This window comes from Nocardia beijingensis NBRC 16342, assembly GCF_001612785.1.
GTDB classification, from domain to species: domain Bacteria; phylum Actinomycetota; class Actinomycetes; order Mycobacteriales; family Mycobacteriaceae; genus Nocardia; species Nocardia beijingensis.
The window spans coordinates 1-57,671 of record NZ_BDBC01000029.1; the positions used below are offsets into that span (position 1 = coordinate 1).

Sequence of the window (57,671 nt, forward strand, 5' to 3'; positions counted from 1 at the left end):
AACGCCGCATCGAACACATTATGCGGATCGGCCACCCCGTCCCCATTACCATCCGCCCCATACACCCCCCACGTCCCCGGCAAGAACTGCATCGGACCCACCGCCCGGACAAACCCCCCATCCGCCGCCTTGATCACCTCGTTGCCCGGCAAACTCCCATCCAACGCCGGACCGAAAATCGGCGTCACCGTCGTCCCCGCCGCATCCGTCCGCCCACCCCCCGCATGCCCCGACTCGATCCGACCGATCCCCGCCAGCAAACTCCACGACAACCCACACCCCGGCACCGAAGACCCCAACGCCAACTCCGCATTCCGATACGCCGCCAACACCACCTCCGGAATCCCCAACGCACCCCCCACCGCAGGCAACGAAAACTCCTGCACCGGCACCACACCCCCGAACGGCGCCACCCCCGGCGTCACCGCCCGCAACCGCCGCGGCCCCTCCGCCGCCACCGGCAACAACCCCACCACCCGCGACTGCGCACTCTCCGCCGCCGCCAACACCTCCGGCGCCCGCGGCGCCGACACCCCCACCGGCGACTGCACCCCCGAACCACTCACCACCACACCAGCAACAACCAAAGCCGAGACCGTTATCGGAGCAGATACACGCATTCGGCCACACCCAATCCTCGACGTCGTGGGAGCGGCCGTCCGGGACATCCCCTGCCCAGGCCGCTCTGGACAACGTTGTCCAGGTTACCCACCGGTCAGGTCCTTATTCGGTATTTCCGGTTGATCAGGGCTTATCGACGGTGAAACCCCTGCTGGAGCGGGCTTTCTGCCGGAGCTTTTCTTGCGGGCGACCTTTCCGCCGCTTTCCGCCCTGCCCTCCTGATCCGGGGATTCCGCCGACTCGATTCGGTCCAGAATGCCTTTCAGCTCTTCCAATTCCCGGCGCAGGTAATCGCGGGTGGCCACTTCGCCGACCGCGATGCGCAGCGAGGCGAGTTCACGGGCCAGAAACTCGGTGTCCGCCTTGGTCTGAGCGGCCCGCACCCGGTCCTCCTCCAAGGCGACCCGGTCCCGGTTGTCCTGCCGGTTCTGCGCCAGCAGGATCAGCGGCGCCGCGTAGGCGGCCTGGGTGGAGAACGCCAGGTTGAGCAGGATGAACGGGTACGGGTCCCAGCGCAGCGCGACCACGAAGACGTTCACCGCGATCCAGACCAGTACCACGATCGTCTGCACTGCCAAATACCGACCGGTCCCTAAGAATCGGGCCACCCGTTCGCTGCTGCGGGCCAAAGCCTCGGCGTCCCACTCGAATCGGAACCGGCTTTCCACCGGCGTCTCCAGCCGTTGGCGGGCCCTGCTGTGACCGAGCCGCGCGCCCGGGTCGTTCTCGCTCACGGTGTGTCCTTTCGGGCGTGCGCGGGGCGGTGCGGGCTCACGCTCCGCCCCGCTCGTCGGTCTCTTCCTGGTCGCGCCAGTCCTCGGGCAGCAGGTGGTCGAGGACGTCGTCGACGCTGACCGCGCCGAGCAGGTGGTTCTCCGCGTCCACCACCGGTCCGCAGACCAGGTTGTAGGTCGCGAAGTACCGGGTCACCGCGGCCAAGGGCAGTTCGGGGCGCAGCGGCGACAGATCGGTGTCGATAATGCCGCCGACCAGGTGGGCGGGTGGCTCGCGCAGCAATTGCTGGATGTGCACCGAACCGAGGTAGCGGCCGGTCGGCGTGGCGGTGGGCGGACGGACCACGAACACCATGGAGGCCAGCGCGGGGGTGAGGTCGGGGTTGCGCACCCGCGCCAGCGCTTCGGCCACCGTCGTCGACGGCGTCAGGATGACCGGCTTCGGCGTCATCAGGCCGCCCGCGCTGTACGGCGAGTGCTCGAGCAGCCTGCGCACCGGCTCGGACTCCTGCGGGTCCATCAGCGCCAGCAGCGATTCGGCCTCGCCCTCGGGCAGTTCGCCGAGCAGGTCGGCGGCGTCGTCGGGGTCCATCGCCTCCAGCACGTCGGCGGCCCTGCGCACCTCGAGGTGACCGAGCAGGTCGACCTGTTCGTCGTCGGGCAGTTCCTGCACCACGTCGGCCAGGCGTTCGTCGTCCAGCGCGACGGCCACCTCGATGCGCCGCTTCTCCGGCAGCTCGCGCAGCTGCTGCGCCACATCGGCCGCGCGCATGCCCTCGAACCCTTCGAGCAGCTGGGTGACGTCCTGTCCCGGCCTGCCGATCTCGTACGGCGTCAGACCGGACACCCTGCTCCAGTCCACCACGTGCACCGCGCGCCTGCGGCCGAGCCTGCGGTGCCCGCGCACGGCGACCCTGCTGACCAGCCAGTCCCTGGAACGGGTCTGTTCGATGCCGAGATCGGCCACGTGGACGTCCACGCCGGCGAGGTCGGGCAGGTCCGGGTCGTCGACCCGCACCACCGAGTCGACGATCTGCGCCAGAGCGAGCATCTCGCCCGGTCGCTGGGTGAAACGTCGCAGGCTGACCGTTCCCGTGTTCAGGGTGACCACGCCGGGCTCGATCGCGGTGATCCGCAGGATCGGCACGAAAATTCGCCGCCGGGTGGGCAATTCGACGACCAAGCCGTGTACCCGTGGCTGCTGACGGTCGGATCGGACGGCCACGACGACGTCCCGAATCCGGCCGATAGACTCCCCGTCCGGTCCCAGTACCGCCAAACCGGCCAGCCTGGCGACGTACACCCTGGTAGCTGCCATGCTGCCAAGGCTAGATGTTCGCGGGCGGGTGTTCGCATCCCGCCACGATCGACGGGAGTGATCATGAAGCCGCGCCGCTCGGTGCTCGCCTGCCCCGGCAGCAACCCGAAGATGATCGAGAAGGCCAAGACGCTGCCCGTCGACGAGGTGTTCCTCGATCTGGAGGACGCGGTCGCCCCGGTCGCGAAGGCCGAGGCGCGGGCGAACATCGTCGCGGCGCTGAACGACTCCGGATGGGGAACGCAGCTGCGCGTGGTCAGGGTCAACGACTGGACCACCGAATGGACCTACGCCGACGTCATTTCCGTGGTCGAGGGCGCGGGCGCGCGGCTGGACGCGATCCTGCTGCCCAAGGTGACCGACGCGGGCCAGGTGCGCGCGCTGGATCTGCTGCTGACCCAGCTGGAGAAGTCCTGCGGCTTGGAGGTGGGCCGGATCGGCATCGAGCCGCAGATCGAGAACGCGCTCGGGTTGCGCAACATCGACGCGATCGCCACCGCGAGCCCCAGGGTGCAGACCCTGGTCTTCGGCCCGGCGGACTTCATGGCCAGCATCAACATGCGCACCCTGGTGGTCGGCGAGCAGCCGGAGGGCTACGACACCGGCGACGCCTACCACCACATCCTGATGACCATCCTGCTCGCCGCCCGTGCTCACGGCCTCCAGGCGATCGACGGCCCGTACCTGCAGATCCGGGACGTGGAGGGCTTCCGGAGGGCCGCCGCGCGCACGGCCGCGCTCGGCTTCGACGGCAAATGGGTGCTGCACCCCGGCCAGATCGAGGCGGCGAACGAGATCTTCAGCCCGCGGCAATCAGACTACGACCGGGCCGAGGAGATCCTCGACGCCTACGCCTTCCACACCTCGGCGGCGGGCGGCGCGCGCGGCGCGGTGATGCTCGGCGACGAGATGATCGACGAGGCCAGCGCCAAGATGGCCCAGGTGATCGCGGAAAAGGGCCGCGCCGCCGGCATGACGCGCACCACGCGTTTCACACCACCGCGGGATGCGTCGGAATAGCAGAATGGAACCATGACGAATCCCTTGGGGAACTCGAGCCGTGCGCGACAGGCTCTCCCGACGCCTCCCTCGGGCTGGCCGGTCGGCTCCTACCCGACCTACGCCGAGGCGCAGAAGGCGGTCGACTATCTGGCCGACAACCAGTTCCCGGTGCAGGACGTGACCATCGTCGGCGTCGACCTGATGCAGGTCGAGCGGGTTCTCTATCGGCTGACCTGGGGCAAGGTGATCGGCGGCGGCGTGGTGTCCGGCGCTTGGCTCGGCCTGTTCCTCGGTCTGCTGCTGAGCCTGTTCACCACCAGCGGCGCCCTCGGTCCGCTGCTCGTCGGCTTGGTCGGCGGCATCATCTTCGGCCTGATCTCGACCTCGATCCCGTACGCGGCGACCAGGGGCCAGCGCGATTTCGCGTCCACCATGCAATTGGTGGCGGGCCGTTACGACGTGCTGTGCGATCCGAAGTCGGCCGAACAGGCACGGGACATGCTCGCACGGTTGGCGATCTGACGCATGGAGGTGCTGGAGACGGTCCGCACCGAGGTGCTGGGCCATTTCGGCGTGGACGCGGCGAGCGTCGACGCCGCGTCGGTGACTTTTCTCGGCTTGGAGCCGATCGAGATCCTGCGCATCGTCGCGGGCGACCTGGTGCACTACGCGACGCTGGGCGGCAGCAGGCACCCCATGGGCGATCCCACCGCGGTGCACGCCGATCCGCTGCGTGGGCCGCGCGCGGAACTCGTGCTGACGTTGCGTGCTGGTGTCGGCGCCAGTTCCGGCCTGGCCAAGTCGCTCGGCGTGCTGGCCGCGGCGCCGGTGGTGGAAGGCGTTGTGCTGCAAGCCGACGCGCTGCTCGACCTGGGCGAGCCGATGTGGCGCGACGCGCCGTTCACCGCGGTTCTGCTCGGCGACAGCGACATTCCCGAGGTGCCGCTGCCCGACCCGGCCGAGCCGGTGCGCTACTTCGCGGTGACGCCGGTGACCGCGACCGAGGCGGCGTGGGTGCGGGTGCGTGGCGCGCAGGCGTTGCGGGACGCGTGGCAGGAGGCGGGCATCGACGTGCGCGACCCGAGGCGCGGCGCCGCCAGCTTGTGATGCCGGGCGGCTACAGCCACTTGTTGCGGCGGAAGGTGAAGAACAGGCCGGTGCAGATGGCGAGGATGAGCACCCACACCATGGGATAGCCCCACACCTGGTGCAGTTCGGGCATGTGGTCGAAGTTCATCCCGTAGATGCCCGCGATCATCGTCGGCACGGCCGCGATCGCCACCCAGGCGGAGATCTTGCGCATGTCGGTGTTCTGCTGCACGCCGATGCGGGCCAGCGCGGCGCTGATCAGCGCGCTGAGCGCCTCGTCGAAATCGTTGATGCGCTCGGCCACGGCGGCGTGATGCTCGGCGACGTCGCGCAGATAGCGCCTGACCTCCTTGGGCACCGGCAGATCCGGTTTGTGACTGAGCAGCTCCAGCGGCGCGGCCAGCGGGTTCACCGCGCGCCGCAGCTCGACCACCTCCCGTTTGAGCTGGTAGATGGATTCCACCGTGACTTTGCTGCGCGGGGTGAAGATCTCCTCTTCCATCTCATCGATGTCGTTCTCGACCGACTGGGCCACATCGATGTAGGAGTCCACGATCCGGTCGGCGATCGCGTGCAGCACCGCGCCCGGTCCGAGCGCCAGCTGCGCCGGATCCTCCTCGAGGGCCTTGCGTACCTCGGCCAGCCCCGAGTGCTCACCGTGCCGGACGGCGACGACGAAATCGGGGCCGGTGAACACGATGATCTCGCCGGTCTCCACGATCTCGCTGATGCTGTTCATCTCGTGCGGGACATAGCTGACCGTGCGCAGCACCAGCAGCAGCGAATCGTCGTAACGCTCCAGCTTCGGCCGCTGGTGCCGTTGCAGGGCGTGCTCGGTGGCCAGCTGGTGCAGGCCGAACGTCTCGGCGATGTCGTTCATCTGGGTGTCGTCGGGATCGTGCAGGCCAACCCAGACGAATCCGTTCGGCTCCTCACGGGCGCGCGCGAGCGCCGCCTTGTGGGTGAACCGGCCTGGCAGGCGTTTGCCGTCCACGTACACCGCGCAGTCGACGATCGCTTGCGCCGTCGGAACCGGGAGGAACCGCTGCTGTGGCTGCGACGGCGTCCGGCCGGATCCACGAAAGGACGAGAGCGGGGAAAAGGACGGCACGCTGACGATGCTACGTCGCGGCGGCCTGCGGGAACTTCGCCTGCGCGTGCGGGACGACGTCGCCGCACTGTAAGACTTGAAGGCGTGCGCATCGACCTGCATACCCATTCGACCGCGTCCGACGGCACCGACACGCCGGCGGAACTCGTGCGGAACGCGGCCGCCGCGGGCCTGGACGTGGTCGCGATCACCGATCACGACACCACCGCCGGCTGGGCGGAAGCGGTCGACGCGCTGCCGAAGGGCATGACGCTGGTCCGCGGCATGGAGATGTCCTGCGTCGGCCTCGGGGAGGACGGCTGGCCGGTGCCCGTACATTTGCTGGCCTACCTGTTCGATCCGACCCATCGCGGCTTCGCCGAGGAACGCGAGCGGCTGCGCGCCGAACGGGTGGAACGGCTGCGCGCCATGGCCGAGCGGATGGCGGCCGATGGACTGCCGATCGATCCCGACGCGGTGCTGGCCTCGGCAGGGCCGTCGGCCGGGCGCCCGCATCTGGCCCGCGCGCTGGTCGCCGCGGGCGTGGTTCCCAGCGTGGACGCCGCGTTCGACGAATTGCTCGCCCCGCACGGCCCCTACTACGCCGAGAAGGCCGACACCCCGCTGCGTCGCGCGGTGCAGATGATCGCCACGGCGGGCGGTGTCAGCGTGCTCGCGCACACCAGGGCGCGTAAGCGCGGCAGGCTGCTCGCCCTCGACGACATCAGGGAGCTGGCCGCCCTCGGCCTCGGCGGTCTCGAGATCGCGCACCCGGACCACTCGGCGGCCGACCGCGCGCTGCTCACCGATCTCGCCGCGGAATTGGGCCTGCTCACCACCGGTTCGTCCGACTACCACGGCGCCAACAAGACCATCAGGCTCGGCGAGTTCACCACCGATCCGGCGCAATTCGAGAAGCTGGCCGGCAAGGCCTCCGGCGTTCCGGTGATCGCCTCGTGAGACTCGTGCGCGGCCTCAGCGGCCTCGTCGCCGGTGGCACCGTGGTGGGCATGCTGATCGTGGTCGGCGCCGAGGTCGTCGCGCAGCGGCGCGGCTTTCCCGGCCCCGGCGGCGAATCGGTCGCCTGGCATGTGGCGGCAGCGGTGGTCGCCCTCGTAGCGCAGATCTATTCGGACCGGCATCGTGGTTCGGCCGCGTTTGCCGGATCGATGATCGTTTTTCTGGCTGCTGGACTATTGCTGTGGACGCAATGGTGGAGCTGATCCCCGAGTATTGGTTGCGGGGCGATGAATTGTGCCCGAACATTTTTCTTTATGACCGAACTCGAGACGGACGTACTGGTAATCGGCGGTGGTCCCGCCGGTGCCTGGGCGGCCGTCTCCGCCGCCGCGGCCGGCGCCGCCGTCGTGCTCGTCGACAAGGCGCGCTGTGGGTCGAGCGGGCCGACGGCGTACGGCGCGATCCCCCTGTCGCACCTCCCGCCCGGCCCGGCGCGCGACGAAGCGGTGCGGCGCGCGCACGCGCACGGCGGCGCACTGGGTGATCCGGACTGGATGCACCGCGTGCTCGAGGAGACCCATCAGCGGATCGAGCAATTGGCCAGATGGGGTTATCGCATCACCGGTGACCCGGCGCGTCCGGCCCGGCACAGCTATCTGGACGGCGGCCGTTACCTGCGGCGACTGCGCCGCGCGGCCCGGGAAGCCGGGGTGCGCGTATTCGATCATCACCCGGCGCTGCGACTGCTGGCCGACCGCGACGGTGTGGTGCGCGGCGCCACCGGACTTCGCTCCCAGGACGGGTTCCGGCGCTGGACCGTGCGTGCGGGCGCGGTCGTGGTCGCCACCGGGGGCTGCGCGTTCCTGTCCGGCGCCGCGGGCACCGACGTGGACACCGGCGACGGCTTGTTGTTCGCCGTGGAAGCGGGCGCCGAGCTGTCCGGCATGGAGTTCTCTTGCGCCTACAGCCTGATTCCGCCGGGGAAAGCCGACCCGGCCGCGCTGCGTAGCCTCGCTTTGCGATTCGCGCCGCTCTACGACGAATCCGGCGCGGAGTTGTCCGGGCATCGCTCGGCGGCGCTCGCGGCCATCGCCGACGGTCAGCGGGTGTTTGCCGCCCTGGACGACGTACCGCTCGCCCTGCGCTCCCGGCTGGCCCGCCACGGCTTCGTCGACCGCGCCGAACGGGTGCCGCTGCGCGCCGTGCTGGAGGGCACCGTGCGCGGCACCGGCGGGCTGCGCGTCACCGGACCGGAGTGCGCGACCACCGTCGCGGGCCTGTTCGCCGCTGGCGACGTGGTCAGTCGCGAGCCGATCACCGGCGCGGTGAGCGGGTTCGGCGGACTGAGCGCGGCGTGGGCGATCGCCTCCGGCGTCTGGGCGGGCGCGGGCGCGGCGAAGTTCGCCAGGACCGCGGACCGGCGCGCTCCCGCCCGCGAGGTGCCGGGGGCGGGACTCGACGCCGTGGCGCGGATCGACCCGAGGGCGGTGATCGGCCTCGTGCAGGAGCACACCTTGCCGCTGCGGCGCAGCTACTGGCGCAGCGCGGGCAGCCTGCGCGACAGCATCGCCGAACTCGACGGCATGTGGCCGGGAGCGGAATTCGACCTCGGCGGCAGCGGCGCCGACCTGCTGCTGGCCCGGCAGGCCGCCGCGCTGCTCGCGGTGGCGCGCTGGACGAAATACAGCGCGTTGTCGCGCGCCGAGAGCCGCGGCATGCACCGCAGAACCGATCATCCCGGCGCGTCCGACACCTGGCGGGTGCGGCTGACCTCCGGCGGCGTGCGTGAGGTGTGGGTGCGCCAGGACACGCCGCGGACCATGCCGGAGCAAGCTCGCGATATCGTCGCCTGAGGGTGCGTCGCCGCGCTCTCGCGCTCACACCCTCGCCGCCCCGCGCGGTGCGATCGCTCACCGCACGCGGCTGCTGAACGGGGAGTTTCCGCTTACCTGGAGGTAATTCCCGCCCCCTAACGTTGGGTGATGGAGCGCGACACGGCCCAGGGGGAAACCGGTTTGGCAACTTGCCCACCGGACTGGCAGAATGTGTCGGATTCCTTGCCTCCGCCACCGCCGGGTGAGGGAATCACGGAGATCTCCGCCTCGCCGACGTACCGTCGCGACCCGCGAGATCACACCGCATGTTCTGTCCGGGCCCACCCGCCCGGTTCTGCTTCGCGGATCAGTGCCGCGCCCGTCATCGAGATATCGGCAAGTCGCGTCGCTTACTCGCAGCCGCTCGAAACACGCCGGTCAGCGCACCCGATGAGCGTAGTGAAAACACTTATACCCATTACCCGGTGGTAACCGTCCCCCGGTTTAGCCCGACCCGAGCAGGAGTGAAATCGTGTCACCTGTGACTGACGCACCGAATGCCACCGCAAGCCTTTCCGAAATCACCAACGACGAAATTTTCGCGGGACATCTCGGCGGCAAGCTCTCGGTCGAACTCAGTGCTCCCCTGGAGACCCAGCGCGATCTGTCGATCGCCTACACCCCTGGCGTCGCCCAGGTCAGCCGCGCGATCGCGGAGGACGAGGCGCTGGCCAAGCGCTACACCTGGACCGATCGGCTCGTGGTCGTGGTCAGCGACGGCACCGCCGTGCTGGGCCTCGGCGACATCGGCCCGCGCGCCTCACTGCCGGTGATGGAGGGCAAGGCGGCCCTGTTCAAGAAGTTCGCCGGGCTGGATTCGATCCCGATCGTGTTGGACACCAAGGATGTCGACGAGATCGTCGAGACGCTGATCCGCCTGCGGCCGAGCTTCGGCGCGGTGAACCTGGAGGACATCTCCGCGCCGCGCTGCTTCGAGATCGAGAGGCGTGTCATCGAGGCGCTCGACTGCCCGGTGATGCACGACGACCAGCACGGCACCGCCATCGTGGTGCTCGCGGCGCTCAACGGCGCGGCCAAGGTGCAGGGCCGTGGCATCGAGGGCCTCAAGGTCGTGGTGTCCGGCGCGGGCGCCGCCGGTGTCGCCTGCACGAACATCCTGCTGGCCGCCGGTGTCCGCGACGTGACCGTGCTCGACTCGAAGGGCATCGTCGGCGCCGAGCGCGGCGATCTCAACGAGGTGAAGGCCGAGTTGGCCACCCGCACCAACCCGCGCGGCCTCACCGGCGGCGCGGCGGAGGCGCTGGCGGGTGCCGACGTGTTCCTCGGCTTGTCCGCCGGTCTGATCGCCGAGGAGCTCATCGCATCGATGGCGCCGGAGGCGATCGTGTTCGCCATGTCCAACCCGGACCCGGAGATCCACCCCGAGGTGGCGCGCAGGTACGCCGCGATCGTGGCCACCGGCCGCAGCGATTTCCCGAACCAGATCAACAACGTGCTCGCGTTCCCCGGTGTCTTCAAGGGCGCGCTGGACGCGGGCGCCCGCCGGATCACCGAGGGCATGAAGATCGCCGCCGCCGACGCCATCCTCAGCGTCGTCGCCGACGAACTCGGCCCGGACAAGATCGTGCCGAGCCCGCTGGACCCGCGCGTCGCTCCGGCCGTCGCCGAAGCGGTCGCCGCCGCCGCCCGCGCCGAGGGCGTCGCGTAACGCGAGCGCACGACAAGCCGAAGGGCGCCCATTCGACCACGAACGGGCGCCCTTTGCCGTGCCGCGCCTGACTGGATCCGGGGCAGACATCGGCGCTCCTCCCCACCGATGGCCGAACGTTGCGCCGGCTAGTCGGGTGCGGTTGCTTCGTCCGCGTCCGGCAGTGGAGCCGCTGGTGGATGCGCGACTCGGTTCGCCCGGCGGAAGCGGTCCACGCCCGGCGCGCTGGCCCACACCGCGACGGCCAGCAGGCCGTCCAGCAGCATCGCCAGCACCGCCACCAGCAGCGCGCCCACGAGTACCCGGTCGTAGCGGTAGAGGCTGATGCCGTCGAAGATGTAGCGGCCCAAGCCGCCGAGGTTGACGTAGGCGGCGATCGTCGCGGTGGCCACCACTTGCAGCGTCGCGCCGCGCAGCCCGGTGAGCAGGATGGGCAGCGCGTTGGGCACCTCCACGCGGAACAGGATCTGCCGTTCGGTCATGCCCATGGCGCGCGAGGCGTCGACGACGTCGGCGGGGACGTTGGCGATTCCGGCGTAGGCGCCCGCGAGCAGCGGGGGGATGCCGACGGTGATCAGCGCCAGCAGCGGCGGTATCAGGCCGAGGCCGAGCAGCAGCACCAGGAAGGTCAGCAGGCCGAGGGTCGGCAGCGCGCGCATGGCGTTGGCGAAGCCGACCAGCACCGCCGCTCCGCGCCGGGTGTGGCCGATGACCAGGCCGAGCGGCACCGCGATCACCGCGGAGACGGCGACGGTCAGAAAGCTGTACCAGAGGTGCTGGACGATTCGGGTCCCGATGCCCGATGGGCCGCTCCAGTTGGCGCCGTCGGTGAAATAGTGCCAGGCGTCAAGGAAGAGGTTCACGAACCGCCTTTCGTCCTGGCGTCCGCGCGCACCCAAGGCGTCGACCAGCGGCCGAGCATGTACATCACTCGGTCGGCGACCAGCGCGAGCACGAGCGTCACGACGATGCCCGCCACAATCTCGTCCGGGTAATCGCGCTGATAGCCCTGGGTGAACAGTTTGCCGAGCCCGCCGACGCCGATCAGCGCGCCGACCGACACCATCGCGATATTGGTCACCACAACCACCCGCAGACTGGACACGAAGACCGGCACGGCCAGCGGCATGTCCACGGTGAGCGTGCGGCGCAGCGGGCCGTAGCCCACCGCGTCGGCCGCGTCGAGCACCGTGGCGGGCACCGAATCCAGCGCCGCGGGGACCGCGATCACCAGCAGCGCCGTGGAGTAGACGGTGAGCGCGATGATCACGTTCAGCGGGTCGATGGCCGAGGTGCCGACCAGCGGAGGAATGATCACGAACAGCGCCAGCGACGGGACGGTGTAGGCCAGGCTCGCGCCGGTCACCGTGACCCGGCGCAGCCACGCCGCCCGCCGCACCAGCGCGCCGACCGGGATCGCGATCACCAGGGCCAGCAGCAGTGGCGCCAGGGCGAGATAGAGGTGGGTAGCGGTGATCCCCATGATCTCCGAGAAGTTCGCGACCAGGTACCTCATGCCGCTCCCCGTGTTCCGTCGCGCACGACCGCGTGCGGTTCGCGGCCGTTCACCGCACTCGTTCCTCGAAGAAATGCCGGTTGCGTTCGGCGTCTTCCTGGGCGCGCTGTCCGGCCAGCTGCTCGAGCACCTCGGTGGCCAGCACTCCGCCGCGCACCGCGCCGCCGCTGTCGACGGCGACGCCGATTCCCGACGGCGAGGAGATCGCGGCGTCCAGCGCCTGCCGCAGATCACTGGACGGGGTGAACAGCGAACCGCCCGCCGACATGCTGTCGGCCAGTGCGCGGCCCGCGCGGAACCCTTCGACGCCGGTGACGTCCATCCAGCCGATCGGCTTACCGTGGGCGTCCACCACCAGCACCCACTCGCCCGCGTCCAGCCGCAGCTCGCGCACCTGGTCCGCCACAGCCGTCCGGATCTCGTGCAGCGGAACGTCCTTCGCGGACCGGAACGACAACCCGCGGTAACCGCGGTCCCGGCCGACGAAGTCGGCGACGAAATCGGTTGCGGGCTGAGCGAGCACGCGCTGCGGCGCGTCGTACTGCTGGAGCACCCCGCCGCGCCCGAACACCGCCACCCGATCGCCGAGCGTGATCGCCTCATCGATGTCGTGGGTGACGAACACGATGGTCTTGTGCAGTTCCGCTTGCAGCCTTTGCATCTCGACCTGCAATTCGGCGCGCACCACGGGGTCGACGGCGCTGAACGGCTCGTCCATCAGCAGGACCGGTGGGTCCGCGGCGAGTGCGCGCGCCACGCCGACGCGCTGCTGCTGACCACCCGACAGCTGCGCCGGGTACCGCCGGGCCAGCGAACGGTCCAAGCCGACCCGGTCGAGCACCTCGAGCGCCGCGGCTCGTGCGGCCCGGCGGGAGTCACCGCGCAGCACCGGCACGGTGGCGACATTGTCGACGACCGTCCGGTGCGGCAGCAGGCCGCCGCTCTGGATGACGTACCCGATCCCGAGGCGAAGCCGCACCGGATCGACCGTCGAGATGTCCTGTCCGGCAATGGTGATCGTCCCCGAGCTGGGCGTGATCATGCGGTTGATCATCCGCATCGAGGTCGTCTTACCGCAGCCGGAGGGCCCGACGAAGACGGTGAACGATCCGGACTCGATGCGCAGATCCAAGTCGGTGACGGCGTGCGTGCCGTCCGGATAGGTCTTGCTGATACCGGAGAATTCGATATCCGACACCGAATCTCCCTTTCTAGCCCACCGGCTTGTTCAGCCCCTTGGCGGTCACCCATGCCGCGGCGGCGGCCTTGGGCTCGGTCTTTCCCGCGCCGGAGACCGCCTCGTTGAGCTTGATCAATTCGGCGGTGGTCAGTTGCGCCGACACCGCGTTCAGCGCCGCGAGCGCCTTGTCGGACTTCTTGCTCGCGTTCAGCAGCGGCACCACGTTCTGCGCGGGGAAGTTGTGCTTCGGGTCGCCGAGCACCACGAGATCGTTCTGCGGGATGGCGGGTGAGGTGGTGAAGATATCGGCCGCGGTCACCTGGCCCTCGACCAGCGCGCGCACCGTGGCGGGACCGCCGCCGTCGGCGATCGGCACGAAATTGTTCCCCGCGATATCGAGGTCGTAGTTCTTCTTCAGGCCGGGCAGGCCGCCCGGTCGCTCCTGGAATTCGGCGGGCGCGCCGAATTTCACCTCGGCCGAGTGCGCGGCCAGGTCCGCGATGGTGCTCAGGTTCCAGCGCTGGGCGGTGGCCCGGGTGACGACGACGGCGTCCGAGTCCTCCCCGGGTGCGGGGGTGCCGATCGCGAGATCGGAACCGAGCGCTGTGCCCAGCGCGCTCTGCACGTCGGCCGCGCTGCTGGCGGTGGCGTTCTTGTCCAGGTATTGCAGCAAATTGCCGGTGTACTCGGGGATCACCGAGATGGCGCACTTCCGCAACGCGGGGATATAGGCTTCCCGGCTGCCGATGCCCATTTTGGTGTCGACACTGAAACCATTCGCGCGCAACACTTCCGCGTAGATCTCGGCGATGGTCTCGGACTCGGGGAAATTCGCCGAACCGACGGTCAATCCGTCTCCCGAACAGCTGCCGCCGGCGGCGAGTGGATCGGAATCGCCACAAGCGGACATGGCCATGGCGACGGCGAGGGCCGTCGCGGCCGCGAGGACGCGGGCCGCGCGCAATGCGACGCGCGCGGCGGGGGTGCGGGTGGATTTCACGAGAGTCCTTCCGACATGACGGCGGGCGCGGTCTCGGCACCGAGCGGCCGCCGGTACATTCTGGGTGTCCATACTGCCCGCTTCCGGGTTTTCCTGTTGGCCGTGTCGAGACGTCGGAGAGTTGGTGTCGCCGGATGGTGTTGGCCGCGTCACAGCGGGTGCTGGCTCGGTTGCTGGTCGTCGCGTCCGTCGCGCTGGTCGTGTCCTGCGGGAACGACGAGCCGCAGCGCTCGATCACGGTCGGCGCGGGCGACTCGATCGAATCCTCGGTCCTCGCCGAGATCTACGCGGGGGCGCTGGCGCGCACCGGTGCGCGCACCACGGTGGACGCGGGACTGGGCAGCCGCGCGGAGTACCTCGCCGCGCTCGACGCGGACCGGGTCCAGGTGGTCGGCGAGCACACCGGCGCGCTGCTGGCCCATCTCGACGAACACGCCACGGTGCGACTGCCGGGGGAGGTGGCGAAGGCGGTGAGCGCCGCGTTGCCCGAGGGCCTTGTCGTCTCCGATCTCGCCGACGGCACCGATCTGCGACCGCGGGTATTGGTCACCGCCCAGGCGGCGGCGCAGGACGGTCTGCGTTCGGTCGGCGACCTCAGGCCCCGCTGTGGCGGGTCGACCGTCGGCGTGGCGTCCATCTCAGGCCTGTTGCCGTCGGCTGGGAGCGATCGCGTCGCCGGGTGTGATTTCGCGGCCACCGTCGCCTTCCCGGATCCGGCAGCGCTGCGGAAAGCACTGCTGGACGGCAAGGTTCAGGCCGGTCTGCTCGTCGGTCCTCCCGCGCTCGCGCCCGGCGCGACCGACGGGTTGGCCGTGCTGTCCGATGACGAGTACGCCGTGCGCGCCGAGAACGTGCTGCCGCTGTTCCGCAAAGGACTGCTCGACCAGCGGGAGATCAAGAAGCTCAACTACGTCGCAGGCGAGCTGACCACGGACGAGCTGGCGGCCATGATCCGCGATATCCGCGACGGCGCCGAGCCGAGTGAGGTCGCGCGCGCCTGGCTGGACAAACACGCGTTGTAGCGCGCTGTAGAGGCCATCGAGAACTCACATCTCGATGGCCTCTCGTCGTGTACAGGCCCGGACATCGGGAACGCGATACGCGAGGCCGGGAACTGTGGGACCCATCACGGGGGGTGACGTCTTGTCCACCGACTGTTCCACGCCGTATATTCCACGTGGAATATTTAGAGTGGAGCATGTCGGGGCCGGAAGGCCGAGACGAACGAATGACGGAGGTGATCAGGCATGGGGCAAGGGCAGGCGTATCCATCGGTGACGCCGTTGGCCATCGCCGTGCTCGCGCTGTTGGAGGAGCGGCCCATGCATCCGTACGAGATGTTCCAGACGCTGATCGCCCGGCGGGAGGACAAGCTGGTCAAGGTACGGCCCGGCTCGCTGTACCACACCGTGTCCCGCCTGGCCGACCAGGAATTGGTCCGCGCCGAGGGCGTCGACCGGGCGGGCAACCGGCCCGAGCGCACCACCTACCGGATCACCGGGCGCGGCAGGGAAGCGCTGCGCAACCGGATCGCCGACATCGTGCGGCGGCCCGTTCCGGAGTACCCGATCTTCCCGTTGGCGCTGGGTGAGTTGCACAATCTGCCCAAGGCGGAGGCGCTCACGCTGCTGCGCGAACGCATCGCCGTACTGGAAAACGAACTGGCCGACGCCGACATGTTGAGCGCGTGGGCCGAAGAGCACGTCGTCCCCCGCCGCTACTGGATCTCCCTGCCGTATCTGCGGGCGATGCTCACCGCCGAACTCACCTGGGTCAAGGGATTCACCGACGAATTGGCCAGCGGCGCACTCGAGTGGCAGGACTTCGACCCCGTGACCGGCGCGCGCTCCGGCGCCGAGCCTGCCGCCGACTCCGCGGTGACGCCGCAGGCGCCGACCGGCGCCGTGGCGGAATCCGCACGCAGATTTTCGGACAATCCGAGTTAGGAACGATTTGATGTCCACCCAACGCAATCCGTGGCTGGCGCTGGTCGCGCTGGTCGTCGGCTTCTTCATGATCCTGCTGGACATGACGATCGTCGCGGTCGCCAATCCGGCCATCATGACCAACTTGCACGCCGACATCTCCCAGGTGATCTGGGTGACCAGCGCCTACCTGCTCACCTACGCGGTGCCGCTGCTGGTCACCGGACGGCTGGGAGATCGATTCGGCCCCAAGAACATCTATCTGATCGGCCTGGCGGTGTTCACCGCGGCGTCGCTGTGGTGCGGGCTGTCCGGCAGCATCGGCATGCTGATCGCCGCGCGCGCCGCCCAGGGCGTCGGCGCCGCGCTGATGACGCCGCAGACCATGGCCGTGATCACCAGGACCTTCCCGCCGGACCGGCGCGGCGCGGCCATGGGTCTGTGGGGCGGCGTCGCGGGACTGGCGACGCTGGTCGGCCCCATCCTCGGCGGTGTGCTGGTGGACGGTCTCGGCTGGGAGTGGATCTTCATCGTGAACGTCCCGGTCGGCGTCGTCGCCTTCGCGCTGGCGGTCTGGCTGGTGCCCGCCCTGCCGACGCACGAGCACAAGTTCGACATCCCCGGCGTGCTGCTCAGCGGCGTGGGCATGTTCCTGCTGGTGTTCGGCATCCAGGAGGGCAACACCTACGACTGGTCGCTGCGGATCTGGTTGCTGATCGGCGCCGGCCTGGTGGTGCTCGCGGTCTTCCTGGTCAATCAGGCCAGGAACACGGGCGAGCCGTTGCTGCCGCTGAGCCTGTTCCGTGATCGCAATTTCGCGCTGTCCAACGCCGCGATCGCCGCGATGGGCGCGGCGGTGACCTCCCTGATGGTGCCGACGTACTTCTACCTGCAGGCCGTGCGGGAGATGTCGCCGACGAAGTCCGCGCTGGTCTTCGCGCCGATGGCGATCGTCACCGGTTTCTCGGCCCCGCTGGTCGGCAAGTTCGCCGACAGGCTGCACCCGCGGATCGTGCCCACCATCGGCTTCGGGCTGTTCGCGCTGTCGGTGTTCTGCTTCTCGATGCTGATGAAGCCGGATTCGTCGCTGGCCTGGTTCCTGGTGGCCGCGGCGCTGGCCGGTTTCGCCAACGCCTGCATCTGGGCTCCGCTGGCGTCCACCGCCACACACAACCTGCCCGTCCAGCAGGCCGGCGCCGGCGCCGGTGTCTACAACACCACCCGCCAGGTGGGCTCGGTGCTCGGCAGCGCGGCGATCAGCGCCCTGGTGGCGGCGCGGCTGACGGCGAACGGCCTCGGCGGCGGTCCGGTCGCCGAAGGCGGCGCGGGCCAGGGCCCGCTCCCGGAGTTCGTCAAGGATTCCTTCAGCACCGCGCTGAGCCAATCCACGCTGCTCCCCGCGGCCGTCCTGCTCATCGGCGTCGCCGCCTCGCTCCTGTTCATCCGCCACGGCGAGTCCGCGCCCGCGCAACCCGAGCAGAAATTGGTCAAGGCCGACCTCGGCAGCTGAACTCCCGCTGATGCCCGTCCGGGAAGCGCTTCCGGGCGGGCATCAGCGTGCCAGCACTCCCAGCCTCGTCCAGTCGATTTTGATTTCGATCGGCACATCGATCACCGTCTGCGAATCGCTCGGCTCCAGCTTCATATGCAGTCGGTACTGGCCGAGCACATGGTCGAGTACATAGATCTCGATCGAATCAACGCAATTGTCCGACAGCCAGACGATCCAGTACCACGGGATCCCGGCCAGCGCGTACTCAGCGAGTTTGTCGGCCGTGTCCACACGCTCGGTCCCCGGTGAGACGACTTCGATTACCAGTTTGACCATGGAGGCGGGCAGTGGGCGAAGCTTCGGCGGGGCGCATTCGAACAGCGCAACGTCCGGCCGCCGAATCGTCACCCTCGGTAACTCCCAGAGCAGCACGTCGAAATCCATATCGACGGCCAAGCAGCCGCCGCTGTATCGGCCGACGTAAGCTTCGGCAGCGGTTTCGATGAAGTCGGCGATCCGGCGTGCCGACTTCTGATGCGGCCTCGTGGGCGCCTCCGCCCGAACGGCTTCCCCGTTCACCACCTCCACCAAGCGGCAGAAATTCTCGGGAAGTTTTTTCCAGATCTCCAACGTGATCGGCGCCGGCTGCAGGTTCTCTTCTCGCGCCCAATCCAAGATCTCGGACATGGCCCCCTCCTCGAACGGCCGACGACTACCGGGCCGGCCCGATCCTATCCGGTTGACGAGCGTTTATTGCCTGTCACGACCATCCGACGGGTCAACCGACGCTGACCGTGACCGAGGGGTAGCCGGTCGCGCCGTCGGGGATGACGTCGCGGCGTTCGGCGGTTTGGGTTTCGCCGGTGCCGTCGGTGGCGCGGGCGCGGAGGGTGTGCGGGCCGGGGGTGGCGTCCCAGTCGAAGACCCATTGGCGCCAGGTGTCGATGGATTGCTCGTCGGCGAGGCGGGCCTGTTGCCAGGGACCGTTGTCGATCTGGACCTCCACGGCGCTGATACCGCGATGCTGTGCCCACGCGACTCCGGCGATGGGGAGGCGGCCCGCTTGGAGCCGGCCGCGGGCGCGGGGCGTGTCGATGCGGGTGCCGGTCTTGATCGGGCCTTGTGCCGACCAGCCGCGGCGGGTCCAGTACGCGGTGGCGCGGTCGAAGCGGGTGACTTCCAGTTCGGTCACCCATTTGGTGGCCGAGACGTAGCCGTAGAGACCGGGCACGACCAGCCGGGCCGGGTAACCGTGCTGCACGGGGAGCGGTTCGCCGTTCATGCCGATCGCCAGCAGCGCGTCGCGTCCGTCGGTGAGCACCGCCAGCGGCGTGCCCGCGGTCCAGCCGTCGGCGCTGTGCGAGAGGACCATGTCGGCGTCGGGGTGCGGTCCCGCCTCGGCCAGCAGTTGATCCACGCGGTAACCGAGCCAGCGCGCGTTGCCGATCAGGTCGCCGCCCACCGGATTCGACACGCAGGCCAGCGTGACCAGGTGTTCCTCCACCGGACGAAGCGCCAGATCCGCCCAGCTGAGCCGGATCTCGCGGTCGACCATGCCGTAGATGCGCAGCGACCAGCCGTCCTTGGACACTTGCGGCACGATCAGGGCGGTGTCGATCCGGTAGAAGTCGTCGTTCGCGGTCAGATACGGCGTCAGTCCGGGTACGCGGAGGTCGACGCCGGGCGGGATCGGTTCGGTGGGCGCCGACGGTTCCGGCAACCGCACCGCGGCTCGTTCGCCGGAAACGTCGCCGCGGCGCGCGCCGATCACCCGGCCGCCGATTCCCGTGACCGCCGCCAGCCCACCGGCCACCAGCAGCCCCCGCAAGACTTGCCTGCGCTCCGGAGCCGCCGATGTGCCTGTGGCCGACGCGGGCGAGGTCGCACTCGCTGATCCGGCCCCGGCCTTTCGGAGTTCGTCTGCACCGGCGGGGCTTTCGCCCTCGGCAGGGTGGTCGGCGCTTGCCCGGTGCGCCGGTGGACCCGGTAGCGAGGTCGAATCTGCGTTGGTGGTCGCCTGGCCCTGCCCGGCGTCGGTGTGCTCGGGGTGATCTCCGCCGGCGGAAGCCGGACCTGCGGACACGTTCCGAGCGGCGGCCGCCGACGAGGCCGCCCCGGCCTGCCTCTCCCCGGACGACTTGTCGACCGCCGCGTCGATGCGACGGGTCAGCGCGCGCAGCGAGTAGATGCCGACAGCGACGCCGACGACGGTCGGCAACGCGGCCGACAGTCCGGTACGCGCCACTGCGGCCCATGCCGTGACCACCCCGAACACCACGAACAACCACGACCCGGCGGCGCGGGTGGTCCGCTCGATCGCTCCGGCCACTGCGGCGACCAAGACGGCGATCACGCCCATGATCACGTACAGCGCGGCTTTGTCGCCGGTGCCGAAGGTGGTGATGGCCCATTCCCGCACCCCATCAGGGGTGTGGTCGACCACCGCCGAACCGAGGACGTGCAGCGGCGCGCTGTCCGGGCCGAGAAAGGCCGCGAGCAGTTCGGCGACGCCCAGCGTGAGACCCGCCGAGACGATCCCGGCCACCACACGCGCTCGCAGATCGGCCATGGCATCGAGACTACTGCCGCCCGGCCGCCTCGGCCGCCGACCGAATCGGCTGGCGATGTCTCCCTGGTGGCGGCCCCTGACATGCGAAAGGCGCTGCCCGCGAACGGACAGCGCCTTCCCGCGATCGGTTCAGTTGTAGATGCCCGCCACGTCGTCGGCGTGCTGCTTCATCACGACCGCGCGCTTGAGCGACATCTTCGGGGTGAGCTCGCCGGTCTCCTGGGTCCAGTCGATCGTCAGCAGGCGGATCTTCTTGATCTGCTCGGCCTTCGACACCTTCTTGTTCGTCTCGGCCACCGCCGCGTTCACCTCGGCGAGCAGATCGGGGTTCTCGATCAGCTTCTCGATCGGGGTGTCGGCGGGCAGGCTGTTGCGCTCCTTCCAGCCGGGCAGCGACTCCGGGTCCAGCGTGATCAGCGCGCCGATGAACGGCTGACCGTCGCCGACCACCATCACCTGGCTGATCAGCGGGTGCGCCCGCAGCGAGTCCTCCAGCAGCGCGGGGGAGACGTTCTTGCCACCGGCGGTGACGATGATCTCCTTCTTGCGGCCGGTGATGGTGATGAAGCCGTCGGCGTCGATGGCGCCGAGGTCACCGGTCTTGAACCAGCCGTCGTCGAAGGCGTCCTCGGTGGCCTCCGCGTTGCCCCAGTAGCCGCTGAACACGACCGAGCCGCGCAGCAGCAGCTCGCCGTCCTCGGCGATCTTGGCGGCGTGGCCCTCGATCGGCCGCCCGACCGAGCCGACCCGGATGTGCTCCGGAGTGTTGACCGAGATGGCCGCGGTGGTCTCGGTGAGGCCGTAGCCCTCGTAGATGGTCACGCCGACGCCGCGGAAGAAGTGGCCGAGCCGCGCGCCGAGCGGGCCACCGCCGGAGACGGCCGCCTCGCACTGGCCGCCGAGCGCCGCCCGCAGTTTGCTGTAGACCAGCTTGTCGAACAGCGCGTGCTTCAGCTTCAGCCCAACGCCGGGTCCGCCGTTGTCGAGCGACTCGCTCCACGCGATCGCGGTGTCGGCGGCGGCGTCGAAGATCTTGCCCTTGCCGCCGTCGTGCGCCTTCTGCTTGGCGCTGTTGAACACCTTCTCGAACACCCGGGGCACCGAGAGGATGAAGTGCGGCTGGTAGCTGCCGAACTGCTCGACCAGGGTGGACCAGTCGGCGGTGTGCGCGACGACCACCTTCGCGTCGAACGCGGCGAGCGCGACGGCGCGGGCGAAGACATGCGCGAGCGGCAGGAACATGAGGGTCTTCTTGCCCTCGGAGACGTACTTGCCCAGCGCGATCCGATCGGACTTCGACTCCGCGTACAGGTTCGCGTGGGTCAGCATGACGCCCTTCGGGCGGCCCGTGGTGCCCGAGGTGTAGATCAGGGTGGCGGGCGACTTCGCGCCGACCTGCGCGCGGCGGTCGTGCACGGCCTGGTCGTCGAGGTCGGCGCCGCGGCCGAGCAGTTCCTCCACCGCGCCCTTGTCGATCTGCAGGGTTTCCCGCAGCTCCGGCAGCGACCCGGCTTCGATCTCGTCGATCACCTTGCGGTGCTTGTCGCTGTCCACGACCAGCAGCTTGGTGGCCGAGTCCTGCAGGATCCACTTGGCCTGCTCGGCGGCGGAGCTGTCGTAGATGGCGACCGTGCAGCCGCCCGCGGCCCAGATGGCGAAATCGAGGACGGCCCACTCGTAGCGGGTGGGGGCCATGATGGCGACGCGATCGCCGAGTTCGAGACCCGAGGCGATCAGGCCTTTCGCCACTCCGGTAACCGTTTTCGCGAACTCCGCGGCGGTGATGTCCCGCCAGCCGCCGCCGTTCGGCACGTTGAACAGCACCGCGTTCGGCGACTGCTCGGCGTGGCGGAAGACGTTGTCGGAATTGTTCGCGTCATCCGGAATGGTGTAAGAAGCCGGGACTTCGAACTCTCGCATCAGTGCCCTTCCACGTGGGTTTACTCGCCAGTAATCTACGACACCTGCGCCAGGGCCGTGAGGTCGACCACCGCCAGTCGCCTCCGTACATCACCGCAGGCTGGTGACCCGCTCGAATTTCATCCTAGTTCGCGCAGGTCCGCCGGTTGAACGGCTTCGCGCAGGAACTCGGCGAGTTCGCGCAGCACGGCCGCGGCGGGCGCCGCCAGCGCGGCCTGCAGTTGAGCGACGTGCCACAAGCCCTTGCTCTCGGTGAAGCGCACCTGTACCCCCGCCGCGCACAGGGCGGCGACCAGCGCGACGCACTGCCGGTGCAGCAGTTCGCTGACGTCCACCTGCACGTAGGTCGGCGGCAGGCCGCGCAGCTCGCCGGTCAGCGGGGCGTAGACCGGGTCGGCGGCATCGCCGTCGCCGAGGTAGGCGGCGGCGCAGGAGCGCGACCAGGGCTTGCTGATCACCAGATCGCGTTCGCGATCCGGGATCTCGTTCGGGTCCGCCCAAGGCGCGATCAAACCGAGCGCCGCCGGAGTCTGCCCGTGCCGGGCGATCAGTCGCTGTGCCAGCGCGAGCGACAGCCCGCCGCCCGCGGAATCACCGGAGACGGCGATCCGGTCCGGCCGCAGGCCCGTCGCCACCAGCTCCAGGAACGCCGCCTCGGCGTCGTCCAGTGCGGCGGGCATGGGGTGCTCCGGCGCGAGCCGGTAGTCCAGCACGTAGACCGGGCAGCCGACGTCCCGCGCCAGCCGCGCCGCCAGCGAGCGATGCGTCGCGAGCGAGCCGACCGCGTAGCCGCCGCCGTGCAGATAGAGAACCGCGCCGTGCTCGGAGGTGTCGGCGAAGTCGATCCGCTCGGCCGGCCTGCCGCCGAGGCGCGTGGGCCGCACGACGGCGCCCGCGGGCAGCAACTGCGCCCGCGAACTCACGTCGAGCAGCCTGCGCTGCACCGTGAACGGCAACCGCTTGTTCAGCGTGGCCCGGAAGATCGGATTCAGTACCGCCCGCGCCAGCGGCAGGGGCAGGTCGATGTCCCGCATTCGTCGTTCCTCGAATCCGGGCTCAGGGCAGGAAGCCGCGTTCGACGTTGGCCGCGATCCGCTGGTAGCCCGACGCGGTGACCCGCACGAACAGATCCAGCAGCTTGGCCTCCCAGCCGATCAGCACACGGCCCTGCCCCTTGCGCACGCCCTCGACGATGGTCTGCGCTGCCATCTCCGGGGTGTGGATGGCCAGCTTCCGGTCGAACATCGACGCGGCCGACTTCGCGTCGATGCCATCGGCGTAGGTGGCGTTGCGCGCGACCGCGGTCTTGATGCCGCCGGGATGCACGCAGGTGACCTTTACCGGGTGCCGCGCGACCAGCATCTCCTGGCGCAGCGACTCGGTGAAGCCGCGCACCGCGAACTTCGCCGCGTTGTAGGCGCTCTGCCCGGGGATCGCGATCAGGCCGAACAGACTCGACACGTTGACGATGTGGCCGTCGCCGGACTCGATGACCATCGGCAGGAACGCCTTGGTGCCGTTGACGACGCCCCAGAAATCGACGTCCATCACGCGCTCGAAGTCCTTGTACTCCGAGCGGAGGACCTCGCCGTGGTGCGCGATGCCCGCATTGTTGTAGACCTGGTGCACCGTGCCGAAGTGCGCTTTCACCGCGTCGGCGTAAAGGATCACCGCTTCGCGCTCGACCACGTTCAGCCGGTCGGACTTGACCTCGGCGCCGAGCTGCTCGCAGCGGCGAACGGTCTCGGCGAGACCGTCGACATCGATGTCCGACAGGGCCAGTTTGGCGCCGCGCCGGGCCAGATTCACCGCCAGCGCGCGACCGATCCCGGAACCCGCTCCGGTGATCACACATACCTTGTTCTTGAAGTAAGCGTCACTGCTCACGATGCCACTGCTTTCAGGTCTGCCGAGGAAATGGATATGTCGTACGCCGCCACGTCGAATGTCTTGGTCAGCCGACGGAATTCGAAGGTGAAGTCCGGCCACAGCGTGGTGTTGTTGCCGTGCTTGTCCAGGTACCAGCTCGAGCACCCGCCGGTCAGCCAGACGCTGTTCGCCAGCTTTCTCTGCAGGTCGGCGTTGTAGGCATCCTGCACGTCGCGGCGCACTTCCACGGTACGCAGGTCGAGGCGGTCGAAGGTAGCCAGCGCGTCGGCGATGTAATTGATCTGCGATTCGATCATGTACACCATCGAGGTGTGCCCGAGGCCGACGTTCGGGCCGAGCAGGAAGAACATATTGGGGAAATTGGCGATCGCGGAGCCCTTGTAGCCCTGCTGGCCGATCTCGTCGAACACCTCCGACAGGGTCCGGCCGTCGCGGCCGGTGATCGTGTTGTAGGTGGGGGAGTCGGTGACGTGGAAGCCGGTCGCCACGATCAGCGCGTCGATCTCGCGCTCGGTGCCGTCCTTCGTGACGATCGAGTTCGCGCGCACCTCGGCGATGCCGTCGGTGACCACGTCGACGTTGGGCCGCGTGAGCGCGGGGTAGTAGTCGTTGGAGATCAGCATGCGCTTGCAGCCGATCCGGAAATTCGGCGTCACCTTCGCGCGCAGTTCGGGATCGCGGATCTCGTGGCGCAGTTTGGCCTTCGCGATCGCCTCGAACAGCTGCATCAGGGCTGGAACCTTGGCCAGACCGACCACCTGGGTCTCGCGCGCGGCGTAGATGGCCGCGCGGGACAGCCGCTGTAGACCGGGGACGTGCTTGAAGGCCAGTCGCTCGGCCGTCGTGTACGGGCGGTCCAGGCGCGGAAGCAACCACGGCGCGGTGCGCTGGTAGACGTCCAGGTGGCCGACCTTCGCGGCGATGGCGGGCACGATCTGGATCGCCGAAGCGCCGGTGCCGATGATGGCGACCCGCTTGCCGGTGAGGTCGGCGTCGTGGTTCCAGCGGGCGGAGTGGAAGATCTCGCCTTCGAACTCGCCGATGCCTTTGATGTCCGGCAGCGCGGGCTCGCACAGCGCGCCGACCGCGGAGATCACCGTATCGGCGGTGAAGCTGCCCTTCGTGGACTCGATCTCCCACCGCGCGGTCTCGTTGTTCCAGCGGGCGCTGGTCACGTCGCAGTCGAAGATGTGCTTGTCGCGCACGTCGTAGCGCTTCGACACGTCCTGGATGTACTGCTGGATCTCGCCCTGGCGGGAGAACGAGCGCGACCAGTTCGGGTTCAGCGCGAACGAGTACGAGTACAGGTGCGAGGGGACGTCGCAGGCCGCGCCGGGGTAGGTGTTGTCGCGCCAGGTGCCGCCGACGTCGCTGCCGCGCTCCAGCACGAGGAAGTCGTCGCGACCCTGCTGGGTCAGCCGGATGGCCAGACCCAGACCCGCGAACCCGCTGCCGATGATGATCGTCCTCGCGTGGCGCGTGGGTCGGCCGGCGACAGCTTTGTCTGTAACCTTGCGACTCATGTAATCCAGCCTACGGTCCTATTGAGCGCGAGTCAACAGTGTATTGACTGGCGTTCAGTAGGATTGGGCGGGTGACGAGAACCCAGGGAGACGCCCCCAAGCGGACGCGGCTGAGTCCCGACGAGCGCCGCGAGCAGCTGATCACTCTGGGCGCGAAGATGCTCGGCGAGCGTTCCATCGAGGACATCTCGGTCAGCGAGATCGCCGCGGCGGCGGGCATCTCGCGCGGCCTGCTGTTCCACTATTTCCCGACCAAGCAGGATTTCCAGCTGGCGATCGTGCACCACGCCAACGCCGAACTGCTCGAGCGCGTCGCCCCGGACCGCTCGCTGGGCCTGTTCGAGATGCTGCGCGACTCGATCGAGCGCTACATCGAGTACGTCACGGAGAATCGGACCTCCTACCTCGCGCTGCTGCGCGGCCCCACCAGCGTCAGCCCCGAGCTGGCCCCGCTGGTGGACCAGACTCGCGACGCCATCATCGGGATCATCCTGGCCGAGACCCCCGTGCCGGTCGCCGAAGCCGACCATCCCCGCCTCATGCTCGCCATGCGCGGCTGGATCGCGTTCGTTGAGGAATCCACGCTCACCTGGCTGCGCTCGGAGCCCATCTCGCGTACGGAGCTGATCGACCTGCTGGTCGAATCGTTGATCGCCATCGCGTTCGCCGTTGACCCGGATCTGGCCGCGGCGCTGCGAGGTTGAGCGGGGCCCGCTCGCGTCAGCCGTGTGCCGATCAGCCGTCCGCCGCGTTGTAGCGGACCAGGTACCCGGCGAGTTTCGCGAGGTCATCGTCGTCCCAGTCGCGGAACCGTTCGGCGAACGCCTCCCGGCGGCGCTGCTCGGCCTCCCGTGCGATCCGCCGCCCGGCGGGGGTGGCGCGCAGGATGTGGTTGCGGCGATTGGCCGGATCGACCTCCCTGGTGAGATACCCGAGCCGTTCCAGCGCCGCCACCTGCCTGCTCACCGTGGATTTGTCCAGCAGGAAGTGTTCGGCCAGTTCGGTGGCAAGGCAGCCGTCGCGTTCGATGACCAGGTCCAGGATGCTCGACGCGACCAGCGGCAGTTCCGGATGCAGTTCGGCGGCTCGGCCACGGGCTCGGCGGGCGAATGCGGTGAGCTCGCGCTGAATGATGTGGATCGCGGTCGAGCGAGTGGGGAATGCCGGAGATTGCCGCATGGTTGTATAGTACAACGAATATAGTTGTATTTACCAACCGTTTGGGGAGTCGTCTCATGCACCAACTACGGCATGTCGCCGCGCATCTGCTCACCCCACTGCTGATGTGCCTCGGCATGGCACTGGCGTATCTGGGCGCGTTCCACCAACCCGAGCCGAACCACATGAAGGTGGCGATCGTGGGTGACGCACCGCAGGTCAAGGTGCTGGCGCAGACGCTGAAGGACCGGGCCGGAGACGCACTGGAGGTGGTCACCCTGCCCGGCCGGGAGGAGGCGGTGCGGCAGTTGCGCGAGCGGACGCTGGCCGGCGCCTATGTGCCGGAATCGCACGAAGCGCTGGTCGCCAAGGCTGGTTCCGACACCACGGCGATGGCTGCCGAGGCCGTCTTCGACCGGATCGCCGCCCAGCAGGGCGCACCGGTCGAGGTCACCGATATCGCTCCGCCGAGCACCGGTGATCCGACCGCGCAGGGCCTGTTCTTCCTGCTGGTGGCATTGAGCATCGGCTCCTACGGCAGCGTCGCGGCGATCGGCGCGGCCGGGGCGGGACTGAGCATGGGCGTTCGCGCATTGCTCGGCCTGGTCACGTCGCTGGCGGTGAGCGTCATCGGACTCGGCGTCGCGGGGCCGGTATTCCATGTGGTCGACCACGACTACGCCGCCGTCTGGGCGATGTCGTGGCTGTATTCGGCCGGGATTCTCGCGGTGGGCATCGGGCTGCACACCTTCTTACGGCGCTGGACCACGCTGACGATGATGGTGCTGTTCGTGATGCTCAACTTCACGACATCGGGCGGCGTGTACGGGCCGTGGCTGCAGAACGATTTCTTCGGCGCGCTGCATTCGTTCTGGAACGGAGCGGGTTTCGTCGAGGGCGCGCGCACCCTGTTGTACTTCGACGGCGGTGCGGGATTCGGCAACCGGGTGTTGAGCTTGGTGCTGTGGCTGGCGGCCGGTGCGGGACTGGTCCTGGTGGCGGGGGGCTACGAACGCAGGCTGCGCGTGGCCGCGCGCACCGAGACGGTCCGCGTCACGGAACACGCGGCCGAGGAAGAGATCGAAGAAGCGGTCGGAGTCTGACGCACCCGAGTGTGGCGCTGCCCACACGCCGTCCTTCGCACGCCCTTGTGCTGCCAATACCCGCCTGCTCCAGTGCCTTTCGATTTTGTGGCGGAAATCCCGGCGCATACCGTTGGGTGGTCGATGGTGTGGGACGGCGATGGAGGCCGCCGATGTTGGTCATCAATGAACGAACGACGGCGCCGCGATCCGAACAGCGCGTGCTCGACTGGATGCGGACCTGGACCGGCCAGTACGTCATTGTGGGACTCGCGATCTCGGGGTGTTACCTACCCGACCGCGAGCGCAAGGACGAAACGCAGGAAGCCGATCTGGTGGTGATCACCCCCAGGGCGGCGGTCGTCGTCGAGGTCAAGGGCACCGTCCCCGAGGCGACGAGCGGCGTCCTGTCGGTGCAGGCCAACGGCCGCTGGCGGCTGTCCGGCTACGCGGGCGACCCGATCCACGTGCGCGACCACGACAGCAGCCCGTTCGATCAGGTGACGAACAACGTCTTCAATCTGAAGGCGCTGGTGCGCAAGCACAATGCCGAAGCCTTCGTCGACGGCCTGATCGTGGTGGTGCCGCCGAGGGATTCGAACCTCACGCTGAACATCGAGTCACGCAGGCGCGGGTGCGCGGTGGTGCTCGGAGCCGGGCAGGCCGATTTGCGAGCGTGGTTCCACCGCACCGCGAGCCGCAAGCTCATCTGGACCGCCGAGCGCACCCATGCCCTGCTGACCGAGTTGAACCTGGGCGATCAGGTCACCGTCGACGACTTGGTGGCGGACGGTTTTCCGCCGGAGCGGAAGTTGCGGGCCGGAACGCTGGCGGCGTTGGACAGCGTCACGCGAAAGGCTCCCGAGCTCGAGGGCCGGGCGTCCGACGAGGGTTCCGACGCGGATGACGTGGCGGCTGGTTCGACGCCTGGAGATGCCGTGCCGGAGCAGCCGGATGCCGGGCCGGAGACAGCGGATGCCGTACCGGAGGCACCGGATGCTGTGCCGGAGGTGCCGGATGCCGTGCCGGAGGTGCCGGATGCCGTCCGGGATCGGGATGTGCCGGAGGTGGTGCCGGATGCCGTTGCGGAGTCGCAGGCTGCCGTTCTGCGGTCGCCGGCTGCCGTTGCGGAGGCCGCGAGCGCTGCCGTATCCGGTTCGACGGAAGCGTCCGGGAACGGGGACGAGCGAGAAGTAGATCGGCAGGTCCCAGAGCCGGATGAGTCACCTGCGTCGCCTGCGCCGAAGGAGACCGACGCCACGGAAACGGGCGAGCGGCACGAGGACTCGGAGCCTGCGCCGTCGACGCGGTCCGGTTCCTCGAGCGCATCGCAAGCCGACCGGTCATCTCGGCCGGACACCGCCCTTCCGGACGGCAGCCACGACCCAGCGTCCGAGCCGCAGCCCGCGCACGCTACGCCTGCGCGAGCATGGGCCGCTGAAGTAGATCCGTTCGCACCGGAATTCCTCGCGCCGGAGCCCGTACCGGCACCTGCCTCGTTGGACACGGCAGCCCATTCCGATCGGTACGCCCGGGAAGAACACCGGTCGGCCTCGTATCGCCCAGAGGCGTTGCCCGATGCCGATGTGTCGGAGCATGACCGGCATGAGTCGCCTCGCTTCGAAGGCAGGCTCGCGGCGAGACCCGCAAGGGAAGGTGACGCCGAGCCGTATGCAGACGAAGCGCAACCATTCGCGACCGGAGCCGCGGCGTCGATACGGCGTGTCCCGGCCGAGCCCACCCCGGCTGAGCCGACCGACGACGAACTCGGTCCTGCCGATGAGCATTTCGACCCGGCTGCGCGCTCGGGTACCGCGCCGTCGTCGTTCACCGACAGTTGGTCGTCGTGGATCGATACCGCCCCCGACCGTCCGCTGCGCCCACGTCCGGTGCAAGCCGCCGTGCCGAGCCGACCCACGTCGTGGTCCACACCCACCCGTGAACCCGAGCCACTGCGCCGTCCCACGCCGACCGCTGTGCTCGAGCGTCGCCCCCGGGTCGCGGTTCGCGAGCAGCTGAGCGCACTGTCCGCGCGCATCCCTGGTCGCGGTTCCGAGAAATCGAAGCCACGCGGCCACCGCTCGCAGCAGATCGCCGCGGTGGCGCTGATCGTGCTCGTCATCGGCACGCTGTGGATACTGGCCGCCTCCTGCTCGACACCCACGGGCGGCGCCGTGCAACCCACCCCGGCACCCGTGCTGACCACCGAGGCAGTCCCGCCACCGCCGACCGTCACGGAAACTCCGGGCCGCATGAACCTGCTGCCGTTGTGCACTCCACGCACCCCCGAATGCTGACGCCGCCGGGCATCGCTCAGGAGTCTCGCGCACTGCGGCTTTGCCACCATCGGGGTCTCACCCTCCGTGCCGGAGGGGGCGGGAAGCGCGTCGCGAGCGCGCCGCTGACGTGTGAGTATCCCGCGAGATAAAGCGCCGAGGTGAAATGGGCAGCTTCATCGAGGAGCCTGCCGTTGGCGGTGACGCGGGTCGACAAGTAGGCCAGCCGTCGACCGCAAAGCCCCCCACCCCCCACCTCTGGCAGTTCACGGCAAGACCCTGAAAGGACGCGCGGGCGTAGAGTGCTCCCAGCGCTCCTCCATATGACTCCCCGCCTGACTTGTGTTCTGGCTGAACCCATTTGACGGAGGAGTGATGTTGACAGCACTGATCTCTGGAAGGACGCGTGTTCACCACCACCGAATCCGAGCTGGACGATCTCTACGCGGCCATTGAGAAATCCGCGCGGCTATGGGACGTGCCGTGCACCCGAGAAGCCGTCTGGCCCACTCTGTCCGCATACGGCGCGATGCTCACGCGCTCCGTGATCTCTCTCCGCGTTGTCACCGACGCCCGCCGCGCGGGAGACCTCGACTACCGCTTCTTGACGCTGCCCAGCGACGTCGACCCTTACGGCATCGCCCTCGCGAACAAACTCCTTCCCGAGACGGATCATTCGATCGGCACCCTGCTCGATCAGGTCCGCGAGCGGTGCCCCATCCACAGTTACGGGATAGACATCGGTGTAGTCGGCGGCTTCAAGAAAATCTGGCCGTTCTTTCCCGCCGATGGCATGCAGAAGGTATCGGAACTCGCCGAACTACCGTCCATGCCGCCCAGTCTCGCCGACCACGCCCGCATGTTCGCGCGTCACGGCTTGGAGGACAAAGTCGGCTTGCTCGGCATCGACTACCACGACAAGACGATGAACGTGTACTTCCCCGGACTGCCCGCCGACTGCTTCGAGCCCCGCGCCATCATGGCGCTGCACCGGGACGCGGGACTCCCGGACCCGAGCGATCAATTCCTCTCGCTCACCGAGAAAGCATTCGATATATACGCCACTATCAGCTGGGAATCGCCCCGCATCGAGCGCCTCTGCTTCCCCGTGATAACACCGGACCCGAGAACGCTTCCGGTTCCGATCGAGCCACGCTTCGAGCACCTCGTCGACGAGGTGCCGATCAACACACCCGACCGCCGCTTCACCTATGCCGCCACCTCGTCACCCGACGGCGAGTCGTACAAATTCAGTTGGTTCTACCAGTGGCAACCCAGAATTCTGGACAGGATGAAGACTTCCGATTCATAGAGCTGTGGGCTGGGCGTGTCAGCTGAAGAGTCCCACTCTGCTGACACAGCCCTTCGATAGCAGTGCCGACCGGAGGAGTTGGACGGCGGCCTCGAACGGGGCGCCCTGCTGATGAAGATGTCGGCGCTGGTTTGCTGGTCCGGGAATCGGTAGACCGGCGTTCGCCTGGGGGCCGGTGACAGGGCTGCCGTGCGGTGGTCTATCCGTCGTGCTCGGACGACTTGTCCGCCGAGCGCCACCATGCTCGTTTCGCAAGCGATTCGGCTTCGTTTGCTGAGTCCCGGCATTGGTTTTCGCCGATGAGGTGCCTGACGCGCAGACCGTGACAGCGACGCGACAGCACAAGAGGCGGTGACGACGAGTTCGTGCATGGATCACCTTCGAATGAGTCGTGCGGTGGGATGACGAATCGAATCAGCAGTCGATCGGCGACGTATCAGGTCAGCCTGTGACCGGTTCCGGGGCGGCGGCTGAGAATTCGCGTCGGCGAGAAAGTTCGGGGAAATCAGGCGCCGCGCCGCACTCCGACGCTGGGCGCGTGGCCGTCGCCGATGCCCTACTGCTGGCCGACGGGTACATGAATCGGCCAGTCCCACCAGCCGCGTGCCAGACGGTGAGTGAGCGAAGGGTTTCGGTGAACAGGCGCGGATCGCGCTGACGGCCGGTGCTTCCACGGCCGTCCGCGGTGAGAGTTCTACCGGGCCGCCCGGTGACATGCGCGCTAGAGCCGTTCGAGGGGACTGCCGGGAGCCGCCGTCGGGTCCGCTCGCGCCGGCGAGCGCAATGCCGATATGGGCGGTGTCCGCCGCGTCAGCACCTGCGTGGTGACACCGGAGGGTCACGTCAAGGCCGTCTGCGACGTGGGAGAGCGCGACTCATCCCACAACAATCATCACTTGTGCGGCGAGGATTCGCGGAGCGGCGCCGTGGGCCTACACGAGGCGACGATCTACCAGGTGCCCCTCGCCCGTTCGCGCGTGAAGCCGGTGGGCTGAACCGTTCTACCTGGAAGCGGCCCGGTGTCGGTTCGTGATCTATCCCTTCGTCTCATCGGTGGCGGGCGAGTTCGCGCGCTGGTAGCCGGGGTGCACGCCCACGTCCAAACCTTGCTGCTCGGCAATACGCCCCAGCAGGGACGCCAACTGATCGCGTTCGGCGGGTGAGAGCGCGGCGGTGAGATCGGCTTCGTGGGTTTGCAGCAACGGCCAGAGTTCCCCCATCAGCTGGTAGGCCGCTGGGGTCGGATGCAGTTCGTGGTTGCGGCGGTCCGTGGTGCTGCGGCGGCGTTCGACGAGGCCTTTGCGGTCGAGGTTGTCGAGGAGGGCGACGACACGGCTGGGCACAACGCCGAGTTCTTCGGCCAAGGCGCGCTGGCTGCGGCCGGGTGACATGGCGATCATGCGCAGCACCCCGATATCGGGGGGAGTCAGACCCAGCGGGGCGATGCGGTCGGTGAATCGCTGGGTGGCGTGCGCGCCGAGCTGGGCGAGCAGGAACGAGACCTGCCGGGTGAGGGCCTGTCGCGGAATCGGGTTGTCACCCGCTTGCTCTCCTGCTGTCACGGAGTTATCGTACACATGCTCAATCGTTCACTATGGTGAATGATTCACTAGTAAGAACGGAATTCTAGGATGGCCACTCCCGTAATCACTTCCACCCCACAGCGGCCGGACGTACCAAAGCTGGGCCCGCCGCCGGGAGTCTTCGCCGCAGCCTCGGCGGCGCTGTTCGTAGCCGGATTGGCCGCGAGCACCGTCGCGGCCGGTGGCGACGTATTTCCCTCCCCGTTCGCCGCGCCGGAAGACGCACTGTTCTACTTCACCGACCACCGCGACGCGGTCCGGCTGGGGGCGACGTTGCAGTTCGCGGCCGCGATTCCCGGTGCCCTGTTCGTCGCCGCTATCACCGCGCGGCTGCGGACGCGGGGCGCGCTCGCCCTCACCGGAGGCGCGCTCGCCACCGGATTCCTGATGCTGTCGGCGGTGGTGACCTGGGTGCTGACCGTGCCGGAGGTCATCGACGCGCCGCACCTGGTGCGCGCTCTGCACACGCTGGCATTCCTCGCGGGCGGCCCGGCGAACGTCGTGTCGACCGGTTTGCTCATCGCGGGAATCGGGTTGCCCGCTCTGAATCTCCGGCCTTGGCTGGCCAGGGTCGGGCTCGTCATCGCCGTCGCCGGACTGGCTACCACCGCGACGCTGATGCGTACCCAGGCCGCCGTTCTGCTGCCGCTGGCCCGCTTCACCGGCATGGCGTGGTTGATCGCCGCCGGCTTTCTCGTCTCGAAATCCGCTGCCGCAGAACGGAATGACCGATGAATTCGCACACCGAGAAGCTCGTCCGATTCCAGCGTCCCGAACGTTCGCTGCCCTACCTCCCCGGTCTCGGCCCCGACCGCGTCGCACCGCTGTTCGGCCTGACTGTCGACGAATACGAGAAGCTGTGCGCCGATCTCGATGAACAGGCGCGCTGGGCGGCGGCAGCCCTGCTCGACGACGCCGCGGTGGCCGCCGCGGTGGACCGGTTGCCGTTTCGAGCCGACCAGCACGTGGTCGCCCTGGGCGAAAGCTCGACCGCCGACCGGCTGTCGTGGTTCGAGATCCTGCGCCACCTGCTCGACCTGCGCCGACCCCACGACGCCATCCGGCTCACCAATCTCGCCGTCTCGGGCGCGACCACGACTCAGACGCTGACACTCGCTGCCGCTCTCGGTTTCCACAACCCCGACTGGGTGGTCTGCCAGCTCGGCGCAAACGACGCCCAGCGCATCGGCGGCGCCGGCGGTCCCCGCCTGGTCGGCCTATCCGAAACCGAGCGCAACCTGCGTATCCTCCGATCCCGCGCACCCCGAGCGGCGCAGTGGCTCTGGCTCACGCCGACCACCGTCGACGAAGCCCGCATCGCCACGTTCGAACCGTTCCGACGAATCGGCATCGCCTGGACCCGAGCCGACATCGCCGACACCGCGACCGTGCTGCACGACCTGGCCGACCTGACCATCGACGTGGAGAACGACACGCTCCCTGACGGCGAGGACCCGTTGCTGCTCGACGACGGTGTCCACGCCACGCTGGCCGGTCAGCAGGCGGTGGCCGCGTCGTTCGTCGCCGCGTTGGCGGAATCGTGAAGGGGTTAGCGGCGTTGTGGGGCCGCGGCGGTGGTCGGGTTGTGAGGGCCGAGCTGGGGCTGGTCGCGGATCGCCGTGATGGTGGAGTCGCGGGGCCGCTGGCTAGCAGGGGTGCCGAGGTTCTGAGGGTCGAGCTGGAGGCGGTCGCGGGTGACCGTGATGGCGGAGTCGCGGGCACGCAGGCAGGTCGCGGCCGTGCTGGTCTTGTGAAGGCGGACGTGGGGGCGTTCGTGGGTCGCCGTGACGGCGGCGTCGTGGGGACGCCGGCCAGTGGCGACTGTGTTGCGGCCGCGAAGGCCGTTGTCTCCGCTGTCGGACGCCGCCGTGCCGGAATGTTGGTCGGCACGGTGTCGGCGCTCGCGTCGGCCGCCGTCCTCGCTGCGGGTCCCTCCGGCGCAGAGGCAGATTCGCGCCCGATAGGCTTCAACGCCCACGCTACGTCCACCTCGGCCGTCATCGACATCGACGCGGGCTCGCTCACCGTCGAAGACGGCGTCCTGCGGATCGCAGCCGACGACGGCCGTGTGCTCGCCACTGCCGAACTCGCTGCCCGCGTAGACGATTTCGTCTTCCCGATCGCCGCCGAGATCACCGACCGCACAGTAGTACTGACCCCGCAACTGGATACCGAACACGCAACCTACCGCCCGGTGTCCCTGCCTTTCGAGGACCAAGCCCCGTGGCGTTCGGAATACGACCGCGAACGCGACGCCTGGACCCGCCTGACCTCCACGATCGCAACCGGCGTCATGATCGGCACACTGGTCGGCGGAATCGGCGGCGCCGCAACGGGCTGCGTCCTCGGCGGCCTGGCCGGAGCAACCATCGCCTCGGCCACGATCATCGGCCTGTTCGGCCCCTTCCTCCCCGCTGCCCTCCTCGGCTGCCTGGGCGGCGTCGTGGCGATAGGCCCCCTCGGCGCCGTCGCGGGCCAACTACTGGTCTCGGCCCCGATCGCGATACTGGCCGCGGTGCAGTACTTCACCACGATCACCGCGCCCATGCCCGCTCGATGACGCCCGGTCGGCACGCCGAACCATGGCGACGTGCCGACTCGGTATTCGAGGGAGTTGGGCGGGCCGATCAGAGCGGCCCGGGTCGCCCCTCGGGGTGTTGTCGTCAGCACGGACGACAGCCGACAGCCCTACGCCCCAGCGACCTGGACCGATGGAAGAGCGGAAAGCTCTACGCACATTGTTCAAGTCCGGTACGCCGTCCGGTGTGACCAGAGTGACGTAGAACGCGTCGGCGATTCACGACGATTTCGCCGTCGATGGGCCATAGCGTGCCGACGACGGGCCGGGTACTGGCGAGCTGGAACACCGACGTCAGATGACGGCTTCGTTCGGAGAGCCGGGCCTTGCCCGGAACGGCGGTTTCGCAGGCGGACCGGTAAGCGAGGGTGTCCCGGCCAGATAGCGGCGTGTTCCGCGCAGGGCGGTCGCCGATCAATTCCCGCCGAGCAATTGGGATCGCCGGCCACTCCAGGTCACCACAAGCTGGTCGCGTGCGCGGCTCGCCGCGACGTACAACAGCGATCTCTCGCGCAGCTTCGCCTCGTCCCGCTCCTCCTCGCACGCCGTGAATGCTTGCCTTCGACGGCACATGGGCTTCGTCGATTCCCGCCAGAATCACCCGCGCGAACTCCATACCCTTCGGGCGGTCGAGCGCGCGGCCGTCACACCCGCCGCCTGCAAGGTCGGCAGTAGGACCCCACGGATGTTCCTCGGATGTCGGCCGACTCGGCGGGTCGGTCGGATACGTCGGCCCGATGACCCCTTGTTCGCCGGTCGGGCACTTTTCGGATGTTAGCCGACCACCGCGCGGGTCGTTCCCGATCGGTGCGGCGAGGTAGCCGAACGTTTCACCGGCGCGGACCCAGCCGGTTCGGGCACTCGGTCGGTAGCGTACTGACAAGCCTGGACTGATCGCTGACCTCACGGTGCCGAATGCGGGGTCTCCGTTAATTCCAGGGGAGGTGCCGGGGTTTGCGTTCCCACAGAAATGGAAGAATATTCGGCGGCCGGTTCGCGCGCCATCGCCCGAGTTCGATACCCCCATCGACGACGGTATTCTGGAAGAATCTTTCGTCGAGCGCGGAAAGCGCTTGGGAAAGCTTGGTCCTGGTTGTGTCCGGCGCGTCTGCCAGTATCTCGGAGAGCGCTGATCTGGAGGACAGATCGTTCAGGTACTCGTCCACCAGATAATATCCGCTCGGCGCCCAGTTCTGCTCCATTCTTCGGACCAGCGACTCCCACATCGAAAACCTGTTCTTCAACCCATAGGTAGGAGTTTTGAGAAGAGTTCGACGCTGCTCGGGAAGTCGCTGGCGTTCAGTGGCCAATCGAGCTTCGTCGACAGCTGCGATGAACACCTCGTCCTGCGGGTCGAGCGTCGCCCACAAATCTTCCGTCCGCTGATCGTAGTTACTCATCCGACTCCCTACTCTGCGAGTAACTTCTTGAAGTACTCATAGCCCTCATCGGGCTGGAAGAATGTACCATTATTGCCCTCCCGGATGATCACCGTGCCGGTTTCTTCATCCCACCAGCCCATGCGTGGTGTGCCATTCGGTGTATCCCTCAATCTATAACCGGGATTCTCGATAGTCTTCTCGATGTACTCCGGCAGGTCGTCGTCATCCACCCCGGGAACGGACCGATGACCTGCGTGTTCCGCGATCCTATCGGCGACCACTTCGGGAGGCAGAGTGAAGCCATCCGGAAATTTTCCCGGTGTGGTACTCGTATCGGGCTTCTTCTCGGGACCGTCATCGTCGATCAGTACCCGCATAGCTATGATGCCGACGAGGCTCGTTATGGTGATGTGGAGGTCGGGTACCTTCTCGAAGGCATTCGTTGCGGCGACGGTTATTCCGGCCGCAGTGGCGACGATCCCGATCGTTCTGAAGAACTTGTGGGATTGGTAGACGGCGCGTATGGCGTTGATGGTTTCTGCTACGGCGGTGGCTATGGCACCGCCGCTGGCGGCGAGGCTGCCGCCGAAGCTGACGGCGGCGAGCGCGGCTCCGACAGCGAGGCTGACGCCGATGGCGATCATCGCGGTATCGATCGCCGATTTGAATTGTGCGCGTGCGTCGACGGTCCCGGCGTGGTACTCGGCGACCGGACCGGCCAGATTGAGAGAGGCCGCGGCCACCTGATCGGCGCCGTCCCGAAGAGTGGTCAGGCGCTCGAGCAGGGGCGGGAGATTCTTCCGGTCCTCTATGTTGTCGAACAGGCCGATGATGGCCGTGATACGTCCCGACGCGCCGGTGATGGTCTCATGGCCTGCGAACGTTTTCCATGTGTTCTCAGCCTTGGCGAGTTTGTTCACGTTCCCGTTGGGGAGTTTTCCGAACGCCTTCTCGATTTCTCCGACAAGTTTGTTGTAGAACGCTTGGACTCCGCCGTCGTGGCGGGTGCCGTCACCGTTGGCACCGACTGAGGTCGGAATCGAGACCGTGTACTGGGAAACCTCCCTGACATCAGGGCGCAGTGGCGGCGGGTTGGAACGGTTCATCAGCCCGTAGTTGTAGCCGGTGGCATACAGGACGTAACCGAAATTGGTCAGGGCGTCCGCGAGATGCGCGCAGGTCTGCATCGTCTGCTGTGCGGCCTGGTCGTATTTCTTGCCCCATTGGTCGCAGCCGGGCGCGTCACCGGCCATACCGGCACATTCGCCTTTGACCGCGTCGTGCACCGGTTTATCGGCTGTGCGCAGGTCGGTAGCCAGATCGTGGCATTTCTTGGCGGCGTCGTAGTACACCTGCCAGTCGAGGTCGAGGTCGTTGCCCACGGCTACTCCTGCGTGAGCATGCGGTGGTTGATATCGATCGCGCGGGTGTAGCGGTCGTGGGCTTGACGGGCGGCGTCGCTCACGTCGCGGATGCCCTCGGCGAATTCTCTTGCGCCAGCCGCCCATTGGCGGTGCGCATCGGCGTATGCCTGGGCAGCAGTGCTTTGCCAGTCGCTGCCCTGCAGAGTGGCGACCCGCTGATCGATCTCGTCGAGGTGGTCGGCGATGAATCCGGCCAGGCCCGCCAAGCGGGCCACGATCTGGTCGAGGTGGTCGAGGTCGACGGAGAACTGTGAACTCACGGCAGTTCCAGGCTGGAAGTGTTCAGGGCTGTAGCTGTGTTCTCGTCACGGGCTTGATAGGTGTCGGCAGTGACGCCGAGCTTCTCGGCCATACCGGTGAGGGCAGCGATGATCTGGCCGCCACCGTCGTGGATTTCGGTCCAGCCATGGCTGAACTCGGTTGCGTAGCCACCGGTCCAGCCGCCGTTGACGAGTGAATCCACATCCTTGGCCGCGGAATCCAATGCCGAGCGCAGGGCCTCGGCCACCTCGTAGACGTATTGCCCGACCTCGCGAACGCTTTCGGGCACCACGGACAGATTCGGGCCGGGTCCCGGATTCCCCCCGTCACTCATGTGCGGAGAGTACCGGGAGCGTGTCGATGGTGTCCATCGACCGAGCTTCAGACGCGAAGGACACCGCACGTCATGACCACACACTTGCTGGTCCTGCGTGCGCCGGTCGGGGCACATTTTTCGGATGTCAGCCGACGGCCCCGCGGTCGTTCGTGATCGGTGCCGAAATAGCCGCGCTGGTCGAACGGCCGGAAACCTCCTCGGCGCCCGCGTCGACAAGCGCCGCGAGGAGGCAACTGATGGTTGTTCGTATGCGTCTAATGGCTATGGGGCTGGCCGCTGGTGCGGCGCTGCTCACTGTCGGCGGAGTCGCTGAGTCCAGCGCTGCTGTCCCTGCCGCGGGCCCGGTAGCTGAGCCTTACGTCATCGAATGTTTGGAGGGAACTCCCGGGCCGGCCCGTTGGAGTGAAGGTCGGCATGGTCGGTGTCCGAGATTCGAAGGACGCCAGCGGCCCGGCGCTCGTCTTTACCCCTGCCGCATGGGATGAATTCACCGCAGCAGTGCGGTGTGGGGGCTTTGAACTCGCCTGATTCGGGATCGGGCCCGCGCTCCTGATTCCAGGAGCGCGTAGCTGTAGACCGCCACCTCGTTAGTCGCCGCGTTGGCGGAGGAAGGTCGGTTGTAGCCTGGTCGGCTGTGACGGCACCGAGTCAGACGGTGTAGAACGCTGTGTTCTCCGCGAGCACCTTCCGCGCTGAGTCGAGATCGGCGAGTCGCGCGGACACAGTCGCCGTTGCGGCCTCGCTCGGAAGGACGTCGGAGAACTTCAGTCCGTGGGCAGCGCGCTCGTCGACCTGTGGCAACTCGAGGGTCGGCAGGAGCGCGCAGCGCTCGGCCAGTGCACTTCGCCACATGTCGACCGTCAGGTCCGGTCGCAGCCGGATGCTGAAGTCGTTCGGCCGCTGACTCGGATAGACGATGTCGGGAAGCGACGCGGCCAACGTGGCATTGGCTCGGAACCCAGCCCAGGTCCACCAGTGAACTCTCTCCCCGTCCCGGTGAACGATCGTGGCATCCGCGCGGGCATTGCCGGTCCCTTCGGTTGCGCGGATGTCGGTCAGCTGGGTCCTGGCCCGACGAGTCAACTCGACCGGCGGATCCGCACCGAGGTGCACATCGCGCATCGCGCGCACGAGCTCGAACGACAAGCCTCGAAGGCCCAGATTCGACCACTTCGCCACGCCTCCGGTCTCAGCCGGCTCCACGAAGGCGCGACGCCGGCTCCAGTCGATGTAGGTGACCCGCCAGCTGCGCCCGGCAAGCAGCAATAGCCGCGGGCCGGGGTTGTCGTCTGTGAGCACGGATGGGTCGGTGTGGCCGATCTCCTGCCGTCCGGCGAGGACAGTGAACTGCGGTGGTGCTGTGAACGACGCCGTGAGGTCGAGGAAATGCCGACGTCCGAAACGCTTTTCGGCGACCGGGCCCATGTGGAGGAGACCGCTGTCCTGGTCCAGATATCCCTGAGCGAGCAGATGGCGCAGTATCGGCAGCGCAGATCCGTCGAAGGGAGCCAGATCGTTCCACTCGTGTGTCCAGAGACGGTCGCCGATGCTGTGGTGCTGCAATGTGATGGCCAGCAATTGCTGAGCAACAAGGTGGCGTGGTTCGGGCGGAGCAGTGATCGGTTCGACCCAACCGCGACCCCACAGCAGTAGCAGCCCTGCGGCTTGGACAAGAGCATCGTCGGTGGTGGCCAGGAGCAAACAGTTGCGGGTGCTGTCGGCGCGGCGACCGGTGCGTCCGATTCGCTGCAGGAAGGATGCGACCGTTGTGGGCGAGTCGATCTGGATCACCCGGTCGAGGTCGCCGACGTCGATACCGAGCTCGAGGGTGGACGTAGAGACGATCACGCAGTCCCTTGCCTCGGCGAATGCCTGTTCGGCGCGTGTACGTTCGTCGACGGAGAGCGACGAATGGGAGAGGAACACCGTCACCTCCCGCTCCCGTAGCGCGGCTCCCAAGTGTTCGACTTGCCGTCGGGAGTCGCAGAAGACCAAGCGCTTCTCGCCCCGATGCAATGCCGCGATCACTTTGGCGGCGTTGTCGAGTGAGCCGACATAATCGAGCTCGACTTCCCCCGGCGGGGGAGCGGCGCTCTTCGCCCCAAGCGACACGGTGACGCCCGGCGCGACTACTCGACCCGGGCGGATGCCGGCCCCTGACCCCTGTAGCCAGCTGAGTAGATCGTTCGGGTTGCCGACCGTGGCCGATAGGCCGACGCGCTGGATCGGGCGCCCGGCCACACGCTGCAGACGTTCCAGCACAGCTAGCAAATGCCAACCGCGGTCGTCACCGGCGAAAGCATGGACCTCGTCCACGACGACCGCGCGGACATTGCGGAGCAATTCGTTGTGATCGGTCTTCGTGCCGATCAGCATGGCTTCCAACGACTCCGGCGTCGTCAGCAGGATGTCGGGGTGTTCGCGCCGGATGCGATCTCGTTTGGAGTTCGTGACGTCACCGTGCCACAGCGCGGCGCGCCTGCCCAGCCACTGCGCGTATGCATCTATCCGCGTGACGAGGTTGTTCAGCAGTGCCTTCAGCGGGCACAGGTACAGCACTGAAATGCCGGTCCAGTGTCGCTGCTCCATGGCGCTCAGCAAGGGAAAGCAGGCCGCCTCGGTCTTTCCGCCCGCTGTCGGCGCGAGGAGAACGGCGTCCTCGCCATCGATGAGCGGTGCGATAGCGTCCTGTTGAAGTGGCCGCAGGCCCGGCCAGCCCAGTGTGTTGACAATGTGGTGGATCACCACGGGATGGAGGCGATCCCAGGGTTCGTCGGTCACAGTTCCAGGTCGACGTCGTCGGCACGCACGAGATTGCGCTCGGCGTCGGTTAGCTCGGAGGTGCTGACGGTGAGCTTGTAGTGCTGTCGGGGATCGAAGTCAGGGAATTGGTCGATACGGTCGAGGACGTCGCCGACGAGTTTCTTGAGGAACAGCCGGGGCGCGACGCCGACCTTGCCGCCGAGAGTACCGCCGACCGCCCTGGCGAGGTCGGTGATATAGGCGTCGTCAGCGGCGGCACGGATTCTTTCGGGGTGCTCGCTACCGTCGGCATACAGATCGCGGATGGTGCTACCCAGTGCTGCGAGCGAATCCATGGTGAACCCGGGCAAGCGAATCTGCACGGCACGAGGGTTGTCGAAGCGCAGGTCGGTGGTGAAATCCGTCGCGAGGCGCTGCGCCAGCGGCGCCAGGCGCTGCACGCCCTGCTGGCCGTCGTAGAACGCGGGCGTGCCGGTGATGAGCAGATACAACCCGGGGAACCGGCCGGAGTAGATCTCGTCGATGAGCTGACGCAGCGCATTGAGGGCTTTGTCCCTGGCATCGGACCGCACTCGCTGCAGGGTCTCCACCTCGTCGAGTACGAGCAGCAGACCGCGATGACCGCTGTCGCGCAGCGCGGTGAGCAGACCTTGGAGGAATCCGAATGCGCCGAAATGGTCGAGTTCGCCGCGCACCCCCGCGGCCCGCCTTGCCGCGGCAGCCACGTTGGGCTGTCCGCCCAGCCAGGCGAGGATCGCGGCGGCGGTCGCCTCATCACCATCGACCAGTGCCGTGCGGTATCCGCGCAGCGCCGTCGCGAAGGACGGCGCGTGCCGGGAGACCTCGATCAACCGGGCGGTCATGAGTTCGTCGACGGCACTGATCAGCGAGTCGTCGTCGGCACCGGCCGCCAGAGCGTCTTCCTCGAGCGCATAGAACCACGCGTCGACAACCGAGCGAAGCGCACTCGGCGGAAAGCTCGACGTCGTGAGTCGCTCGGTGAGCCGCCGATACACCGTCTCCAGCTTGTGCAACGGTGTCTCGGTCTCGGATATCTGAACCTCCGACACGGCGAAGTTGCGCCGCTTCGCCCGCTCGCCCAGCCATCGCGAAAAGAACGTCTTACCTGATCCGTACTCGCCGCGGACCGCTTTGAACACCGACCCGCCGGACTCGACCGCGTCCAGCTCCGCGTCGAGGGCAGCCTCGAATCGGTCGAGCCCGGTCGCGAGCAGGTCCAGTCCGCTCTCCGGCACTGCGCCGCGCCGCAGCGCATCGATGACCGCGCGCCGCCGGGCCGCGCTGACCTGGGTTGGCTGGCTACTCACGTGGACAGTCTCGCATGGGCAGAGGGCGTGCCGATTCGAGGAGTTTGCAGCCCGAAGCCCCGCGAACCTCCGCGATACGCATCGAGGCGCGGGGCGTCATGCTGATCGTGCGGATACGCGGCTGTCAACTGCCCTTCGCGGCCAGCCTGACTACTGCGGTGGTGTTTGTCCAAGACGACGGTACCGGCATTGCATCGACGCTGTGTGCGTCGCCAGCGGCGGAACTGGTGGGCTGCCCCCTCCCGTGCGAACGGTCCGCCGCTCGCTCGCTGACGCGTGCAGGCGCCTCACCGCTCACGAATACCGGTATGGCGTCCAGTTCTCTGACGCTTTCGGCGGCCTGCGATGTCGGTGGTCAACCTGGCTCAGGCGGGACGAGTGCCGCTCCGAGTGAGTTCTGCCGAGTTTTCTCGAATTGGTTGGAACCGATCCGGCTCGACCGACGTCTCAATCTGATGACGGGACAGGAAGCAGGCGGGACCATCTCGCCAGCAACCCGGCTGCCAAGCACGGCGGCGGGGAGTGAGTCGGATAAGCGAATCAGTTTTTACAGGCATGATTCGCTGCAAACGGGAGGGAAATCGATGACGGTATTGTTGCGGCGGTCGCAGATTCAGCATGAGCGCATGCCTTCGGCGCTGCTTCGTGTCCTGCGGGGGCTCTTTGTGATCGTGGCGCTGACGGTGCCGATGTCGGCGGGCGTCGCTGTCGCCGAAGGGCCCGGTACTGGCCTGGTGTTCATGGCGAGGACTGAGTATCTCGCGAGGTGGGGCACGCCCCAGGAGAGCAAGACGCGTTCCGCCGAGGTCGTTGCGGTGGCGTGGCCTATGCGGCAGAACCGAAGTGACTGGTCGACGATCCTGTGGGACGAAAGCGATCTGCGCGGGGTGAGCACTCCGGTGCGAATCGGCAACGAGGCCGATCTTGGATGGGAGCATTACGCGGGTCGGCACAACCTGACATCCCGTACTCCGATCCATGCCGCGTTCCAAACCCACAAGCCCGACAAGGACTTGGGTGCCCGCCAGGAGTACATCTCTTACGCCGTGGATCCCAGAGGGAAGATCCACATCACCATCCGGGTCATCGTGCAGGCCGCGACACGCACCGACGACCGCCGTTACACCACAGGCGACGGCAAGAACATCGGCGTCATCACTGCCTATTGCGAGGGCTACGATCGGTGTCCGGACTGGGTCAACAAGGTCTAGCCTCCTAACGAGTCGACACTTGGAAAGAAGCCAATGACGACCGGCACCGCCGACGCGAAGTTCGATTTCCTGCTATGCAGCACGATCCCGCTCGTGCTCGCTCCGCCTGGTCCGTTGCCTCCCACGGGAGCGCGGGTGCGTGGTGTCGTGCGCGCCGATGCGACACACGCGCGAATAGCGCTGTCCACCGCCACAGACCTGTCCAACGCGGTTGCGGTGGAGTTCGACCTCACCGCAGAGGGCACTGGATTGGACGTAGACGCAGCAGTGGACCATATGCGCTTCACCGTTGCGTCGACGCTCGCCGATATACAACGCACTCACCAGCACCATCCGCGTGACAGCCACGGCAACATCGTGGTCGCGGCATCCGAAACCGGCTTCGACAACACCGCCGTGTCCGTCTACCCTGACCAGCGCCTGTTCAGCCTGTTCAGCATCTTCGTCCACGGCGGCGGAGTCCCATGGTTCGAGGACCTGTACACCTTCGCCGGATTCATGTTCACCAATGCCCGGGTGTGCCGGATTTATTTGCGGGTGACTGCCACGGGAGTCACCTACGGAATCGATCTGCCGCTCATCGGGGCCGACGGCCGCCCGATGGTCGGCTCCAACCTGCCACAAGAGCTCGCGCCGCTGGTCCGCAACGGTGACCTCGCCACACGACGAGTCCTCGACGACACCGACAACTACTGCACGGCCGTTGTCGACCTGGGCGCCTGGCTGGGCCCGGCACGCACCGGCACCCCCGAAACTGCCGAGGGACAATCGGCACCTCCGGAACCAACCGCCCCGTGGACCTGGATGAGTAACGAATCCAGCCCCCCGCGCCAATAGCTCATCAACGCGGGTACACCCTGGCCTCGACCGCTCTTGTGATCGTCAGCGGGCTGGTTCTGTACCGGGCGGCGCTCGGCGTCTGCGGAGCGCCGCCCGATCCGTTAGCGCAGGCCGAACTGGGTTCGCAACAATTTCACGTGCAGCCGTAGGGTCCGGCCGTCCGACATGGTCTCGAGCACCTGCGCACCGTCCACGTTCAGCAGCTGTCCGAGTACGGCGGCGAAGCCGCTCGCGCGTGTCGGTGGATCGCCCACCCGTTGGGCGAGCGCCGTCGTCGACTGTGGTCCGTCGAGGAGCGCCCGGATCGCTTTCTCCAGCTTGGAGGTCGTCGGCTTCCGCGCCAGCTGCTCCAGCTGCGCGGCGAACACCTCCGACGCGAGAAGTCGGGTGACCAGGTCGTCTGCGGCGCTCGTCTCCTGTGGCAGAGGCGCGGCGCTGGGCAGCGGGATGTCGAGCGTGATCTGGTCGCTCAGCCTCTCGGCAGCCTTATTGGCGACGCGAGTACGCGTCTTGTTGTCGACGGCGGGGGTGTGGACCTGCTGTAGCGATTCGGTACCGTCGCGCCACCACTCGGGCCGCTGGTCACCCAGCTCTCGCCAGCCGGAGGGAGGAGTGGCGCCGAACGGCAGGAACGCAAGCACGGGGATGGTGATCTCCGCCAGCGCGGCGCCCCCGTGATAACCCGCCTTCTGAGCGCTGTAGCGGGAGTCGTTGTCCCACAACGCGACGATCGAAGCGCCGGGCTCTGGCCAGACGACACGGGGGCCGTGCAGCGCGATCTCGGTTTCGGTTCGGCGGTCGAACTCGGCGGCGGGCAGGCGGTGTCGTGCCGACTCGATGTTGTTCGCCTCGACCAGCACACTGTGCCGGTCGACGACGTGGCCGTGATCGCTGGTGATGAGCACGACCATGCCCTGCCCGGTGGCAGCCGCTACCAGGGCTCGCAGGTCGCCGATTTCTCTGGTTTCCCAGCCGGAATCATCGAGTTTGGCTTCCTTGGCGAGCCGGTCGTCGATGGTGTTGAGCACGACGGCGACATGGCAGTTCGGGTCGGCGAGGGCCGCACCGAGGTCGGCCCCGAACCGATCGCCCGGCTTGCTGCGCAGATCGTTCTTGTGGAACACCTCAGCACGCTTGGCACCCCAGAACGGATGCTGCCGGAAGAGGCGTTGCTCTGTCTTCTGGTCGCCCTTCATGAGTTTGCCGGCGAACAGCGAGGTGCGCGACACCGCGGTCAGACTGGGCAAGGCCGCGGCCATGCAGCGGCGGTAGGGCTTCCCCTCGCGGGGCAGGGGGTCGTACTCGGCGAAAGTGCCGCGCAGCTCGCCGGCCAGTTCGGTCGCGATGGAGGCGCTCATGCCGTCCACGACGATGAGCAGCACACGATGATCAGCGGCGAGCGGGCGCACCACACGATGCAGGAAGGTTTCGACCGTCAACATGGTGCCCGGGGATGATCCCGATTCGGTCCACACGGCCAGGTTTTTCGCGAACTCACAATCGAATTCACGACGTAACTTGCGGGTGCGGGTGGCAATGGCGTCGTATGCGACGCGTAGTGCGGCATCGTCATCGCCGCCCGCATCGAGATAGTCGAGGGCGCGGTCGGCCCATGCGGTGTCGCGCATCTGCCGGTCGAGTGCCGCGGCGACGCTGTCGCAGGTCGGGTCGGGATCGGTGCTCAGCCATCGGGTCAGGCGCTGCGCCATCCGAACCCGGCCTATGCGGACGCGATGATCAGCGGCGAGGTCGTGTGCGCGCAGGGCGGCCACGGTCCGATCGATTTCATCGGCCTTGCCGCGACCGAGAGCTGCACCCGCGGCCGTGAACCGGGCGTCGAGACCTGCGGTGAGCAGGGGACTGTATTCCGCGGCCGTCCCCGCACCGAACTGGCGGACGAGAAGGTCGGCCTGTGCGAGCACGGTGTCCGCGATCTTGCGGGCGTGCCGGGCGGATTCTTCGGCTTCGTCGTGCGGATCGGCCGAAGAACGCGCCTTCACCAACAGATCCCGGATGTAGTCTTCGCAGGTGCGGCCGAAGGTCGCGAGCATGCGGTCCAGTTCGCCACCCACCGCGGGCGGATGATCACCGAGCCAGCGCTCGACGCGCCCGCGCGCCTGATACACCGCACTGTCCGCGGTTGCATGCCGCCACAGCGCCGCGCATACCAGCCCATAGGCAATGGCTTCTGCCCCGTGCCCGGTGCGCACCAGCGCGGTCACAACAGCGCCGGTCGCTCCGGATTGCTCATCTTCGGAGAGGAACCGGGTGAGTCCATCGCGCTCAGGTGCACGCAGATCGAGCAGTAGCTGCGGGCCGCCCGGCCGCTGCGACCACTCGAGCAAACTGAGCGGATCGATCCGGTCCACCGTGGCCTGGATGCCCAACCGGCGGGTGGCCAGCGCGGTCAGGGCCGGAACCCGAGAGAGAATGCCACCGGCCAGCGCGGTCGGCCACCCCTGCGCCCCGGCTGCGTCGAGCAGCGCCTCGCAGGCCCATGCCTCTCGCTTGAGCCACGGGTCGATCTCCTTGGAGTTGAAGGACTCACGCACGATGTCCCACCGATCCACGGTGTGCACTCGTCCACGGTCGGTGCGCACGAGTATGGCCGGGTCGAGGTCGTGTTCTTCGACACCGGTCAGCAACACCAGCACGCGAGGGTCGGGAGAGATCTCGCGCGCATGCGCGAGGACCTTCTCGTGTACCGCCAGCGGCGAGGCGCCGACCGCCACCCGCGCGCGGCGGCCATCCGCGAGGGTCAGGACGGGGTCACCCTCCCATTCCGGCTCGCCGCGCAGCAGCAGCGTCACGGGCTCACCGGGCTCAGCCAGTACCTTCTCGAGCCGCTTGTGGGAGAAGAGGTACTGCGCGACGGTCGTCCTCGACAGCCGTAGCGCAGTGGTCACGGTGGCACCGGTCATTCGATGACCTTCCACGTGATCTCGACCGAAGCGCCGGGTTCCAGAGCGGCGAGTTCGGCCAGGTCGGCGGAGAACTTCGCTACCGCATCCCGAGCCGTAGTGGTGTATATGCCGGACCGGCGGGTAGACCGCTTGCCGGATCGCGGTGTGCTGCCGTCCAGCGGCGGGTTGCTGGTAGGAGTGCCCAGATCGATGTCGTCCGCGCCGGTGGCAGCCTTCGTGGTCGCGCTGGGTGCCGCCGGTGGCGGCGTAACGGTGCTTGCCTGGCGATTGCGCTCGGCCTCCTCGCGCAGTTTCCGAGTCGTCAGCGCGGTGATCTTGGCGTCGGTGGTGCGCAGCGCCTCGGCAAGATCGGCGGAGCGCTGGTCGGATCGGGCTGCGGTGCGCAACGAGTCCAACAGTGCGGCGCCTTCGGGACCGAGCAAGCTCGCCTGCTCCAGATTGCGCCACGCGGCGTGAGCGAGTGCCGCGATCACCTTATCGGCTGATTTGATCGAGGTGGCATACCGGTCCGCGTTGACCCCCGCGAGATCGAAGTGGGCGAGCGCTTCGACGGTTTTCTTGGCTCCGGCCGACCCGCCCCCACCGGCGGAGGTGAGAGCCGACAGCAGCTCCAGCGAGCGACGAGCGAGCGCGAGACGTCCTGCGGGTTCGCTGTCGTCGAGCTCGAGGAAATCCGCGTGCTTTTCCAACTGTTCGACAAGCCGTGCGGCCGGGTCGTGGTACTTCGTGGCGGTACTGCTGATCTGCCGGGCGAACAGCTGCACCGGACCGCCGCGCCGCAGCGTCGGCGCCTTGTCTCCGAAAATGACCTCGAACCGGTTCCGCGCGGTGTCCCAATCCGATTCGCTCGGCAGCGGCTGGGTCCGCAGCGCGTCACCGGCCTGGATCTTGGTGAGTTCCGGCGCGTCGATCGGCACACCGCCGCGCACCCAGATCCGGTCGTCCATTTCGGCGAAGGACGCGATCACCAGATTGGCGATGTGCGGCTCCAGACCGCGCGGCTGGGGCAGGTCGATCCATTCGCCGAGCGAGATCACCGACAGGTCGCCGGTTTTCCCGGCATTCTGCGCCGACTTGCGGAAGTGGTCGGCCCACCGCTTCGACAGCTCGAAGTAGGCCTCCTTCTGCTGGCCCAGACCGAGTGGCTCGGCGACTCGGCGCATGAGCGCGCGGTCTTTCGCCGGAACCTCGAAGCGATTGTCCCGCGCTTCGGCCGCGCCCTTCACCTGCGCGAGAACGGTTTTCGCGTCGGCGGCCTTGACCGCGGTGCCGGTGCCGTCCGGGTCGAGATTCGGGTGCTCCGGGAACTGGTGGGCGAGTAGCTTGCTCGCGAGTGCGCGGATGGCGTCGTGCATCGATTGGCCGATGGCGACGGTGAGACCGTCGATATCGGGCAGCGGGTGGAACAGCCGGTCCAATTCGTTGGTCACGTCGTCGGGCTTGCGTTCGGCCAAACCGTACGCCTGCTTGAACGTGGCGAGCACACGTTTGCGCAGGGTTTCGCGCTGGGACTCCAGCAGCTGCTTCGCGCTGGTTCGGTTGTCGGGATTGAGGTGCTGGGCGTACTGGGTGTCGAACCGGTACGGGTCGGCGAGCGCCTTGGTGACCACCAGTAGGCGGCGGAAGTCTTCCCAGCGGGGCTTGGTCAGATGCGACGGCAACCACGCGACGGTGCGCGGATGGTTGTCGCCCTGTTCCTCCTTGAGCCGCCGGATGCGGTCGGCGTCCTCGACCGGCCCGAGGATGCCCTCGTCGTAGGGCAGGTCGATGACGATGCGCCAGCGGCCCTCGTAGGCGGGCTGCAAGTCGTGGTTGGGCAGGGCGTCCTCGTCGCTGACGTTGCCGAAGACCACTTCCGCGACGCGGTTGGACCCGCGCCAGACGAAACGCAACTCGTCGGCATCGAATCGGCCGTTGGCTCGATCCAACCCGAATTCCTCGGCGAGGAGGTCGCGGGCGAGTGCGAGCCGGTTGGCCGGGTTGTCGTTGACCTGCGCGTTGGCGATCACCGATTCCACGTCGACGCCGGAGAGTTCCAAACGCACACCCGGATTGGCATCGGTGCCGGTGGGCTTGATCTCCGGGAACCGGGCGGCCCACTCGCCGATCATGTCCTTGATCACGCCCTCTTCCCGCCCGGGAATCATGGTTGTGATCGAGCCGTGGTTGAGCGCGGCGAGACGGCGAATGGTCAAGTCACGCAGCGCCGGAACGCCAGGGGCCAACGCTGCCAACAGCACCGTGCAGGCGAGACGGTTCTGACCGACGAACTTCTTGCAGTTGCCTGCGAGTTTGGCGTCGGTGATGGTCTCGCGCCGATTGATGTAAGCGTCGATGTCGTCTTCGGTGACCTCGCACGTGCTGAGCAGGTACGGGCGCAGCCGCGTCTTGTACAGCTTGTCGGCGGCATCGAAGAGCACCTTTTTGTCGGCGACGAACGGCCGGTCGCCACCGCGGGTGAGCTGCTGGTAGAGATCGCCCAGCGGCACCAGATCACCGAGCCGCAGCTCGTTGCGATGATCGGCGAGCAACTGTCCCATCAGTTTCAGACCGGTGCGTGAGCGCTGCAGTGCGGCCGAGATGTGCACCAACGTATCGAGGAACGCCGGGGAGAACGGGTAGCTCAACCGGAACGACGCCTCGTCGGCGCCGGTGGTGCTCTCGTCGGAACCGAGCAGCGTGTCCCACACCTTCGGTCCGATTTTCTTGGTCTTCTCGAACGCGGCGTCGATCTGCGCGCTCGCGGCGGCATCGCGCGGCTTCAGCAATCGAGCGTGGGCGATCTGCGGTAGGTTGCGGTCTTCGAGACTGATCAGGTCGAACCGGCCGGAGGCATGATTGAGGGCGTCCTGGATCGCCGATTCCGCCGCGCCCGCGAGCTCTTCACCCACCAGCTCGCGCAGATCGCGCTGACGGGCGATGAACGAGACGATCGGGATCGCGCGGCGCGCGTCACCACCCTCACGGAAGTTGGTGATCTTGCTGGCCTCGCGCGCCACCCGCTTCTCATCGTGGATGAGGCTGGCGAGCCACAGGATCAGCTCGTCGAGGAACAGGATGATCGCGTCGTAACCGAGCGATTTCGCGTGCGCGGCGATGACACTGAGACCCGCATCGAGGGAGATGAAGCCGCTCTCGTCTTCGGCGGCGCGCTGGGCGAACCCAGGCAGCAGATGAGTGGTCGCGTCGTGCACCAGCTTGTTGCGCAGCTCCGGCGGCGTGGTCGGATTCACCAGATTCAGGCTGCCGCCGTCGTGCGATTCCGTCGCGGCCAACGCGGTGTCGACCTTCTGGGTGGTCCAGTGGAAGGTCGACTCACCCCATTCGTCGTCTTCGTCCTCGGCTTGATCCTGGTTGAGGACGGCGAGGAACCGCTCTTCGCCCATCGAGGTGCGCAGGGCCCGCAGATCGGTGAACATCGCGTCCGTGCGATACACCGGAGGAGTCGGCGCCTCCGGATGCTTCTCGCGGACGAATTCGACGTACTTCCCGAGTACGCGCTGCTCCATCGACTTGGCGTCGATCATGTGATACGGCACCATCAGGAACTTCTTGCCGTCCGAGAGCAGCCATTCGTGCTTGGTGATGATCGGATCGAACTCGCCTCGGGAGCGGGCGACCGGGTTGCCGGAGAGCAGGGCGTACAGCACCGCCATGAAGTGCGACTTACCGGCACCGAACGAGCCGTGCAGGAACGCCGGTTTCGAGGTGTTCCCGTCGAGTGCGGACTTGATCAGCGCAAGGGCTTCGTCGAAGTTGCCGAGCAAGCGGTCGGTAAGCACATAGTCCTCGACCGCTTTGGTGGAGCCTTCCTCGGTGACCGCATCGGCGAGGGTGAGCACGTAGTCCGAGCCGGCGACGTGCTCCTTGATATCGATGAGGTCGCGCAGAAGTGGGCGTTGGTCCATCAGTTGTCCCCCTCCGCCGCAACGGACTTCTTCGTGGTGCGTTTGGTGGTGGTGCGTCGGCCCCGGGCGGCGGGTTGCGGTCGCCAGTTGCGGAGGTCGTCGTCGGTGAGGCCGTGTTCGCCTTGCATGCTGCGGCGGTCGCCGGAGAAGAAGGCCGACGGGGCGATGCCGTAGTTCGGGTCGACCTCGTTGTGCCACTGGTCCAGCCAGGGCTGGAGTTCGAGCAGGCCCGCCAGGAACGGAGTGATCTCCTCGGTGGAGAGGCTGTTCTCGGCGAGGTAGATGGCGATGGCCATTGCCTGTTCGCGGTGGTCCCAGCCTGCCCAGCCGTAGAGCTCGGGGGTGGCGACGTTGGTGGAGCCGTAGGAGATGAAACGCTCTTTGGGCACGTCGAGCTTGCCGCGGGCCTGCCAGAACGAGGTGCGCAGGAAGTCGGTGGAGGTGTATTTGGGTGGTACTGGGATGGAGTCGCGGAACTTATTCTTCTCGTGGCCGTCGGGCATCGCGTCTTCCTGACGCTGCATGTCCCAGACGTGTTCCCAGTCTTTGCGCTTCTTCAGGCCGGAGGGTTTGTAGCGCAGGGCGGCGAGGAAGGGGACGTGCTCGTCGGTGATCAGGTCTGCTACGACCTGGGCCAGGTCGGTGCGGGGTGCGTACAGCGCTGCGACCGAGACGAAGTCTTGGTCGGCTGCGAGGCGGTCCGTGAGTCTCGACAAGGTAAGCATCTGGGGTTGACCGTTGTCGTCGAACCACAGATCGCGAGACTCTATGCGGTCCAGAAGCCATGTACGAAGTGCCTTCTCCTGGAGGATGTCCCAGCCTTCGGACTTCCAACGGCGCTTGTACTCCGGCCGCTCAATCATGCCGATCGCCCGGCTCGACTGGATCACATCGATGCGATGTTGGACGACATTCCGATACGTCTCTGGCCATGCAGATGGGATTTCGGTAGTTGGCGCGGCGCCGTGTCGGACAAACCATTCGTCTGATGCCTCGCCGTTCGCTAGACGCCGAGCCAGTACAATCTCGAACGCTCGTTGACCGAGTTCCAAATTGGGCAGTTCGGCATCCGAAATCGAGAGATCCTCGGGTTGCAGTCCATATATCGAGTAGACCTGCCAGTCGAGTTCTTCCTGCAGGGCGATCATTCGGGACCGGAGAGTCAGCCACTGCAGTTTACCGTTGCGGAGGGCTTCTGCCGTTGGGGTTGTATCCGTGCACAATGCTTGCGGGCTGACTGCTGCGAGCTCCGTCGCCAACCGATCGATTTCGGTACCTAATTCAATTGGAAAAGTCTCCGGCAGCGGGAACTCTTCAAGTTTAGTGCCGGTGAACTCAAACCGGTGCTCCCAAAATTCGTCCGAGATGCCACCGCCGATGCCGCCATTTCCCTTACTGTGGCTTACCATCTTGAGCCAGAAGCAGGCGGTGGAGCTGTTGAGCAGCCCGAGCAGCCGCAGATGCTCCTCCTCGCTCGCCCCCTCCGGCAACTTGATCACCGGCGCGGTTCGGTTGAAAGCGCGCGCCGCTCGGTCTAGGGCGAAGTGATTATGGGTGGATACGAAGGCAAAGCTGATTCCGGTACTTGAAGAGAACTTGCTTGGGTAGTTCTCAAGATGAACGAACCAAGGATGCTTCGCTGTGATCTTCTGGCTGAAGATTACTCGATTGCACAGCACTGTTCGAGCTGGCCAAAGAAAGCGCGACACCAGATGGCTATTGTCGGAAATGGGAAGGCTGTTCGCGTGGCCGGTGTATGGGTTGGCTATGAGTGCTGTGCCTAAGAATTGGTAATCGCGCACGTTCTCGCCGACTGCGATCTCGCGTACTCGGTCTTCGATGTGGAGGCGCTTGGCCGTTGCTTCATCGGCGATTAGGAAGATTTCGTCTGCGCCGCTGGAGGTTGTTCTTCCGATGCTGCTCGATATTGCCCCAAGCTTCTTGGCTCGCACTGACTCGATTGACTCAGTCAATTCCAGACCGCCATCCGTCAGAATCCAGGGTTGCTTGCTGAAGTAGCGGTTACGGTCTAGAGCATCCACAGACACCCACTGGCTAGTGCTGGGGACCGAGTCAATCTGGTCAACAATTGCCCGCCAGACATATCCTTCCTCGGGTTGCTCTGGCGAATTCGGCTCACCCTGTACGCTGCGTACCGTGCGAACGGTCACGCTCCTGCCGCTACCTGAACGACGGGTGCCGATCAGAATGACAGTGGGAGTGCCGTGTCCGGGGATGTAAGCTCCGGAGGTATCTATGACCTCAGTCAGCTCAACAGCGTGGGAGAAGAACTCCTCAATGAGTCTGGTGCCGAATTCGCGTTTCATGAAGGAGTTTGCGGTTATCTGTCCGACTCGGCCGTACCCATTACCCTGTGGGTCTCCCAATCTCGCAAGTTCGAAGAACCGCTGAGCGAAGGGGACTGACAGGGCATAGGTGCCAGCGCACGCGTTATATAGCCCGCGATAGATGCTGTTGAGGTTCTTGTCCTTCACCGTGATGTACGGTGGGTTACCCACCACGACGTGATAGCGACCCGAGTCGAGAATTCCGGGGTACTCGTGGACGTCTTCGGTGGCGTAGGAGAACTCTGCGAGCGGGTCACGCTGGTCGCCATCGAAGGTAAGCTCCAGCTGCCGTGCCTTGATCAGTGAGTCGCCGACTGCAAGTTTTATCGGCCATTCGTACCGCGCGGCCTCAGCGAGCGTGCGCACGTTGGCGGCGGCCATGGCAGCGACGAGCAGTCGGAAGCGGGCAATGGCGATCGCGAACGGGTTGATGTCGACGCCGTGCACCGAGTTCAACGCTGCGTAGACGCGCTCGTGCCGATCTTTCGTCGGCTGGTCGGTGGCCCACCGCTGCGTCAGTCGTCGGAACGCACCGAGGACGAAGTGTCCCGACCCGCAGGTCGGATCAATGAGTTGGATCGTCTCGTACCCGAACTCGCGGATAGCGGGTTCGAGGGTGCGGTCGAGGATGAATTCTTCGACGAATTCGGGCGTTTGGAGCAGCGCGTAGTTCTTGCGGATGTCCTCGGAGAGGTCTTGGTAAAGGTCGCCGAGGAAGCGGGTGTCCCAGCCGCTGATGCCGTCTTCATCGAGGGGATCGGTGAAGTTGTGGACGAGTACGCCGTGCTCGTCACGGGCGCGCCAGAATTCGATGAGTTGGCGGGCGCCGTCGTGGGAGAGGGGGATCTGGTAGAGGGCGTTGTGGTTGGGGTCGAAGAGGAGTTTGCCTGCTTGGCCCGCGCCGAGTTCGGCGAAGGCGTGTTCGAGCCAGCCGCGGTAGGTGGGATCGGGGTCGGTTTCGACGTAGGCGTCGTAGCGGGCTTGGGCGAGTTCGCGGCGGTCGTCGGTGGGGCCGGTGAGGTAGGGGTCGGCGATGAGGTGGTTGTCTTCGCAGAAGCGGACGAAGACGGTGCCGAGCACCCATGCGACGGCGACCTGGGTGATGCGTTCGCCGAGCCAGGAGGCCTCGGTGGCGGCGGTGCGGTTGAGTTTGCGAGCTTGCGCCCATTCGTCGTGCAGGCGTGCTTTGACCTCGGGCAGGATGCGCAGTTGCTGCTCTAGGTCGTTCTCGACCGCGGTGACCTGCTTTTTCAGGTCGGCGAGAAGTGCGGCGCGGTCGATCATGCGGTTACTCCTGTGTCGGTCGAGGCGCTGGCGCGATGAATATTGCGGATCCACGCTTCAGGCAAATGGATCCACTCGTTGAGAGCGGACTGGTAGGGCACCGCTTCCGCACCGAGGTGCGGCTGGCGCATGGGGTCGGACTGCGGGCACAGCAGCCATAGGCCGCCCTTGCCGCGGCGGGCCTGTTCGGCCAGGCGGGCGAGGACGCTCATGGCGTCGTAGCGGGCGAACACCAGGGTGTCGGTGAGCAGCAGCGGGCCGTTGCCTGCGATGTTGTCGGCGATCTCGGTTTCGATGCGGCCCCAGGCTGTGCGCGCGTATTCGCTGAACTTCAGCGCCGCGCGGGAGCCCGGCTCGGCGATGTCGGCGCGCAGAATGGTGTCCCAGGTGGGTTTGGTGCCCGGGGGGACCAGATCGTGCATGTTCGCCAGGAACAGTGCCGTCGCGGACATCGGGCGGGCCGAGAAACGTTCTCGCAGTTCGCTAATGGCGGCGAGAGTGGCCGAGGCCGGTGTGGTGGGGGAGGTGAGGACCCGGAAGCCGTCCCGTGGCGCGGCGCCGGTCAGCAGTTCCTCGGCGCGGGCGGCCTTGGCCAGGTTCGGGTCGTCGGAGTAGCTGCCCGCCGCGTGGCTGTTGAGGGCGGTCGACCAGCGCGGTGCGTGCGCGGTGTAGCTGGACAGCTGATCGGCGTGCTCGGGAATGTAGCGCTGGATGCGGGACTCGGGATGGGTCGCCACCACGAGGTCGAACCCGGCTTCGCGCAACGCTTTCGTCAACTCCGGGGTGGGCACGTCACGGTCGCTTCCCGCGATGGTCAATTCGGGGAACCGCGCCAGGATGCGTTCGAACACGCGCTCCGCCCGCAGGCCGGGCTGCTGCTTCAGCGGAACGCCGGGTGTGAGAGTGAGCAGGCCGGCCTGGGTCAGGCGGACTGCGCGCACCAGCGGGAGGTCGCGAGGATAGATCTCGAGCCGCGGCGTGACGGCGGCGTTGCGGGAGGCGCCGACGGCCACCTGCACCAGGCGGCGCTCGTCCAAGGTGGGGGTGCCCGCGGGCGGGTCGATCGCGCCCAGCCGGTCCAACACGGTCGCGGCTGTCGGCAGGGTCTCCTGCGCCGCTAGGGCGTCAGCGGTTCTCCCCAGGCGCAGAGCGTAGTTCGCCAGCGCCGGTGCGGCAGGGGTGTCCGGGTCGGCGTCCTCGCCTGCCTCGAGTGCCAGCACAACCACGGGATGTTCGCCGGAGTCGCGTCGCTGGGCGGTATAGATCGCGGCCTCGTCCGGCGTCAGTTGCTCGACCTCGACCACCACGCGCACAGCCGCCAGACCCAGCGCCCGGCGCTGGGCGCGCTCTTGCAGGCGGGTGCCGCGCCGCGCGATCAAGGCGTCGGCGAGTTCGGTGGCCGCCGCCACCCGGCCGAAGCCGTCCAGCAGTTCCAGTACCTGCTCGCGCAGGGCCTGTACTGCGGGATCCTTCTTCCACTGCTGCCGTTGCGCTTTCAGCAGTTGCGCGACTCGACCCGAGGTCAGGTTCAGGGTTTCCGCGACCGCCGACTGAGTGGGCCACGCATCGAGTTCGGGCAGATCGCCCGCGCCGGGAATCCGCAGCAGTCGAGCTACCGCATCGACCTTGCTGGCGTTGGAGCCGGTTCTGCGTTCCGGTACGAAAAGGGCGGCCAGGGTGTCCAGGCTCAGCGTGCGCAGCAGGCCTGCGCCGAGGTCGGCTTCGGCGGCGTTGAATTCCTCTTTCGCTTCCTTACGCGCTTGCGGTGTGAGAGGTGCGGGCTCGTCCTTGCCGAAGCGCCGGCCCCATTCCTTGAGCCGGTCTTGGATCTCCCGGCGGGCACGTGCGCCCAGGCCCGGTGCGTTGATCAGCTTGCCTCGACCGTAGTCGAGCAGTTCGCCGACGGTGTTCACACCCAGCCCATAGAGGAACTGCTCGGTGGCGGCGGTAAGACCCGCCTGTGACAGGTGGGTCTCGACTGTGGCCTGCTCGGAGATCAGACGCCGCTGATCCTCCGGCGACACCTCGTCCACATCGGCGGGCGGCGCCGGATGCGAACTGAGCGGTCGCGGCGGCACCGACCTGGTCATGTCGAGGAAGACCTTGCGCCAGGCGTCGCGCATCGGCTTCAAATCCGAAAAACGTTGTGCGACATCGCGATGCAGTGCTTTGCGGAAGAACCTGACCAGCCCGTCGCGCACCGACGGATCGAACGCGTCGGCGGCGATTTCCGGGTATGGGAACTCCGCGGGGTCCAGCTGGCGCGGCAACACGCTGCCGTCACCCCACCGCGGCAACTC

At 67.3% G+C, this 57,671-nt stretch carries 46 protein-coding genes and 1 pseudogene (1 of these 47 running past the window's edge); 20 read left to right on the forward strand and 27 right to left on the reverse strand.

Annotated features, from left to right (window positions below):
- The 3 genes from NB3_RS35910 to NB3_RS17635 all read right to left on the reverse strand — a co-directional run.
- The coding region (locus NB3_RS35910) for a lysozyme family protein (RefSeq protein WP_503826327.1) at positions 1 to 620 on the reverse strand (620 nt) is incomplete at its 3' end.
- A gap of 84 nt (positions 621 to 704) precedes the next feature.
- Positions 705 to 1,355, reverse strand: a complete 651-nt coding sequence (locus NB3_RS17630; protein ID WP_067804210.1) for a DUF1003 domain-containing protein — start codon at positions 1,353 to 1,355, stop codon at positions 705 to 707.
- A 37-nt stretch (positions 1,356 to 1,392) separates the two neighbouring features.
- The gene (locus NB3_RS17635; RefSeq protein WP_067804212.1) at positions 1,393 to 2,673 is read right to left on the reverse strand and encodes a magnesium transporter MgtE N-terminal domain-containing protein; all 1,281 of its coding nucleotides are present in this window, start codon (positions 2,671 to 2,673) and stop codon (positions 1,393 to 1,395) included.
- Positions 2,674 to 2,736: 63 nt separating this feature from the next.
- On the opposite strand from NB3_RS17635, the gene NB3_RS17640 reads away from it, so the two are divergent.
- The 3 genes from NB3_RS17640 to NB3_RS17650 are packed head-to-tail and all read left to right on the forward strand — an operon-like array spanning position 2,737 to position 4,782.
- Positions 2,737 to 3,693 carry an HpcH/HpaI aldolase/citrate lyase family protein gene (locus NB3_RS17640; RefSeq protein WP_067804574.1) on the forward strand — a complete coding sequence of 319 codons (957 nt, stop codon included), beginning with the start codon at positions 2,737 to 2,739 and terminating at the stop codon, positions 3,691 to 3,693.
- A 12-nt stretch (positions 3,694 to 3,705) separates the two neighbouring features.
- Positions 3,706 to 4,197, forward strand: a complete 492-nt coding sequence (locus NB3_RS17645; protein WP_067804215.1) for a YflT domain-containing protein — start codon at positions 3,706 to 3,708, stop codon at positions 4,195 to 4,197.
- A 3-nt stretch (positions 4,198 to 4,200) separates the two neighbouring features.
- Complete coding sequence (locus tag NB3_RS17650) at positions 4,201 to 4,782, forward strand: suppressor of fused domain protein (protein WP_084486324.1); 582 nt, start codon at positions 4,201 to 4,203, stop codon at positions 4,780 to 4,782.
- Between the two features lie 10 nt (positions 4,783 to 4,792).
- Here NB3_RS17650 and NB3_RS17655 read toward each other — a convergent pair whose 3' ends face one another.
- Positions 4,793 to 5,884, reverse strand: coding sequence for a magnesium and cobalt transport protein CorA (locus NB3_RS17655; protein WP_371855918.1), 1,092 nt, complete (start codon positions 5,882 to 5,884; stop codon positions 4,793 to 4,795).
- A gap of 75 nt (positions 5,885 to 5,959) precedes the next feature.
- Between NB3_RS17655 and NB3_RS17660 the strand changes: the two genes are divergently transcribed.
- The 4 genes from NB3_RS17660 to NB3_RS17675 all read left to right on the forward strand — a co-directional run bounded on the left by NB3_RS17660 (position 5,960) and on the right by NB3_RS17675 (position 10,357).
- Complete coding sequence (locus NB3_RS17660; protein ID WP_067804220.1) at positions 5,960 to 6,814, forward strand: PHP domain-containing protein; 855 nt, start codon at positions 5,960 to 5,962, stop codon at positions 6,812 to 6,814.
- 50 nt (positions 6,815 to 6,864) lie between these two features.
- Positions 6,865 to 7,077 (forward strand): hypothetical protein, encoded by a 213-nt coding sequence (locus tag NB3_RS17665; RefSeq protein WP_244891948.1) that lies wholly within the window; start codon positions 6,865 to 6,867, stop codon positions 7,075 to 7,077.
- Positions 7,078 to 7,128: 51 nt separating this feature from the next.
- Complete coding sequence (locus NB3_RS17670; protein WP_067804226.1) at positions 7,129 to 8,667, forward strand: FAD-dependent oxidoreductase; 1,539 nt, start codon at positions 7,129 to 7,131, stop codon at positions 8,665 to 8,667.
- A 493-nt stretch (positions 8,668 to 9,160) separates the two neighbouring features.
- A complete protein-coding gene (locus tag NB3_RS17675) occupies positions 9,161 to 10,357 on the forward strand; it encodes an NAD(P)-dependent malic enzyme (RefSeq protein ID WP_067804229.1) in 1,197 nt (398 codons plus the stop codon).
- Positions 10,358 to 10,485: 128 nt separating this feature from the next.
- Here NB3_RS17675 and NB3_RS17680 read toward each other — a convergent pair whose 3' ends face one another.
- From NB3_RS17680 to NB3_RS17695, 4 genes are read right to left on the reverse strand one after another with little or no spacing between them, the layout of a single operon-like run.
- Complete coding sequence (locus tag NB3_RS17680) at positions 10,486 to 11,220, reverse strand: ABC transporter permease (RefSeq protein WP_067804579.1); 735 nt, start codon at positions 11,218 to 11,220, stop codon at positions 10,486 to 10,488.
- Positions 11,217 to 11,873, reverse strand: coding sequence for an ABC transporter permease (locus NB3_RS17685; RefSeq protein ID WP_067804232.1), 657 nt, complete (start codon positions 11,871 to 11,873; stop codon positions 11,217 to 11,219). Before NB3_RS17685 ends, NB3_RS17680 begins: the two co-directional genes overlap by 4 nt.
- A 49-nt stretch (positions 11,874 to 11,922) precedes the next feature.
- Positions 11,923 to 13,071 (reverse strand): ABC transporter ATP-binding protein, encoded by a 1,149-nt coding sequence (locus NB3_RS17690; RefSeq protein WP_067804235.1) that lies wholly within the window; start codon positions 13,069 to 13,071, stop codon positions 11,923 to 11,925.
- A 13-nt stretch (positions 13,072 to 13,084) separates the two neighbouring features.
- Positions 13,085 to 13,969: an ABC transporter substrate-binding protein gene (locus NB3_RS17695; RefSeq protein ID WP_157111851.1), complete on the reverse strand. Its 885-nt coding sequence runs from the start codon at positions 13,967 to 13,969 to the stop codon at positions 13,085 to 13,087.
- A gap of 218 nt (positions 13,970 to 14,187) precedes the next feature.
- Here NB3_RS17695 and NB3_RS17700 point away from each other — a divergent pair, with 218 nt between their 5' ends.
- The 3 genes from NB3_RS17700 to NB3_RS17710 all read left to right on the forward strand — a co-directional run bounded on the left by NB3_RS17700 (position 14,188) and on the right by NB3_RS17710 (position 17,488).
- Positions 14,188 to 15,075 (forward strand): glycine betaine ABC transporter substrate-binding protein, encoded by an 888-nt coding sequence (locus NB3_RS17700; RefSeq protein WP_067804238.1) that lies wholly within the window; start codon positions 14,188 to 14,190, stop codon positions 15,073 to 15,075.
- A gap of 225 nt (positions 15,076 to 15,300) precedes the next feature.
- Positions 15,301 to 15,999 (forward strand): PadR family transcriptional regulator, encoded by a 699-nt coding sequence (locus tag NB3_RS17705; RefSeq protein ID WP_084823442.1) that lies wholly within the window; start codon positions 15,301 to 15,303, stop codon positions 15,997 to 15,999.
- Positions 16,000 to 16,009: 10 nt separating this feature from the next.
- Complete coding sequence (locus tag NB3_RS17710) at positions 16,010 to 17,488, forward strand: DHA2 family efflux MFS transporter permease subunit (RefSeq protein WP_067804241.1); 1,479 nt, start codon at positions 16,010 to 16,012, stop codon at positions 17,486 to 17,488.
- A gap of 42 nt (positions 17,489 to 17,530) precedes the next feature.
- On the opposite strand, the gene NB3_RS17715 is transcribed toward NB3_RS17710, so the two are convergent.
- From NB3_RS17715 to NB3_RS17740, 6 genes are all read right to left on the reverse strand, one after another.
- Positions 17,531 to 18,157, reverse strand: a complete 627-nt coding sequence (locus NB3_RS17715; RefSeq protein WP_067804243.1) for a Uma2 family endonuclease — start codon at positions 18,155 to 18,157, stop codon at positions 17,531 to 17,533.
- A 91-nt stretch (positions 18,158 to 18,248) separates the two neighbouring features.
- A complete protein-coding gene (locus NB3_RS17720; RefSeq protein WP_157111840.1) occupies positions 18,249 to 20,039 on the reverse strand; it encodes a molybdopterin-dependent oxidoreductase in 1,791 nt (596 codons plus the stop codon).
- A gap of 129 nt (positions 20,040 to 20,168) precedes the next feature.
- Complete coding sequence (locus tag NB3_RS17725; RefSeq protein ID WP_067804250.1) at positions 20,169 to 21,959, reverse strand: AMP-dependent synthetase/ligase; 1,791 nt, start codon at positions 21,957 to 21,959, stop codon at positions 20,169 to 20,171.
- A 119-nt stretch (positions 21,960 to 22,078) separates the two neighbouring features.
- Positions 22,079 to 22,993, reverse strand: coding sequence for an alpha/beta hydrolase (locus tag NB3_RS17730; protein ID WP_067804253.1), 915 nt, complete (start codon positions 22,991 to 22,993; stop codon positions 22,079 to 22,081).
- A 22-nt stretch (positions 22,994 to 23,015) separates the two neighbouring features.
- Entirely contained in the window at positions 23,016 to 23,846 is an 831-nt protein-coding gene (locus NB3_RS17735; RefSeq protein ID WP_067804256.1) for an SDR family NAD(P)-dependent oxidoreductase, read from the reverse strand.
- Complete coding sequence (locus NB3_RS17740) at positions 23,843 to 25,372, reverse strand: flavin-containing monooxygenase (RefSeq protein WP_067804259.1); 1,530 nt, start codon at positions 25,370 to 25,372, stop codon at positions 23,843 to 23,845. Before NB3_RS17740 ends, NB3_RS17735 begins: the two co-directional genes overlap by 4 nt.
- Before the next feature lie 71 nt (positions 25,373 to 25,443).
- Here NB3_RS17740 and NB3_RS17745 point away from each other — a divergent pair, with 71 nt between their 5' ends.
- On the forward strand, positions 25,444 to 26,076 hold the full coding sequence (locus NB3_RS17745) for a TetR/AcrR family transcriptional regulator (protein WP_067804262.1): 633 nt from the start codon (positions 25,444 to 25,446) through the stop codon (positions 26,074 to 26,076).
- Positions 26,077 to 26,107: 31 nt separating this feature from the next.
- On the opposite strand, the gene NB3_RS17750 is transcribed toward NB3_RS17745, so the two are convergent.
- Positions 26,108 to 26,551: a MarR family winged helix-turn-helix transcriptional regulator gene (locus NB3_RS17750; RefSeq protein WP_067804265.1), complete on the reverse strand. Its 444-nt coding sequence runs from the start codon at positions 26,549 to 26,551 to the stop codon at positions 26,108 to 26,110.
- 56 nt (positions 26,552 to 26,607) lie between these two features.
- Between NB3_RS17750 and NB3_RS17755 the strand changes: the two genes are divergently transcribed.
- From NB3_RS17755 to NB3_RS17765, 3 genes are all read left to right on the forward strand, one after another.
- On the forward strand, positions 26,608 to 27,633 hold the full coding sequence (locus tag NB3_RS17755) for a hypothetical protein (protein ID WP_067804269.1): 1,026 nt from the start codon (positions 26,608 to 26,610) through the stop codon (positions 27,631 to 27,633).
- A gap of 152 nt (positions 27,634 to 27,785) precedes the next feature.
- Positions 27,786 to 29,909 (forward strand): nuclease-related domain-containing protein, encoded by a 2,124-nt coding sequence (locus tag NB3_RS17760; RefSeq protein WP_067804272.1) that lies wholly within the window; start codon positions 27,786 to 27,788, stop codon positions 29,907 to 29,909.
- Between the two features lie 385 nt (positions 29,910 to 30,294).
- Positions 30,295 to 31,200: an aromatic prenyltransferase gene (locus NB3_RS17765; RefSeq protein ID WP_067804275.1), complete on the forward strand. Its 906-nt coding sequence runs from the start codon at positions 30,295 to 30,297 to the stop codon at positions 31,198 to 31,200.
- Positions 31,201 to 32,234: 1,034 nt separating this feature from the next.
- On the opposite strand, the gene NB3_RS17775 is transcribed toward NB3_RS17765, so the two are convergent.
- Positions 32,235 to 32,762: a MarR family winged helix-turn-helix transcriptional regulator gene (locus NB3_RS17775; RefSeq protein WP_244891949.1), complete on the reverse strand. Its 528-nt coding sequence runs from the start codon at positions 32,760 to 32,762 to the stop codon at positions 32,235 to 32,237.
- Between the two features lie 69 nt (positions 32,763 to 32,831).
- On the opposite strand from NB3_RS17775, the gene NB3_RS17780 reads away from it, so the two are divergent.
- From NB3_RS17780 to NB3_RS17790, 3 genes are all read left to right on the forward strand, one after another.
- Positions 32,832 to 33,518: a hypothetical protein gene (locus NB3_RS17780; protein WP_067804281.1), complete on the forward strand. Its 687-nt coding sequence runs from the start codon at positions 32,832 to 32,834 to the stop codon at positions 33,516 to 33,518.
- Positions 33,515 to 34,327 (forward strand): SGNH/GDSL hydrolase family protein, encoded by an 813-nt coding sequence (locus NB3_RS17785; RefSeq protein WP_067804282.1) that lies wholly within the window; start codon positions 33,515 to 33,517, stop codon positions 34,325 to 34,327. Before NB3_RS17780 ends, NB3_RS17785 begins: the two co-directional genes overlap by 4 nt.
- Positions 34,328 to 34,659: 332 nt before the next feature.
- Complete coding sequence (locus NB3_RS17790) at positions 34,660 to 35,343, forward strand: DUF8020 domain-containing protein (protein WP_067804286.1); 684 nt, start codon at positions 34,660 to 34,662, stop codon at positions 35,341 to 35,343.
- Positions 35,344 to 35,775: 432 nt separating this feature from the next.
- Here NB3_RS17790 and NB3_RS36205 read toward each other — a convergent pair.
- From NB3_RS36205 to NB3_RS17810, 5 genes and pseudogenes are all read right to left on the reverse strand, one after another.
- Positions 35,776 to 35,995 (reverse strand): annotated as a pseudogene (locus tag NB3_RS36205) (3'-5' exonuclease); the annotation flags it as partial.
- Between the two features lie 295 nt (positions 35,996 to 36,290).
- Entirely contained in the window at positions 36,291 to 36,761 is a 471-nt protein-coding gene (locus tag NB3_RS35085; RefSeq protein ID WP_157111841.1) for a hypothetical protein, read from the reverse strand.
- 8 nt (positions 36,762 to 36,769) lie between these two features.
- Complete coding sequence (locus tag NB3_RS17800; RefSeq protein WP_067804293.1) at positions 36,770 to 38,125, reverse strand: hypothetical protein; 1,356 nt, start codon at positions 38,123 to 38,125, stop codon at positions 36,770 to 36,772.
- Positions 38,126 to 38,127: 2 nt separating this feature from the next.
- Complete coding sequence (locus tag NB3_RS17805; RefSeq protein WP_067804295.1) at positions 38,128 to 38,427, reverse strand: WXG100 family type VII secretion target; 300 nt, start codon at positions 38,425 to 38,427, stop codon at positions 38,128 to 38,130.
- Entirely contained in the window at positions 38,424 to 38,762 is a 339-nt protein-coding gene (locus NB3_RS17810) for an ESX-1 secretion-associated protein (RefSeq protein ID WP_067804297.1), read from the reverse strand. The genes NB3_RS17805 and NB3_RS17810 overlap by 4 nt, the downstream gene beginning before the upstream one ends.
- Before the next feature lie 417 nt (positions 38,763 to 39,179).
- Here NB3_RS17810 and NB3_RS34200 point away from each other — a divergent pair, with 417 nt between their 5' ends.
- Entirely contained in the window at positions 39,180 to 39,293 is a 114-nt protein-coding gene (locus tag NB3_RS34200; RefSeq protein ID WP_084823460.1) for a DUF397 domain-containing protein, read from the forward strand.
- A 120-nt stretch (positions 39,294 to 39,413) separates the two neighbouring features.
- On the opposite strand, the gene NB3_RS17815 is transcribed toward NB3_RS34200, so the two are convergent.
- Both NB3_RS17815 and brxD read right to left on the reverse strand, forming a co-directional pair.
- Entirely contained in the window at positions 39,414 to 41,546 is a 2,133-nt protein-coding gene (locus NB3_RS17815; protein WP_067804299.1) for a DEAD/DEAH box helicase, read from the reverse strand.
- The gene (gene brxD, locus NB3_RS17820) at positions 41,543 to 42,856 is read right to left on the reverse strand and encodes a BREX system ATP-binding protein BrxD (RefSeq protein ID WP_067804301.1); all 1,314 of its coding nucleotides are present in this window, start codon (positions 42,854 to 42,856) and stop codon (positions 41,543 to 41,545) included. Before brxD ends, NB3_RS17815 begins: the two co-directional genes overlap by 4 nt.
- Before the next feature lie 98 nt (positions 42,857 to 42,954).
- On the opposite strand from brxD, the gene NB3_RS35090 reads away from it, so the two are divergent.
- The gene (locus NB3_RS35090; protein ID WP_157111842.1) at positions 42,955 to 44,067 is read left to right on the forward strand and encodes a hypothetical protein; all 1,113 of its coding nucleotides are present in this window, start codon (positions 42,955 to 42,957) and stop codon (positions 44,065 to 44,067) included.
- Positions 44,068 to 44,100: 33 nt separating this feature from the next.
- Positions 44,101 to 44,904, forward strand: coding sequence for a hypothetical protein (locus NB3_RS17830; RefSeq protein ID WP_067804304.1), 804 nt, complete (start codon positions 44,101 to 44,103; stop codon positions 44,902 to 44,904).
- A gap of 104 nt (positions 44,905 to 45,008) precedes the next feature.
- Here the strand turns inward: NB3_RS17830 and pglZ are convergent, their stop codons facing one another.
- The 4 genes in view from pglZ to pglW are tightly spaced (each overlapping or abutting the next) and all read right to left on the reverse strand, a layout consistent with a single transcriptional unit that may run on beyond the window.
- The gene (pglZ, locus tag NB3_RS17835) at positions 45,009 to 47,828 is read right to left on the reverse strand and encodes a BREX-2 system phosphatase PglZ (RefSeq protein WP_067804306.1); all 2,820 of its coding nucleotides are present in this window, start codon (positions 47,826 to 47,828) and stop codon (positions 45,009 to 45,011) included.
- A complete protein-coding gene (gene pglY / locus NB3_RS17840; protein WP_067804308.1) occupies positions 47,825 to 51,739 on the reverse strand; it encodes a BREX-2 system ATPase PglY in 3,915 nt (1,304 codons plus the stop codon). Before pglY ends, pglZ begins: the two co-directional genes overlap by 4 nt.
- Positions 51,739 to 55,371 carry a BREX-2 system adenine-specific DNA-methyltransferase PglX gene (gene pglX / locus NB3_RS17845; RefSeq protein WP_067804311.1) on the reverse strand — a complete coding sequence of 1,211 codons (3,633 nt, stop codon included), beginning with the start codon at positions 55,369 to 55,371 and terminating at the stop codon, positions 51,739 to 51,741. The genes pglY and pglX overlap by 1 nt, the downstream gene beginning before the upstream one ends.
- Positions 55,368 to 57,671: the 3' portion of a BREX system serine/threonine kinase PglW gene (gene pglW, locus NB3_RS17850; RefSeq protein ID WP_244891950.1), read on the reverse strand. Its footprint extends 2,208 nt past the window's final position; the window shows 2,304 of its 4,512 coding nt (coding positions 2,209-4,512); its start codon lies off the right edge, out of view; the stop codon is at positions 55,368 to 55,370. Before pglW ends, pglX begins: the two co-directional genes overlap by 4 nt.

Excerpts from the sequence above, each read along its gene's own strand:
- NB3_RS17650 (WP_084486324.1), top strand. The coding sequence starts at position 4,201 with ATGGAGGTGCTGGAGACGGTCCGCACCGAGGTGCTGGGCCATTTCGGC.
- NB3_RS17730 (WP_067804253.1), bottom strand. The coding sequence starts at position 22,993 with ATGCGGGACATCGACCTGCCCCTGCCGCTGGCGCGGGCGGTACTGAAT.
- NB3_RS17670 (WP_067804226.1), top strand. The coding sequence starts at position 7,129 with ATGACCGAACTCGAGACGGACGTACTGGTAATCGGCGGTGGTCCCGCC.
- NB3_RS34200 (WP_084823460.1), top strand. The coding sequence starts at position 39,180 with ATGGTCGGTGTCCGAGATTCGAAGGACGCCAGCGGCCCGGCGCTCGTC.
- NB3_RS17720 (WP_157111840.1), bottom strand. The coding sequence starts at position 20,039 with ATGGCCGATCTGCGAGCGCGTGTGGTGGCCGGGATCGTCTCGGCGGGT.
- NB3_RS17780 (WP_067804281.1), top strand. The coding sequence starts at position 32,832 with ATGGCCACTCCCGTAATCACTTCCACCCCACAGCGGCCGGACGTACCA.
- NB3_RS17695 (WP_157111851.1), bottom strand. The coding sequence starts at position 13,969 with ATGGCCATGTCCGCTTGTGGCGATTCCGATCCACTCGCCGCCGGCGGC.
- NB3_RS17645 (WP_067804215.1), top strand. The coding sequence starts at position 3,706 with ATGACGAATCCCTTGGGGAACTCGAGCCGTGCGCGACAGGCTCTCCCG.
- NB3_RS17760 (WP_067804272.1), top strand. The coding sequence starts at position 27,786 with ATGTTGGTCATCAATGAACGAACGACGGCGCCGCGATCCGAACAGCGC.
- NB3_RS17750 (WP_067804265.1), bottom strand. The coding sequence starts at position 26,551 with ATGCGGCAATCTCCGGCATTCCCCACTCGCTCGACCGCGATCCACATC.
- NB3_RS17785 (WP_067804282.1), top strand. The coding sequence starts at position 33,515 with ATGAATTCGCACACCGAGAAGCTCGTCCGATTCCAGCGTCCCGAACGT.
- NB3_RS17755 (WP_067804269.1), top strand. The coding sequence starts at position 26,608 with ATGCACCAACTACGGCATGTCGCCGCGCATCTGCTCACCCCACTGCTG.
- NB3_RS17710 (WP_067804241.1), top strand. The coding sequence starts at position 16,010 with ATGTCCACCCAACGCAATCCGTGGCTGGCGCTGGTCGCGCTGGTCGTC.
- NB3_RS17715 (WP_067804243.1), bottom strand. The coding sequence starts at position 18,157 with ATGTCCGAGATCTTGGATTGGGCGCGAGAAGAGAACCTGCAGCCGGCG.
- pglZ (WP_067804306.1), bottom strand. The coding sequence starts at position 47,828 with ATGACCGGTGCCACCGTGACCACTGCGCTACGGCTGTCGAGGACGACC.
- NB3_RS17665 (WP_244891948.1), top strand. The coding sequence starts at position 6,865 with ATGCTGATCGTGGTCGGCGCCGAGGTCGTCGCGCAGCGGCGCGGCTTT.
- NB3_RS17635 (WP_067804212.1), bottom strand. The coding sequence starts at position 2,673 with ATGGCAGCTACCAGGGTGTACGTCGCCAGGCTGGCCGGTTTGGCGGTA.
- NB3_RS17685 (WP_067804232.1), bottom strand. The coding sequence starts at position 11,873 with ATGAGGTACCTGGTCGCGAACTTCTCGGAGATCATGGGGATCACCGCT.
- NB3_RS17830 (WP_067804304.1), top strand. The coding sequence starts at position 44,101 with ATGACGACCGGCACCGCCGACGCGAAGTTCGATTTCCTGCTATGCAGC.
- NB3_RS17705 (WP_084823442.1), top strand. The coding sequence starts at position 15,301 with ATGGGGCAAGGGCAGGCGTATCCATCGGTGACGCCGTTGGCCATCGCC.
- pglX (WP_067804311.1), bottom strand. The coding sequence starts at position 55,371 with ATGATCGACCGCGCCGCACTTCTCGCCGACCTGAAAAAGCAGGTCACC.
- NB3_RS35090 (WP_157111842.1), top strand. The coding sequence starts at position 42,955 with ATGCTGATCGTGCGGATACGCGGCTGTCAACTGCCCTTCGCGGCCAGC.
- pglY (WP_067804308.1), bottom strand. The coding sequence starts at position 51,739 with ATGGACCAACGCCCACTTCTGCGCGACCTCATCGATATCAAGGAGCAC.
- NB3_RS17740 (WP_067804259.1), bottom strand. The coding sequence starts at position 25,372 with ATGAGTCGCAAGGTTACAGACAAAGCTGTCGCCGGCCGACCCACGCGC.
- NB3_RS17810 (WP_067804297.1), bottom strand. The coding sequence starts at position 38,762 with ATGAGTGACGGGGGGAATCCGGGACCCGGCCCGAATCTGTCCGTGGTG.
- NB3_RS17790 (WP_067804286.1), top strand. The coding sequence starts at position 34,660 with ATGTTGGTCGGCACGGTGTCGGCGCTCGCGTCGGCCGCCGTCCTCGCT.
- NB3_RS35085 (WP_157111841.1), bottom strand. The coding sequence starts at position 36,761 with ATGAGTAACTACGATCAGCGGACGGAAGATTTGTGGGCGACGCTCGAC.
- NB3_RS17725 (WP_067804250.1), bottom strand. The coding sequence starts at position 21,959 with ATGCGAGAGTTCGAAGTCCCGGCTTCTTACACCATTCCGGATGACGCG.
- NB3_RS17700 (WP_067804238.1), top strand. The coding sequence starts at position 14,188 with ATGGTGTTGGCCGCGTCACAGCGGGTGCTGGCTCGGTTGCTGGTCGTC.
- NB3_RS17640 (WP_067804574.1), top strand. The coding sequence starts at position 2,737 with ATGAAGCCGCGCCGCTCGGTGCTCGCCTGCCCCGGCAGCAACCCGAAG.